Consider the following 54,722-nt stretch of genomic DNA (forward strand, 5'->3'; position numbering starts at 1 on the left):
CGCGGCGCCTTCGTCCTCGAAGCGGAGCCGCCGCTGTGGCGGCTGGGACAGCGGGCCGCCGCGAGCGGGCACTCGCCGGCGTCCGCGGCCGCCCGGCTGCGCGCCTACGGCCTGCGCCCGCGGTTCGTGACGCTCCCCGACCAACTGCTGCCGGACGACGGGAAGATCCTGTACGAGGTCTACGGGAATCTGCCGAGCGGCGCGGACGACCTGACCGTCTGCACGGTGCCCGCACCGGTGGTCCTCCGGTCGGCCCAGGATCTCCGCCTGTCCCCACGGGCGGTCCTCGACTGCCTGGGGCGCTACGGCGTACGGGTCGCGACGACCACGGCACCGGCCCGTCCGAACATGTACGACGACGACATGGTCCGGCTGAAGCGGCACGGCCGCTACCTCGACTGGGACCGGCCGGTGCCCCTGTTCCACCTCGTCAGCGTCTCCTCCGAGCTGATGCTGGAGCGGGAGGAGGTGGTCCGCCGGCTGACCGAGTCGGGCCTGGAGGTGCCCGCGCGTGAGCTGGAACAGCTGAGCCCGGAGGATCTGCGGCTGTGCGGGGAGGGTTTCGGGCCCAATGACGCGGATCTGCCCCTCGAACTGGACAATCCGATCCCGGACTTCCTGGAGATCGTCCGCGACGCCGGGCTCCCGCTCGCCGAGCTGCTCCCCCGCCTCACCCGCCTGGGCGTCGACCTGCCCCGGGTGGCCGCCGCCGTACGCGCCGCCCTGATCCACGTCCCCGGCCTCGACATGGCCCCCGAGGACGGGCCGCCGGGCGCCGGCGGCCCGGACGTCACGACCGCTCGCCCATCCCCGGCAACGTGAGGAACCCCTCCGCCCGCGCGCTCGCCAGCCCGATCCGCGGGATGTCGCTGGACTTGGCGAAGAGCAGGAACCGCGGCTCCCACACCGGCCGGTACTTCGCGTTCGCGCGGTACAGGGACTCGATCTGCCACCAGCGCGAGAAGAAGGTGAGGGTCGAGCGCCACAGCCGCAGCACCGGGCCCGCGCCGAGGCGGGCGCCGCGTTCGAAGACGGAGCGGAACATGGCGAAGTTCAGGGACACCCGCTGGATGCCCAGTTCCTGGGCGCGCAGCAGGAGTTCGACCACCATGTACTCCATCAGGCCGTTCTCGCAGTCGCGGTCGCGGCGCATCAGGTCCAGGGAGAGGCCGTGCTCGCCCCAGGGCACGAAGCTGAGCAGGGCGCGGGGCCGGCCGTCGCCGTCGCGGCACTCCAGCATCACGCAGCGCCCGTCCCCCGGGTCGCCGAGGCGGCCCAGCGCCATGGAGAAGCCGCGCTCGGTGGCGCCGTCGCGCCAGTGGTCGGCGCGGTCGACGAGGACGGCCATCTCCTCGGCCGGGATGTCCTCGTGGCGGCGGATGCGCACGGTGTAGCCGGCCCGCCCGACCCGCTTGTGGGCCTGGCGGACCACGCGCATCGGGCGCCCTTCGAGGGTGAAGTCGGCGATGTCCACGATGGCCTCGTCACCGAGTTCGAGGGCGTCCAGGCCGTGCCGCGCGTAGACGGTGCCGGCCTCCTCGCTCGCGCCCATGACCGCCGGGATCCAGGCGTGCCGCCGGGCCTCGGCGAGCCAGGCGTCGATGGCGCCGGGCCATGCCTCGGGGTCGCCGATCGGGTCGCCGGAGGCGAGGGAGACGGCGCCGACGACGCGGTAGGTGATCGCGGCCTTGCCACTGGGGGAGAAGACGGCGGCCTTGTCGCGGCGCAGCGCGAAGTAGCCGAGGGAGTCGCGGGCACCGTGCTTGTCGAGCAGGGCGCGCAGCCGCTCCTCGTCGGCGGCGGTGAGCAGCTGCTTGCCGCGCGGGGAGCGGAAGCAGGCGTAGAGGACGAGGCAGAAGGCCGCGGCGAGCAGGGCGTTGACCGTGATGTCGGTCCACCGTGGCGCGTGCACGTGGTCGATGCGGTCGGCGAACACGCCGACGCTGATGCCGCGCAGGTAGGTGTAGGCGATCTCGTCGGTGAGGCCCGCGCCGGGCAGCTTGTTGGTGGCGTGCACCAGCAGGGTGCCGAGCCCGCCGGTGGCCAGCAGACCGCCCGCGCCGACGGCCAGCGCCAGCTTCGGGTTGGCGGGGTCGCCGACCGCGTTGAACTCGCGCCTGCCGATCAGCAGGGCGGCCACGAAGAGGCCGGTCAGGGCGGCGGAGACCCAGTTGAAGACGTGGTCGGCGTACCGGTCCTGGGTGAGCCCGACGGCGTAGACCGCGAAGAGCGGCCCGGCCAGCAGGATGTTGGTCAGCCAGGCGGCGCGCTTGCGGCGCCGCATCACCAGCATCAGGAAGATCGCGAGCGCGGCGGAGACCAGGCCGCCGGTGGCCAGGTACGGCGTGAAGAAGGCGCCGACGTGGTGATGCGGGTGCTCCTGGTTGAAGAGCTTGCTGGTGTTGTGCTCGTGGACCTCCTCGCGGAACGGCAGGGACAGCACCGCGAGGACGTTGAGCACGGCGATCAGCCGCAGGTACCAGACCGTGGCCGCGGCCGCTCCCGCGCGCAGCCGGGGACTGGGCGTGATCGGCGGGAACTCGCGGCGCGGGGTACGCCGGGCGGGGGCCTGCGGGGAGGGGTGGGTCGACTGCGCAGCGGGCATGGTGACTGGTCACCTTGGGGAGGGGGACGGGGCCTACGGGCGCGACCCTACAACTTGTAGGGAAACGTGTGCCGGTCGGCGTACGGGAGAGGAGCGTACCGGGCCCGCCTCTTACCCGGCCCTTTCCGTTTACCCGGCCCTTTCCGCACCGCGCCGGGCGGAGGCCAGCATCCAGGCCAGGTTCCCGGCCGCGGCCCCGGCGGCCACCACGGCGACGATCACCCCGCCGGTGGCCAGGCCGTCGCTGAACAGGTGCGGGCGCCGGTCGAGGCTGTGCAGCCCGAAGCCGCACAGCTCGTACACCCCGACGGCGGCGACGAAGAGGCTGACGACGAGTACGGCGAGGGTCGGCGCGAGGCTGCGCACACAGACCTCACCGCTGGGCGCCGTCTCCGTGTCCTGCATGGATCCCCCGTTGAACGTGGTGGAACAGGTGTGTGAACGGCCTTACGGTGGTGGCCGATGGGGAACCTACAATACGTAGGGTCCCTTGGGGTCGACGCCATGCGTGTGTACATGAGTGCGGACATGGAAGGCGTCACGGGCCTCGTCGACGCCGACGATGTCCAACCGGGCGGCCGGGACCACGAGCGGGGCCGCTCCATGATGGCGGAGGACGTGAACGCGGCGGCGCGCGGCGCGCTGGGGGCCGGTGTGCGGCGCGCTGGGGCCGGTGCGCGGCCCGGGTGCTGCGCGGCAAGCCTCATCGGATGATCAGGCTGGAAGGGTCGCCGGAAGGGTTGCCGGGGAGTACCGGGCTGTAGGCACTGGACGGACGCCCGGTCGGCGAGATCGGCCTCGCCCATGCCACGGCGGCCGCCCCGCCGCCCGACGCCTGCGGCGGCGGAGCGACCCTCACCGTCCGCTGGCAGTCGGCCTCCGTCGCCACGACGCTGCTCGGCCTCCTCGGAGTCACGGCGGCGGACAGCCGCACGGTCCGTGCGACCGGCCGGCTTCCCGTCACGGGGCTCAGTCGTCCAGCCCCCGCAGCAGCACGGTGAGACCGCCGGAGAACTCCCTCTCGGGGTCGACCCGCCGGGCGCTGCGGGCCGTCGCGGCCATGAGGGGGAACTCGTCGGGGGACAGGGCCGAGATCGCGGTCGTGCCCGCGCCGGAGAGGGCGCCGAGGTGCTCCAGTTGCAGGGCCCCGTTGACGTAGGCGATCAGGCTCCGCAGGGCGACGACCCTGCGTTCGCCGTCGAAGCCCGCGCCGGTGAGGACGGCGAGGACCGTCTCCGACCAGCGCAGCAGCGCGCGCGAGTGGTGCCGGTGGGTCATGGTCAGCGGGACGACCGAGGGGTGCGCGCTCAGCGTGTCCCGCATGCGCCGCATCAGGATCTCGATCCGCTCGCGCCAGGGCAGGTCCTCTGGCGGCGCCCCGGTGTCGACCGCCCCGAGCGCGAACTCCACGACGAGCAGTTCGAGTTCGTCGCGGTCGCGGACGTACCGGTAGAGCGCCATCGTGCTCATGCCGAGTTCCTTGGCGACCGCGCGCATGGACAGCCCGGCGAGACCGTCGCGGTCGAGGACGGCGAGCGCGGCGGCGGCCAGTTGGTCGTGGCTCAGGGAGCGGGGTCGTGGCATGGCGCTTGACAGCGTACGGCATACGCCTACCCTCGTAGGTGTACGACGTACGCCTACCAAGGAGGCCGATGTCGATGCCAACTGCCCTGCCCGGCGGGCGACTTGCCCCCGGCGCTTCGATCACCCCGCGCACCCTCACTCCCGTGACGGGCCCGCCGCTCCGGCTCCCCGCCCCCGACCGGCTGACCCACCTCCAGTTCCGGCGCTTCGCGGGCTGCCCCGTGTGCAATCTGCATCTGCGCTCGGTCGTGCGGCGGCACGCGGAACTGGCGGCGGCCGGCATCCAGGAGGTGGTCCTCTTCCACTCGCCCGCCGATGAACTGCGGGAGCATGTCGTCGAGTTGCCGTTCCCCGTCGTGGCCGATCCGGACAAGCGGCTGTACGTCGAGTTCGGTGTGGAGTCGTCGCCGCGTGCCCTGCTGCATCCGCGCGCATGGGGCCCGATCCTGCGGGCGGTGCTGCGCAGCGCGTGGACGATCTCCCGACGCCGGGAACACGCACCGGCAGCCCAGCCGCACGGGGGTCGGCTGGGACTGCCCGCGGACTTCCTGATCGACGCCGAGGGCGGGATCGTCGCCGCGCGTTACGGCGAGCACGCCTATGACCAGTGGTCGGTGGACGAGATCCTGGCGCGGGCGGGCGAGGCACGGCGCCGCTCGGCCACGGGGTAGACGGGGTCTGGCGCGTGCTCTCCCGCTCCCGGGCTCCCTCGCGCCCGGCGCGTCAGCGTCAGTCCTTTTCCTTGCCGCGCTTGTCGGTCTCCTTGGGGCCACCCTGCCCGTCCTCGGAGGCCTGTTCCGCATCCTGCCCGGCGGGCTGTGCCGGGAGCGAGGACGACGTCGACGGCGTGCCCGAGGAGGGGGCGGACGCGGCGGGGCTCGCACTGGTGGACGGCGTGGTCCGCGGCTCCTGGGCCGAGCCGGTGCCGGGCGAGAACCACAGCATGCCCGCCAGCAGCGCCAGGGCGAACAGGCAGGCGCCGCCCAGCACGGCCACCCACCGGGACCGCAGCGGGGACGGCCGCCGCGGGCGGCGGGGCGCGGCCCGGTGCACGCTCGTCTGCCACTCGGTGTCCGCCGCCGGGGCGAAGGCGCCGTCGGAGCGGACCGTGGGAGCGGAGCGGTGGACGGCGGCGGGGTTGGAGCGGGGGTTCGCGGGGGCGGAGCGGTGGCTCGCGGGGGCGGAGCGGTGGCTCGCGGGGGCGGCGGCCCGCGGGCCGGTCGCGTGTCGGCCGGGCGCGTGCTGGCCGGGCGCGTGCGGTCTGGTCGGGCGGCCGTGCTCCCGGTGTTCGCTCGGCAGCGGCAGCGGCTCCGGCGCGCCGCGCCAGGCCCCGCGTCCGAACCAGTCCGCCGCCTCCTCGGCCGTGGGGCGGCCCTCGGGCTCCTTGGCCAGCAGGCCGAGCAGGTAGCTCTCGAAGGCTGGCGGGAGGTCGGGGCGCAGTGGCCGCAGCGGGGCCGGGGTGGCGTCGAGGTGCTGATGGAGCACCGCGAGCGCGCTGTCCGCCTGGAACGGCGGGCGGCCGCTGAGGAGTTGGTAGAGCACGCAGCCCAGGGAGTACACGTCCGACGCCGGCCCCGCGGCGCGGCCCAGGGCCCGCTCGGGTGCCAGGTAGAGGCTGGTGCCGACGATCTGCCCGGTGGCGGTGAGCGCGGCCCCGGGGTCGTCGAGGAAGCGGGCGATGCCGAAGTCGCCGATCTTCAGGGTGCCGTCGGCGCCCAGCAGGAGGTTGGCCGGCTTGATGTCCCGGTGCACGATGCCCTGCCGGTGCGCGGTGGCCAGTCCGACGGCGGCCTGCGCGGCGATGTGGGCCACCCGCTCGACGGGCAGCGGCCCGGATGCGGTGAGCAGCCCGGCGAGGCTGCCACCGTCGACGAGCTCCATCACCAGGAACAGCCGGTCGTCGTGCTCGCCGAAGTCGAGGACGCCGACGACGTTCGGATGGCTGAGACGGCCGGCGGTCTGCGCCTCCAGCCGGAAACGGGAGGAGGCGGTGGGATCGGAGTCGTGGGGGAGCAGGAGCTTCACGGCGACCGGTCTGCCGAGCGTCTCGTCGAAGGCCTGCCAGACCTCCCCCATCGCGCCCCGCCCGATGGTGTCCCGCAGCCTGTATCGGCCCGCTATAAGCACTTGTTCTTCATCCCCATGCCCGAACACGTCTTGATCGCCGCAGCGGCCCAAGCCTACCGGCCCGGCGGGTTGAACCAATGGGCCCGAAAAGGACAGAGTGCGGTTATTTTCTCATGCCGGGCTTTTCGACCACTTTGCGATCCGGGCCCACAAACCGTCTCGCGGCTGACCGGGCGAACCCGCCGAATTCCCGTTTTTCCGCGCATGTCGTGCCGAATTGCCCTGCGGGCAGCCGCACCGCTGGTTCATCGGCACGCCCGTCAGAACTTGTTCCACGTGTCGTCCGCAGCCCTCGTAGGTCAGCTTCCCGCACGACCGGCAGACAGCCCGTTGACACATAATCGCCCTCCATCGTTCTTCGTTCGAGATCCATGATATTCACGTCATCATCACAAGAATTCCAGGGTTCTCACTCTCTTCGCGAGTAGGCGACTTGTATCGACGCGAACCGCTGCTGTGCGGTCGAATTGTGACTCAGGTTGACCCTTCACCGGTCATTGATATCCCGACATAAGGGGCAGGGGCGTCAAATCCGTCGCGCAGACTATCTCACCAAGTGGCGTCAAGGTCTCGATTGGAAAAATACCCGGAAGTTGCCCGCGGCGCCGAAACGGTGATTGCATCGCGCCCGGTCGAGGAATGGAGGCGCAGCGCCTCATCGCCACTGTCCGTCACCGCGTTGCCTTCAGTTCGTCGACCGGGCGCAGTGAGGGTAAGAATCGAGAACGGCAACCGCTCTGCCCTCATGGGGTGGTACGCCGGTCGGAAGGGAGCGACGTGAGTTGCTCGCACGCCGCAGGATGTCCCCTTTTCCCTTTGCTCAGGGCGAGTTTGCAGGGCTGGCGCGAATATTACTGTGACAGCGACGACCGGTGGCACGGCTGTGCGCGCTACCAGATGTCCCTCACCGGCGAGCGCGTGCCGATCAGCCTGCTGCCCAACGGAGCCCGCGCGCGGCACCTCGAAGTCGTGACCGGGGCGGGCCACCCCGACGCCGCAGGTCCGGCGCCGGGCGGGCCATCCGGGCAGCCGCGACCCGGAACCCGGGCCCCGGACGCCGGGGCCCGGTACGGGGCGCCGCCGTCACCGCCACCGGCACCGTCGCCGCCTCGGGCGGCCGACCCTGCCTGGTATCACCAGCCGGCCCCGCCGTCACAGGTTCCCGGGCCCCCGGACGGCCCCGCGCGGCACACGCGGCAAGCACCCGTAAAGAAGCGCGGCCTGTGGAGCCGGTTCGCCGATTGGATGAGAGGACCCGCATGAGTACCTACTGGCCTTGGTGGGCGGGCGCTATCGGGCTCGCTCTGGTCACCATCAACTACACCCTCGTCACCGATCGGTCCTTCGGGGTGTCGTCCGCGTGGGATCGCGTGCTGCACTGGCGCCGCGAACGTCGCCTCGAACAGATGGACGAGGAGTTCGCCGACGACCAGGCCCTCGTCGAGGCGCTCGCGGCAGCCACCGCGGAGCACTTCGGCACCGGCGCGGGTGCGGGTGCGGGCGTGGGCGTGGGCGTGGGTATGGGCGCGGGCGTGAGCGGGGGCGTGGGCACCGCCCCGTTCACCGTGCCGCAGGCTCCGTACCAGGAGCCGCGGCCGCTCGAAACGGACGCCGCACCGGCGCCGAGCGGCGGCTCCGAGGCCACGAGCCTGCGCCCCGTCCCGCTGGTCACCCAGGCCGCCCTGCTGGTGTCGATCTTCATCGGCGGGCTGATCGCCGCGGTCACCTCCGGCCGGTTCCACCTCCGCACCGACATGGGCCCGGGCTTCCGGCACCTGGTCACCGCCGATCCGCTCACCATGGTCGCCTGCCTCTTCGTGGGTGGCGTGCTGGTCGGCTTCGGCACCCGGCTGGCCGGCGGGTGCAGCTCCGGCCACGGACTCAGCGGCTGCGGCCGGCTCCGCCCGGTCAGCATCGTCGCGACCACCGTGTTCTTCGGCACCGCCGTAGTGGTGTCGTTCCTCCTGTGGAAGGTGATCTGATGCGTACCCGGGGCGCGATTCTGCTGGCCAACATCATCACCGGACTGGCACTCGGCTTCACCGTCACCAACATCGGCTTCGGCGACTACGCCGAGCTGAACCGCATGTTCACCTTCCAGGACCTGCGGATGTTCTTCGCCTTCGGCGGCGCCGTGGTGATCATCGTGTGCGCCTTCGCCCTGCTGCGGGTCCGCCGGACCCCGGAGCGCATCCACGCAGGCGTGATCCCCGGCGCCGTGCTCTTCGGCACGGGCTGGGCGATCTCGGGCGGGTGCCCCGCGATCCCGATCATCCAGGTCGCCAGCGGATACCTGCCGGCCCTGATCACCCTCGTCGGCGTCGTCGTCGGCATGCGGCTGTGCCGCTGGATCAACTCCCGCCTCTTCCACCTCGACCGCGGCTCCTGCGGGCTGTAGTAACGGAGGGTCGGCGCGGGCCGGAGCGGTGACGCGGGCCCAGGCGGCAGCCCCGGCCGTCGGTCAGGATGCTTTCAGGTGTCCGGTGGCACGGTGTCAAAGTGCTGTGCGCGACGGTCGGGGATCAGCGTCGTCGGCACGCTGATCAGCGACAACCTCACCGACAACATGGCTGTGCCGCTGGAGACGAGCACGGCGGTCCTCGCCGTCGCGCCAGCGGCAGCCCAGGGGCTTCGGCGAAGAGCGGTGCACGCCCAGGGCAGTGGTCACTCGGCCGCTGGGACTGTGCGCCCGAGTCGGCCGGTGGAGCGCCTTACCTGGCCACCGTGGGTTCCCGGTCGGCTCCGAGATCGAGGCGCATAGCGTCACGAAGTCGAGTGAGCGCAGCCTCGTACTCGGCGCGGCCGCCCGAGTACGCCTCGTCCCCGGCGAGGGTGCCGACCGCGGCGAGGTCCCGCACCTCACGTAGCCGGCGAAAAGCGTCTTCGGAGGCGACGAATACGTTCGACGCGGCCGTGATCGACATCTGGTAGCGCACGCCGTAGCACGGAGCGAAGCTGTCGCGGGCGGAGCGCTCTCGTTCGACCAAGCCCACGGTTTGGTTGCGCGCCAGGCCACGGAAGTCGTTGCGGGCCTGAGAGAGGCACGCGAGCTACTCGCTGTACAGGACACGTCGTGCGCTGATGAGGCGGTCGTCCTGTTCCCGTCGCCAGCGACTGCGGTCGAGTAACACCGCGGAAGCGGTCGCGATCAAGGCGCCGACTACGGCACTGGCCAGTGTTGTCCAAGGCATGGCCAGAGGGTAGGAAGCTGCGCCTCGATGGTGCAGGGCATCGCTTGGAGCTAGCCGAAGACGAGCCGGCGGAAAGCGTTGCGGACATCGGTCAGCGGCCCGCGGTCGCGGGTGTAGTAGAGCTTGTTGGTCAGGAGCACCGCCCAGCGGTCGTTGGTGCGGGAGACCCACATGCCGGTACCGGTGAAGCCGTAGTGGACCCAGACGTTGTTCCCGGCGGTGGTGCCGGGGGCGGGGTGCCAGAACAGGCCACGAGCGGGCTGGAGCTGCCCCGTCTGGATCGTCAGGGAATGGGTGATCCACTCGCCCCCGAAACCAGCCCGGAACTGGGAAGCGGCAGGGGCGAACATGTACCGGAGGAAGGCGGCGACGTCGTCGAGGACGGTGAAGACGCCGGCGATGCCGCAGACGCCGCCCAGGAGGCGGGCCGAGAAATCGTGGGCGACTCCCTTGAGGTGGGTGTCGGTGTCCTGGTCGAGTTCGGTCGGTGCGCAGCGGGCGGCGAGGTCGGCCGGTAGGGGGCCGAAGCAGGTGGAGGTCATGCCCAGGGGGTGCCAGGTGCGGGCGGTGGCCAGTTGGTCCAAGGGCTGGCCGGAGAGGTGTTCGGCAAGGTAGCCCAGGATGAGGGCGGCCCGGTCGGTGTACTCGACGGTTTCTCCGGGTGCCCGGTGGAGTTGTTCGCGGAGGACGCCGCGGCGGATTTCCTCGGGGTTGGTGCCGTAGAGATTCTTCAGCTGCGCCCGCAGCGGGACGCCGGCGGTGTGCGTCAGCAGCTGCCGGGCGGTGACGGAGCCGAGTGGGTCTCCGCTGACCTCCTGCCAGAACGTGCCGAGCGGCTGATCGAGGTCAAGGGTGCCCTCCTCCCACAGGGCCCCGACGGAGGACCATACGGCCAGGATTTTGGTGAGGCTGGCGGCATCGAAGACGGTGTCGGCGCGCATCGGCACCTCCGGTTCGTCGGGGTCGAGGACGCCGGTGGTGCCCTGTGCGAGGGTGCCGGTGGCGTCGCCGATGGCCCACACGGCGCCCGGGTACACCTTGTCGCGGACTCCCTCGTCGAGCAGGGCTTCGATGCGGTCGCGGTCGTACGTCATGGTCTCCCTCTTCACCGACGTGTCTTGTCGGGCGTTCACCGAGGAAACCTGGGAACGCTGAACGCGGTCACTCATCCCACCGTGGGGCGAGACGCTTTCCCAGAAAAGGCGCTCAGTTAGTTCCAGCCGTCCAGCGACACCTGGGGCCCGCCGCTGAGGTAGCGGTGGAGGGCGCTTGCGGTGGTCTCGACGAATTCGTCGGGGATGGCGTTGGCATCGACCCAGCGGACTTGAGCGTGCTTGCGCGGTTCGCGGTTTTCGGGCTCGCCGGACCATTCGTCGGCGACGAAGACGACGGTGAGGAAGCCGTTGGGGGCTTCCACACCCCAGGCGCCGTGGATGATGTGGGCGACCTTGAGCGCTTCTGGCTTGACGGTCAGGCCGGTCTCTTCGTACAGCTCGCGGACGGCCGTCGCGGTGATCGGCTCGCCGGGCTCGCTCTTGCCGACGGGGAGGTCCCACCTGCCCTTGGCGAATTTGGCCTGGTCGCTGCGCTGGAGGAGGACCACGCGGTCGGTGGCCTTGTCGTGGACGATGACGGCGGCGACCAGCAAGGTCATGGATTCCAGGGCGGGCTTGAGCGCCTTGGGCTGGTCATCGGTTGTCGGCTGAGCCACGGGGGTCCCTTCGTCGGCCGGGTTGGTGGGCATGCTAGGCGAGCGCCTCTCGGGCGCGACGGGCGAGTTCGGCGGCGCCGGGTACTTTGCGCCGCTGGTAGACCGCCAGGGTCGAGCGAATGGAGGTGATCGCCTTGCGGGTGCGGTCGGAGGTCATGCTGTCCATCAGCGTGAGAGCCTCTCTCCAAGCGGCGACCGCCTCATCGGCGCGGGCCTGGACAGCGAGGCTGTCGCCGAGGTCGGCGTATGTGAGGGCGTGGACGCGCTTGTACTTCTCAGGATCCCAGCGGACGAGCGCGTCGCGGTGCTGTTGCTCCGTACCGACGTGATCGGCGAGGTCGGTGAGAGTACGGGCCGTGTGGCTGGCGACGGTGCCGGCGGCGGGTCCGCTGACGAGGGAGAAGCTGGGTTGTGGGCCGTCGCCGCGGAGCAGAGCGTCTTCGGCGGCGAGCAGGGCGCGGGCGGCTGCGGGCTTCTCGCCCACAGCGGCGTACGCGCGGGCATGGGTGATGTGGAGCAGCGCCTCGGTCTGGCCGTCGACGCGGCCCAGGCCGCGAGTCAGTGCGCCCTCGACGAGGTCGACGCAGTGGTGGGGCTGCTTGAGGCTGAGGGCCTGGTGGGCGAGGGCGCGCATCATCCAGGCGGCGTGGCCGTGCGGGTCGGCTTCGCAGGCGAGTTGGTAGCCGACCTGGTAATAGCGCTGGGCGGCGCCTTCCTGGCCGAGGTCGTGGTGCTTCCAGCCTGCGAGGTAGGCGAGTTCTGCGACCGCTCCGAAGGCTGCCTGGCGTAAGGCTTCGTTCGGGAACCGTCCTCGCAGCATGGGCGCCGCGGTGTCGGCGAGATACGCGGTGACGGTGGTGAGCCCATGGCCGCCACCGAGACGCTCGTCGGCGGCACTGAAAGCTGCAGTGATCTGGCGTACGACGTCCACGTCCTCCGCACCGACCAGGGAGCTGCCGGTGCGGGCTCGAAGCATGCGCCCTGTGGCTTCGTGGTCATACGCAAGGGGCATGGCGACGCCGGCCGCGGTAAAGGCGGCTACGGCCAAAAAGCGCCGGCGTTCGACGTCGGCACGGCCCAGGTCGGTTGCGGCGAGGACGGGATCAGCCTGTTCGGTCGGCGCCTCGCCTCCGCGGAGACCAATCTCCGTCTCAGTGACCGTGCGGCCTGCTCTCCGGGACAGCGCCTCGGCGAGGTACCGGGTGGTACGGCCGGTCGGCTGTCGGGTGCCGTTCACCCAATGGGAGACAGCCGACTTGTTGGTCTGGAGGGTCTCGCCGTTCTCGGCAGCGATGCGTCGAATGTCCTTCGCCAGAGCCTCGTAGGTGCAGCCCGTCGCCTCGATGGTCTCGCGCAGGCGGGAGTTGGGTTCTCTCTGCGCTGCCACGATCGCCTCCGCTCCAGGGCTGTAAACCGCGTATACCGCCTCGACAGCCTCTCACCGTACCCACTGTGCGTGACGGCGTGTTCACTCAATATCAGCCGCCCGGCCCCGGTCCGACACCGTTACCAGGCTCCCCCTTCCGGTCGGGCGGCTCCCCGAAGTTCCTTACACCTTCTCCGAGTTCAGGCATGCCCGTGCCCGAACCCGGCCGATCAGAGACGGAGACACGGTGACCACCATCGACACCACGGCCATCACGGTCGAACTGCCGCAGGCGTTCGACGATCGCTGGAGCCGCCTGCCGGGCATCCAGGTCGACGGCCGGCGCATCACGATCGACCCGGCCGAGTACTTCTTCCGCTTCGAGTCGAACACCTGGCTCGTCGCTGACTGGAAGCTGGTCAAGTCCCAGCTCCTGGACGTGGAGGAGACCACCGAAAGCGCTGTCGAGCAGCTCGCGCTGGACTTCATCAAGGTCCACGGCGAGTCCACCTCGGACGCGGCCCGCGTGCCGTCCACCGCGTACGAGGTGTACGCGTACCTGTTCCGGGACGAACACCTCGACAGGCTCGGCCTGCCGCAGATCACCGCCGACCACCTGCGGATGCTGCGTGAGGCGGCCACGCTCGTGGCACTCAACAAGGTCGAGCTGGACGGGCACATCTCCAACGTCGGCCCGTGCTGGTTCTTCCCCGCCGCCACCTCGGTCGTCTTCGACCTGGACGACGAGATGGGCGGGATGCTGGACGAGGTCTACCACGGCGGCTGGTTCAACGAGCACCGCCGCGTCGAGTCCATCAAGGCCCACGCCGCCCTCGGCGGACGCCTGGTGCACGGCTGCCAGTCCGTGCCGGACCAGTCCGGCGGCGTCGTCGCGCCCTACGGGGCCTCGATGGCCAACTTCCGTGACGACCTGGCCGCCTTCAAGGCCGGCTGGATCGAGCAGGTCTACGCCCACCGCGTGACCCCCGCCGCGTAACACCCAGCAGCAAGGCTCCGGGGCAGGCAGGCAGGCACGCTCGCCCGCCCCGGATGCCGCCACCACCGTGATGGAGTCCTCGTGAACGAGAACCTGACCACCGATCTCCTCGCCAACCTGTGCATCGTCGCGAACCAGACCACCGCTAAGCGCGAGGAGGTGAGGGTGTGGTCGATGTCCGGCGTCGAACGCGTGACCTTCCCCGACGGCAGCACGCGGATCTTCAAGTACGCCAAGAGGCCCTTCGACGGCGAGGACCAGGCCCTACGACTCGCCCACACCCTTGGCATCCCCGCCCCGAAGGTCTACCACTCGGTCCGGATCGAGGGCTGGCTCGGCATGCTCCTGGAAGACCTCGGCACTCCTACCCGGGAAGCGGACGACCTCGACGGCGCCGCTGCGGCCGTGGTCCTCCACCGCACCCGCACTGCCGGCGCGCTGCCCGTACTGCACGAGGAAGGGCTGCGGGCCCTGCCCAGCCGCGCCCTGGACCACCTCGACCAGCTCCGCAAGGCCGACCGCTGGCCGGACACCGGCGACATCGAGCACGCCCTCGACCAGATCGCCCAGGCCGCCGACACCCGCGCACGAGGAACCACCGTCGCCCCGTTCGGCTGGGTGCACTCCGAGTTCCACCCCACCAGCCTCCACATCGGTCGGCGCGGCTGGCGCCTGCTGGACTTCGCCCGCGCCTTCACCGGACCGGGCCTGCTCGACCTCGCCAGCTGGCACGGCACCCTCGACGACCCCGACCCCGTACGCCTGCGCGTCTTCCTGGAGTCCTACGTCACCGAGGGCGGTGCTCCCGACGCCCTCGCCGAGCGCGGTGGCCTGCCCGCCGAGAAGTGGGCGCTGGGCTGGCACCGCATGTGGGCCGTCGAGTGGTTCATGGAGCAGTCCATCCGCTGGATCAACGACCCCGCCACCGACCCCACCTACATCAAGGTCGTACGCCGACACCTCACCGATGCCCTCCAGCTCCTGGAGGTGTAAGTGCTCGCCCAAGCCTCCCCCTGGTACGCCCACGCCCTCCAGCGCTCGGCCGCGGGTCCGGCCGAGCCGCTGGCCCCACCGCCGCGGATGGAGTGGACCACACGGCCGGGCGTTGGGCCCGGAGCCGAAATCCTCGGCTCCGACCTGCGCCGCAAGCGCGTGGTGGAACTCGGTTGCGGTCCCGGCCACAACGCCGCCTACCTCGCCACCCGGCACGCGGCCCACGTCACGGGCGTCGACCTGGTCGGCCTGCAAGTCCGTCGCGCCCGCTCACACTACGGACGGCTGAACAACCTCACCTTCGTCGCCGGCCACGCCCTGCACTACCTGCACGCCTCCGACGAGCAGTTCGACGCGATCTACTTCGTATTCGGAGCTATCGGCCTCGTCGCCCCCGAACTCCTGCTCCCCGCCATCACCCACCGCCTCAAGCCCGGCTGCACCCTGGCCTTCTCTGCCCCCCACCCCCAGCGTGGCGGCCGACCGCCCTCCGCAGACGACCGCCCCCGCCGCGACCACGTCACGCTGCCCGACCGCACCCGCCTGCCCGTCCCGCGTTGGGACTTCGACGCTGCCCGCTGGGAGAAGCACCTCGGCCGCGCGGGCCTGTGGCTCGCCTCGGCCCAGGAGTTCCACGACCCCCGACAGGGCCGCTGGCCCACCACCCTGCTGATCACCGCGCGCAAGCTCTGACCCTCGGCTCCCCGTGGAGGAATCGATGCGCCCGCCCTACCTGCTCCTCGACATCGACGGCGTCCTCATACCCTTCCCCGACGCGGACGGCGCCACCCCGGCCTCCCACGTTCGCCACGACGTCGTCCCCACCGGCCGCAGCGCAGACGACTCGGTCACCATCTGGCTCAACCCCGACCACGGCCCCATGCTCATGGACGTGATCCGTACGGGCCTGATCACACCGGTCTGGTGCACGAGCTGGAGGCAGGACGCCACCACGCTGATCGGCCCGCTCCTCGACCTCCCGCCCCTGCCGCACGTCGACCTGCCACGCCCCGATATCACCACCAGCCATCCCAATGGCTATCTGTGGAAACGCGACCACGTCGACGCCTGGCTGGGCGACGAGCCCGCTGTGTGGATCGACGACGACTTCACCGGCCTCGACCACGAATGGTCAGCGGAGCGTGTCGCCCGCGGCCTGCCAACTCTCCTCATCCAGCCCAATCCCCGAGTAGGTATCGAGCCACAGCACCTGGCCGAGATCTCGGCATGGGCCACGGACGTTTCGGCGCTCCGCGCAAGCGTGTCCTCGCCTCCGCGTGGGGCTGAAGCCGCATAGGTAGAGGTAGAGGCGGCTGCCGCGAATCCCCCGCCGACTGGTGTCGCCACGCTTGGCTCGTACGGGTGGCCGCCGTCCCTCATAGCGGTCGTCGTCGCAGCGCGCGACGTGCCGGTCGCGCTGTCGCGCTCGTGCGGGCTTGGGCGGTTCGTGCTCGGATGCTGGGTACCTGCCGGGCAGCGAGGTGTTGGATGCGCCAGGTGAGGGTCCTGGCGGTGGAGCGGGCGTCGTCCAGGGTGCGCTGCCATGCGGCGTGCTGGAGGAGCTGGTCGGGGTCGTGGCCGGCGGCCAGTGCCGGCCAGGCAGGGTCGTCGAGGAACTGCTGGGCGTGGTCGAGCATGATCACGAGGATGCGCTGGGCGTGTCGTTCCATGGTGCGGGCCGGTGGCTTGCGCTGAGCCAGGGCGGCCAGAGGCTCGACAGCGGCCTGTTGGCAGGCGGCCTGCAGGTGGGCCAGGACTTGGTGGGCGGCGGCGACCTGTTGATCGTGCTGGCGGACTTGGTGCCAGCGAGCTGCAGCGATGACGACGAGGACGGCGATGCCGAGGAACATGGCCAGCCCGGAGCCGTCGCCCGTGACCGGTGCGCAGCGCGCGGACGGCGCCCCGCAGGGCGCGTGCATGGTCCTGATGGGCGCGGACCCCAGGCTCTTGACGCGCTCGCGAAACTCGGCAAATGCGCCCCGCTTGAATGGCAGCGGGACACGGGGCTGACCTGGGCCGCAATGCTGCCGGATCAGATCACACGTTGGCGGCGTCTCGTGGACGGGTTGGCAAGCCGCAGGGGACCACCGGGCAGCCGGTCTGCAGGGCGCTCTCCGAGTACCGCGCGACTCGGACCGGGGTTTCACGCGTCGGACGTACACGCGCCAGCAAGAGCCGCACCCGCGAGGCGATCGACGATGCCTTCGCCAACGCCGAATCGGGGGAGCCGAGGCGGAAGCCAACGGCGACCCGCCCGCCACGCGGGGCACATCAGCACCATCAGCAAAACCAATGTGCCCTTGACGTGCCCTGGCCGCTTGACCGCCCCTCCCCGGCACGGAAAAGCGCGGGGCCGAAGACCCCGTCCAAACCCCACGAACCCCAGCTCACGGCCAAACCAGGCAATACGCCTGATGCCCCGCCTCATGCAGCCGGTGTGAGAAGTCCTGCCACTCGTGCAGCAGCTGGTACACGTTGAACGCGTCCCGTGGGCCGCCCCGGTCCGGGACTGTCGACCAGATGAAGGCCGCGGCGCCGACGGCTTCCTCGCCGATGCCGCGGAGGGGGTCGACGACGGTCATGGGGAGGCGGACGACCGCGTAGTCGGGGTGCAGCACGACCAGTTCGAGGGGCGGGACCTTGTGCAGGGGGACGCCCTCGATGCCGGTCAGGACCATGGCGGCCATCGTCTCCGGCTTGATCTTGGTGAACATGCCGTTCATGCCCAGCTCGTCGCCGCCGAGTTCCTCGGGGCGCATCGAGATGGGGACGCGGGCCGCGGTCGCGCCGTCCGGTGCGCCGAAGTACTTGTAGGTCACCCCCACCCGGCCATCACTCCTGCTCCCCACTCCGAGGCGGTCGGCCCGGGGGACGCGCCGCCGGCCACCCGACCGGCCGGCCCGCCGCTCCGGGGAAGGGCCGGATGAAGGACTGGACGAAGGGCTGGATGAAGGACTGGATGAAGGACTGGACGAAGGGCCCGATGAAGGGGCGGACGAGGGGCTGGAAAAAGCATCGGGCGTAGCGCCGGACGAAACACCGGGCGTAGCGCCGGACGAAACACCGGGCGTAGTGCCGGGCGTAGCGCCGGATGAAACACCGGACGAAGCGCCGGGCGACGCCCCGGACGGAGGGCCCGAGGGGACGTCCCGGGAGACGTCCCGGGGCAGGTCCCGAGGGAAATCCCGGGGGAAGTCCGGCTGGCTGCCCAGGCCCGAGGGTCGGGGGAAGTCCGGCTGGTTGCCCGGGGTCGGGGTGCGGGGGAAGTCCGGGGGGCTGCCCAGGCCCGGGGGCCGGGGGAAGCCGCGGGGGAAGTCCGGGGGGATGTCCGTGTTTCGTACCGGGTCCGGTTGCCGGTCGCCGCGGGCCTCTCTCGGGAAGTCCGCCGTTCTGTCCGCGCCGCGCTCCGCCTGCTGGTCGTGCAGACGCTCGCTCTGCCGGTCGTACCGCTCGGGCTCACCCGTTGCACCCTGTGTTCGACGTGCTTCGCTCGTTTCCTCCGCTTCGCGCCGGTGCCTTCCCCGCCGGGCACGTCGAGGCCCGAGGTCATCGGTCCCCTCGCCCAGTCCGCCACCGCGATGCATATCTCCACCCGACTGCTTTTCTAGGACGCGTGGCCCCCGCCGCGCAACCCGATCATCGTGTCAGTGACCTCCCCCACGGCCGCCCGCCGAAACGTGCGGTGGAACAACAGTCCACGGGGATCCGCCCGGTCCCTGATCCTTCCGTGCCCAGGAGCTGTGTGTGTCAGGTCTCAGTCTCGCAGATGGCGGACCGGAGCGGCGCGGAACCGCGGGCGGGCCGCCACCGCGCCCGGTCGGCGGCCTACCCTGAGGAGGTCATCCCGCAACCGGAGTCCGAGAAGCCGGAGAAGCCGCACGTCATGAGTGCCCCGAGCGAAACGCCCTATCCCTACGAAGCGCCCGTCTCCGAGGCGCTCTTCGACCGTGCCTCCGCCGTCACGCCCGGGGGTGTCAACTCCCCGGTGCGCGCCTTCGGTGCCGTCGGCGGCACGCCCCGCTTCATGGTGTCCGGCCGTGGTCCCTACCTCACCGACGCCGACGGCCGGGAGTACGTCGACCTCGTCTGCTCCTGGGGTCCGATGATCCTCGGGCACTCGCACCCCGAGGTCATCGCCGCCGTCCAGGAGGCCGTCGCCCGCGGTACCAGCTTCGGCACGCCCGGTGCGGGCGAGGTCGAGCTGGCCGAGGAGATCGTCGCCCGGATCGAGCCCGTGGAGCAGGTCCGGCTGGTCAGCAGCGGGACCGAGGCGACCATGAGCGCCATCCGGCTCGCCCGCGGGTTCACCGGGCGGTCCAAGGTGATCAAGTTCGCCGGCTGCTACCACGGGCACGTGGACGCGCTGCTGGCCGCCGCGGGCTCCGGTGTGGCCACGTTCGCGCTGCCCGACACGCCCGGCGTCACCGGTGCCCAGGCCGGTGACACGATCGTGCTGCCGTACAACGACCTCGAAGCCGTGCAGGAGGCCTTCCACCGGCACCCCGGCGAGATCGCCTGTGTGATCACCGAGGCCTCGCCCGGCAACATGGGCGTCGTGCCGCCGGCCGCCGGGTTCAACCAGGGCCTCAGGGACTCCTGCCACAAGAACGGCGCCCTCTACATCTCCGACGAGGTCATGACCGGCTTCCGTACCAGCCGCGCCGGCTGGTACGGCGTCGACGGGGTCAAGCCGGACCTGATGACCTTCGGGAAGGTGATGGGCGGCGGCTTCCCCGCCGCCGCCTTCGGCGGACGGGCCGATGTGATGGCGTACCTCGCGCCCGCCGGGCCCGTCTACCAGGCCGGCACCCTCTCCGGCAATCCGGTCGCCACCGCCGCCGGCGTCGCCCAGCTGCGGCTGCTGGACGAGGCGGCGTACGACACCGTGAACGCCGTCTCCGCGCAGATCCAGTCCCTGGTCACCGAGGCGCTGAGCAAGGAGGGCGTGGCGCACCGGCTGCAGACCGCGTCCAACATGTTCTCGGTGTTCTTCACCGACCGGCAGGTGCGCAACTACGAGGACGCCAAGCGGCAGGAGTCGTACCGCTTCACCGCGTTCTTCCACTCGATGCTGTCGAGCGGCGTCTACCTGCCGCCGTCGTCCTTCGAGTCCTGGTTCGTGTCCACGGCCCACGACGAGCGGGCCGTCCAGAAGATCGCCGACGCCCTTCCGGCGGCGGCCCGTGCGGCTGCGGAGGCCACCGCGTGACCATCGGAAACAGCATCGGGAACAGCGTGAGCAAGAGCGACAAGGACGTCACCGTCGTCCACCTCATGCGGCACGGCGAGGTGGAGAACCCGAGCGGCGTGCTCTACGGGCGGCTGCCCGGTTACCACCTCTCCGAGCTGGGCCGGCGGATGGCCGACCGGGTCGCCGAGCACCTCGCGCCGCGCGACATCACCTATGTCTGCGCCTCCCCGCTGGAGCGGGCGCAGGAGACCGCCACCCCGATCGCCAAGGCGCACGGTCTCGACCTGGACACCGACGAGCGGCTCATCGAGGCCGAGAACGTCTTCCAGGGCAAGACCTTCGGCGTCGGCGACGGCGCGTTGCAGCGGCCGGGGAACTGGAAGCACCTCGTCAACCCGTTCCGGCCGTCCTGGGGCGAGCCGTACGTGGACCAGGTCGTGCGGATGATGGGGGCGCTGAACGCGGCCAAGGACCAGGCGCGCGGGCACGAGGCGGTGCTGGTCAGCCATCAGCTGCCGGTGTGGATCGTGCGGTCGTACGTCGAGCGGCGGAAGCTGTGGCACGACCCGCGCAAGCGGCAGTGCACCCTCGCGTCGCTGACCACGTTCACCTACCTCGGCGACAAGATCGTGTCGGTGGGCTACAGCGAGCCCGCCATCGACCTCGTCCCCGCGCACCTGCGGGCCGGCGCCCAGCCGCAGAAGGGCGGCGGGAAGGCCTTCGGTGCCTGAGTGGACGCAAGCGCCGAGGCGCTTTTGCCGCAAGTAATGTGAAAAACATATAAGTTCACGGAACCTCCCCGATCGTCGCGCCCTCTGTCCGGGTGACCACCACGCGCGACGAATCGGGGATCTTTCATGCGCACCGTCTCCCGGAACCTCTCCCGCAGGGGAGTGCTCGGCCTCGGCGCGGGGGCGGCGGCCGCCGCCACCCTGTCCGGCTGCGGAACCCTCAAGTCGTCGGACGGCGGCGGCCACCCGGGCGGTTCCCGTCAGGTGCGGGGCGGCGAGAAGCGGCAGGCCAGGCCGATCGGCGACGGCTCCACCTCCTTCACCGGCAAGCAGCCGGGCCGGTCCGCGAAGCCGGAGCCGCTGGAGCCGGGGCAGACCCCGCCGCAGTTCGTCGTCTTCTCCTGGGACGGCGCCGGCGAGGTCGGCAACGGCCTCTTCCCGCGCTTCCTGGACCTCGCCAAGGAGCACGGCGCGCACATGACCTTCTTCCTCTCGGGGCTGTACCTGCTGCCCGAGTCGAAGAAGCGGATGTACGAGCCCCCGAACAACCCCCGCGGCGCCTCCGACATCGGCTACCTCACCGACGAGCACGTCCGGGCCACCCTCACCAACGTCCGCCGCGCGTGGCTGGAGGGCCACGAGATAGGCACCCACTTCAACGGCCACTTCTGCGGCGAGACGCGCGGCTCGGTCAAGTGGTGGACGCCACAGCAGTGGCGGAACGAGATCGAGCAGGCCAAGTCCTTCGTCAAGGAGTGGAAGACCAACACCGGCTGGCACGACCTGCCCGCGCTCCCCTTCGACTACGACAAGGAACTGGCCGGCGGCCGCACCCCCTGTCTGCTGGGCCAGGACAACCTGCTGCCCACCGCCCGCGAGCTGGGCTGGCGTTACGACGCCTCGTCCCCGGGCGGCCGACAGGTGTGGCCGGTGAAGCGGACGGGCATCTGGGACCTGCCGCTGCAACAGGTGCCGTTCCCGGGGCACACCTTCGAGGTGCTCTCCATGGACTACAACATGCTCGCCAACCAGTCCGTGAACTCCACCAGGGCGCCCGCCTACAACTACCCGGGCTGGCGCAGGCAGGCCGCGGCGGCGTACATCGCAGGCTTCCAGCGGGCGTACGAGACGAACCGGGCGCCGTTCTTCGTCGGCAACCACTTCGAGCAGTGGAACGGCGGCATCTACATGGACGCCGTCGAGGAGTCCTTCAAGCACATCGCGGCCGAGCGGGACAAGGGCGCCGACGTGCGGCTCGTCTCCTTCAAGGAGTTCACGGACTGGCTCGACGTCCAGCGGCCCGAGGTGCTCGACAAGCTGCGCGCGCTGGACGTCGGGCAGCGGCCCGAGGGCGGCTGGAAGACGTTCCTCGCCTGAGCCCTCCGGGGAGCCGCCGACCCGCCCCCACCCCGCCTCCACACCCGAAATGTCCCGTGTAAATAGCTCCTGAAATGGGGTTTTCCGCCCCGCAGGGGGGTGCGCGAGAACCCCGGGACCGACATGCGAAACTTTTCACATGAGTACCCGTAGCCGCGCCGTCCTGCTCAGCGCTGTGGCCGTCACCGCGGCCCTGTCCCTGTCCGCGTGCGGTAAGGGCGGCACCTCGGGCGGCGGCGGCAACACCAACTTCGTCACCGGCAACAACGGCATCGACACCGTGCCGGTGAGCGAGCGCGCCGCGGCCCCGGACCTGTCCGGCAAGACCATCGACGGCAGGACGGCGGACGTGGCCGACTACAAGGGCCAGGTCGTCGTCATCAACGTCTGGGGCTCGTGGTGCAGCCCCTGCCGGGAAGAGGCCCAGTACTTCGCCAAGGTGTCGAAGGCGTACGAGGGCAAGGGCGTGCAGTTCGTCGGGATCAACACCCGCGACACCAGCACCACCCCGGCGGTCGCGTTCGAGAAGGCGCACGGGATCACCTACCCGAGCCTGTACGACCCCACGGGCAAGCTCATGCTGCGCTTCAAGAAGGGCACCCTGAACCCCCAGCTGATCCCCTCCACGCTCGTCATCGACCGGCACGGGAAGGTCGCCGCGCGAGCCCTGGAGGCGCTGGACGACACCACGCTGCTGAAGATGCTCAAGCCGGTCGTCGCGGAGAAGTGACGTGGGCGCGACCGTGACGCTGGGCCAGACGGTGACGCTGGCCGCGCAGAACCAGACAGTGCTCCACGGGGCGCTGCTGGTCGCGCTGCCCGTCGCCCTGCTCGGCGGCCTCGTCTCCTTCTTCTCGCCCTGCGTCCTGCCGCTGGTGCCGGGCTACCTCTCCTACGTCACCGGGGTGGTCGGCACCGACCTGGCCGAGGCCCGGCGCGGCCGCATGGTGGCAGGCGCCTCCCTGTTCGTGCTCGGCTTCAGCGCGGTGTTCGTCTCCGGCGGGGCGCTGTTCGGGTCCTTCGGCTGGACCCTCCAGGAGCACAAGGACACGCTGTCCAAGGTGCTCGGCGTCGTCATGGTCCTCATGGGCGTCTTCTTCATGGGCCTGATGCCCTGGTTCACCCAGCGCGAGTTCCGCCTCCACCGGCGGCCGTCGACCGGACTGCTCGGCGCGCCGGTGGTGGGCGCCCTGTTCGGGATCGGCTGGACGCCCTGCATCGGCCCGACCCTCGCCTCGGTGAACATCCTCGCGATGCAGGAGTCGAGCGCCGGCCGCGGGGCGACCCTGATGATCGCCTACTGCCTGGGCCTCGGCGTGCCCTTCGTGCTGGCGGCCGTGGCCTTCCGCAAGGCCCTCGGCGCCTTCGGATGGGTCAAACGCCACTATGTGTGGGTGATGCGCATCGGCGGCACGATGATGATCGTGACCGGTGTGCTGCTGCTGACCGGCGCCTGGGACAGCCTGGTGCAGCAGATGCAGACCTGGTCCAACGGCTTCACTGTGGGGATCTGATCGATGAGCAAGACCGAAACCGACACCGGCCAGGAGCAGGAGGACCTCGGCGCCGCCGGGTCCCAGCTGTCCACCGCCCCGCGCGAGGAGACGCTGTCCGGCGTGCCCGCCCTCGGGGTGATCGGCTGGTTCCGCTGGTTCTGGCGGCAGCTGACCTCCATGCGGGTCGCGCTGCTGCTGCTCCTGCTGCTGTCGCTGGGCGCGATCCCCGGCTCGCTGATCCCGCAGACCGGCGCCGACCTCAACAAGGTCGACGCCTTCAGGCAGGCGCACAAGACGCTCGCGCCGGTCTACGACAAGCTCGGCCTGTTCCACGTCTACAGCTCGGTGTGGTTCTCCGCGATCTACATCCTGCTGTTCGTCTCCCTCATCGGCTGCATCGTGCCGCGCACCGGCCAGTTCATCGGGCAGCTGCGCGGCCGGCCGCCGGGCGCGCCCAAGCGGCTGACCCGGCTGCCCGCGTACACCACCTGGCGGACGACGGCGGAGCCGGAGGAGGTCCGCGAGGCCGCGCTCAAGCTGCTGAGGCGGCGCCGCTTCCGCGCCCACACCGAGGTTGACGCGGTCGCCGCCGAGAAGGGCTATCTGCGCGAACTGGGCAACCTGGTCTTCCACATCGCCCTGATCGTGCTCCTGGTCTCCTTCGCCTGGGGCCAGATGTACAAGTCGGACGGCACCAAGCTGATGGTGGAGGGCGACGGCTTCTCCAACGCGCTGCCGATGTACGACGACTTCAAGTCCGGCAGCCTGTTCCAGTCGGACGAGCTGGTGCCGTTCAGCTTCGACCTGAAGAAGTTCACGGGCACCTACGAGGTCAGCGGGCCCAACCGGGGCACGCCCCGCACCTACCAGGCGAAGATCGACTACAGCGTGGGCGCGGACGGCACGCCGAAGACGACGACCATCAAGGTGAACGAGCCGCTGCGCATCGGCGAGTCCAAGGTCTACCTGGTCAGCCACGGCTACGCCCCCGTCGTCACCGTCCGCGACGGCAAGGGCAAGATCGTCTACCAGGACGCCGTGCCGCTGCTGCCGCTCGACGGCAACGTCACCTCCAACGGCGTCGTCAAGGTGATGGACGGCTACACGAACCCCCAGGGCAAGAGCGAGCAGCTCGGCTTCCAGGCGTTCTTCGTGCCGACCTTCGACCCGAAGGCCGGCACGATGATGTCGCAGTTCCCGGCGCTGCTGAACCCGCTGCTCGCGGTGAACGCCTACCACGGCGACCTGGGCGTCGACTCGGGCATCCCGCAGAGCGTGTACCAGCTCGACAAGACCCACATGAAGGAGTTCAAGGACGCCAAGGGCCAGCTGCTGAAGAAGCTGCTCAAGCCCGGCGACACCATGTCGCTGCCGAACGGCGCCGGCTCGATCACCTTCGAGAAGCAGGTCAAGCAGTGGGCGGGCTTCGAGATCGTCCAGGAGCCGGGCAGCGCCTGGGCCCTGGGCGGCGCGCTCGCCGCGATCTTCGGCCTGGCCGGGTCCCTGTTCATCCAGCGCCGCCGCGTGTGGGTGCGGGCGGTGCGCGGTGCCGACGGCGTGACGGTCGTCGAGATGGCCGGGCTCGGCCGCAGCGAGTCCGCGAAACTTCCGGAGGAACTGGGCGACCTCGCCGGGATCCTCTACGACCAGGCGCCGGGGGCACCCGACACCTCCGCCCCCGACCCCGCCGACCCTGCCACCTCCCCCGACCCTCACGTCGTACCTGCCGAAGGGGCTGAGAAGTGACTCTCGCCGCCGCAACAGAGCTGGCCGCCACGACCAACGAGCATCTCGCGAGCACCAGCAACACGCTCATCTACTCCGCGATGGCCGTGTACACCCTGGCCTTCTTCGCCTACATCGCCGAATGGATCTTCGGCAGCCGCAGCAAGGTGGCCCGCACGGCCAACGCGCTCACCACGGATGCCGGGCGGCAGGAGGCGCGTCCCGCCGTCACCGTCAAGAAGGCCGGGGGCACCGCCGTACTGGAGCGGCCGAAGGTCGTCGTCCGGTCGGCGGCCGGTGCCCGGGACGTGCCGGACGGCCCCGGCGCGCACGGCGGGGACGTCCAGGGCGACCTGTACGGCCGGATCGCGGTCTCGCTGACCGTGCTGGCCTTCGTGGTGCACCTGGCGGGCGTGATCGCCCGCGCGGCCTCCGTGCAGCGGGCGCCGTGGGGCAACATGTACGAGTTCAGCATCACGTTCACCACGGTGGCCGTCGCCGTGTACCTGGTGCTGCTGGCGCTGAAGAAGAACGTCCGCTGGCTGGGCCTGTTCCTGACCACCACGGTGCTGCTGCTCCTCGGCCTCGCCGTGACCGTGCTCTACACGGCCAGCGACCAGCTCGTCCCGGCGCTGCACTCGTACTGGCTGTACATCCACGTCTCCACCGCGATCTTCTGCGGCGCGGTGTTCTACGTCGGCGCGGTCGCCACCATCCTGTACCTGTTCAAGGACTCGTACGAGAACAAGCTGGAGGCCGGGCTCAAGCCGGGTTCCTTCGCCACCTCGGTCCTGGAGCGGCTGCCCGCCTCCGCGACCCTGGACAAGTTCGCGTACCGGATCAACGCGGCCGTCTTCCCGCTGTGGACGTTCACGATCATCGCGGGCGCGATCTGGGCGGGCGACGCCTGGGGCCGCTACTGGAACTGGGACCCGAAGGAGACCTGGTCGTTCATCACCTGGGTCGCCTACGCCTGCTACCTGCACGCGCGCGCCACGGCCGGCTGGAAGGGCCGCAAGGCCGCCTACCTGGCGATGATCGCGTTCGCCTGCTGGCTGTTCAACTTCTACGGCGTGAACATCTTCGTCACGGGCAAGCACTCCTACGCGGGCGTGTGAGCCGGAGGTCGCCCACACTGGAGTCATGAGCGGTTCCATCGCACAGGGCACCAGTCAGACCCACGGGAACACGCACATACTCCACTTCCTGGTGCGTCTCCCGAGGCCCATGGAAGACGTCTGGACGGCGGTGGCCACCCCCGAGGGGATCGGGGCGTGGTGCACCGCCGTCGACGCTCTCGAACCCCGCCTCGACGGCGCGGTCTCCCTGCGCGGCCTCGGCTCCGGCCGGGTCACCGCCTGGGACGTGGACCGGATCGCCGAGTACCGGCTGGAGAGCGGCGGACGGCTGCGGTTCCACCTGGAGCGGGACGGGGCGGCGGAGTGCGTGCTGCGCTTCACCCACGAGTTCCGGGGCGAGGGCCCCTCGGACATGGACTGGCGCCATAAATTCGAACAACTGATCGCCATGCTGGGCGCGGCCTCCCGCGCCTGACGGCGTCCCGGCCCCGCCTCAGGGCGACGGACAGGCCGCGGCCGGCGGCTTGCCCTGCGGCCAGGCGAGCTGGACGAACTCCGTGCCGTTCTTCGCGTCGAGCCGCACGATCGGTACGGCCTTGTCGTACGGGTTGCCGTGCCCGTCCAGGCAGATCCAGCCGCTCGCCCCGTGCACCTTCAGCGGTCCCCTGACGTGCGACCAGGCGCGTCCGACGGCCGTGAGGGTCGGTTTCGCCCCGCCCGCGTGGTGGATGCCGTGCACCGTGAGCTGCATCGCGTCGTAGCCGATGATCAGCTGGCCGTCGTCGAGCGCGATCGGGCCGATCGGCCTGCGCTTGTCGCTGTGCAGCAGCCCCTTCAGGACGTCGTAGTCGGCCGTGGACCCGCCGGTCTTCGGCGGGTTCTTCACCCAGGCGTCGGGGTGGGCGAGGGAGGTGTAGAGCAAGGTGACGTTGTTCGCCAGGGCGTTCCGGTCCAGGTTCTTGTCGTAGGTGAGGTAGGAGGCCTCGTCGCCGGTGAGCACCTGGAAGGAATTGCCGGGGCAGCCGTTGTGGCCGCCCAGCGCGTTGATGAACTGCTCCAGTTCGGCGTGCCGGCCCGCGAACAGGACGGTGCGGGTGCCCTGGGACGTGCTGCACAGCGTGGGCACGATGTTCGCGAACTCCGTCGAGGCGTCGGACCGGGCGAAGGACTGCTGCCTGTCATACGAGATGTCCAGCAAGGAGGTGAGCGACTTCTTGAGCGAGTTCGTGTACGGGTCGCCCGGCTCGTCGTACACCAGGACCGGCTTGCTCGTGTTCTCCTTGGCGAAGGAGGCGAGCGCGCGAGCCTCGTCGGTGTTGGTCGGCGCCACCCGGGCGAGGCCGGGGTAAGGGTCCGGGTGCTTGCCGGGCTGCCCGTTGGCGAGTTCGTCGGCGGTGATGGAGGACCCGACCACGGGGATGCCGCGATGGGTCAGCTCCTTGACGGCGGCCGCGTTGGGCACGGTGCTCTGCCCTATGCCGACCACCGCCCGCAGCCGTTCCGTGCCCTTGCTCATCCGCTCTAGCTGGTCGACCGCCGTCTTCCAGCTGTCCTTGCCCGTACCCGAGTTGGCGAGCACCAGGCGTATCTTCGGGGGCTGCCCGGTGGGGTCGTTGTTGGCCGCGTACTGCGCGAGATAGGCGCCCTGGAGCTGGTGCTCGATGTCGTTCAGATCGGTCGGCGCGGTGGAGGTGAACGGCAGCATCAGCGCCACCGTCACATAACTGCCCGCCTTCAGCGTGGAGTTCTCCTTGCGGATCGAGTCGACCACCTGATGGAACTGGTGCTGCCCGAAGTCGTACGGCCCGGTCGCCACGCCCAGGCACTCGCTGCCGCCCGCCGGACGCGACACCCCCGGCGCGCACTGCCGGGCCTCGCGCATCAGGGTCCGCACCCCGAAGACCCCGCCCGCCACCAGCACGACCGCCAGCGCCAGGGACAGATACCGGCGCAGCGGGATCTCCCACACATGCTCGCGTACCCAGGTTCCGATGCCCCCGCCCGCCATCACGCCTCCCCGCGCCCGTCGTCAGGATCCTCCGGGACCTCCAGCGGGTGCCCGGCCAGCACGGCAGCCGGCCAGTCCCGGGAGGCCCGCCACAGCAGCGCGCCCGCCGCGGGGCGCAGATTGGACAGCTGTTCCAGCTCGAAGCGGAGCCGGTCGCACACCTTCGGGTCGGGCAGCACCAGCGGATCCGTCAGCTCCCACACCGCGTGCAGCAACCGCCGTACCCGCAGATGCAGTACGGCGTCCACGCCCTCCGGCACCGGGTACCCGGCGTCCGTCCCCCCGAGCGCCACCGCGGCCCGCCGGTCGCCGCGCCCGCCGAAGTCGCGGCCCTCGGCGTCGTGCGCGTGGAAGTAGGGCGCGGACGCGATGAAACGCAGGGTGCGCAGCCAGAGGCGGGTGTCGGCGGTGGCGAAGTCGTCCCGCAGCCGCGCGACCGCCGACTCGGCGTCCCCGAGGGCGAGTTCGTGGTAGAGCCGGTACGGCGCCCGCTCCGGCTCCGCGTAGTGCTCGATCAGCGTCTCGTGCGCGCGGCGCCACGACGCGTGGTCCTCGTCGCGCAGGTGCAGCCGGAGCAGCAGCAGCGTCCGCACGAACGGATCGCCGACGAACTGGCCCGGCACGACGGGCAGTCCCTCCTCGGCGAGCAGGGTCTGCAGGGCCCGTACGTCCGCGGGCCCGAACGTGTCCGGCAGCAGTTCCGTGGCCAGGGCGCACGCCGAGTCGTGGTCGTGGGCGGCGGCCAGCACCGTCAGCTCCTCCAGGTACTCGGCTGGCACCAGCCGGTCCAGCAGCGCCTGGTGGACGGGCGCCCCCGGCTGGTCCTCGGCCGGGCGGAACTCCGCGGTGAGCAGCTCGCCCAGCGAGGTCACCCGGGGCAGGTGCTGCGCGGCCGACTCGGCGAGCAGCACCACGCCCAGCGGACTGCCGCCGGTCAAACGATGTGCGGCGGCGGGCAGTTGGGAGGGCACGGCGGTGTCCGCGCAGAGCGCGCCGACGATGTGCAGGGTGTCGTCCGCGCTCAGCGGCGGCAGCGCGACGAGCAGCGCCCGCGAGGAGGGGGCCGTGTCGGCCGACCAGTCGCTGCGCCGGGCGACCTCCGCGAGCTGGCGCCTGACGGCGTTGGGCAGTTCCGTGCGGCCGTCGCCGCGCCGGGCGGCCACGAAGGCGACCCGGTCGCCGATGCCCTCGGCGCGATCGCGCAGCACGGCCGCCGTCAGCTCCGGGCCCGGAGTCGCCTGCGCGTTGTCGAGCAGCACCAGGGGCCGGCCCAGACGCTGCATCTTCGCCATGAACCCCGCGTACGCCTCGGTGAGGTCGGCGAGCAGGGCCCGCACCAGATACCGCTCCGCGTGCTCGCGCGAGCCGCCACCGTCGCGGAAATGCTGGGACAGCAGCATCAGCCCGCGCTGGGCGTTGCCGCCCGCGTTCGGGTAGGAGCGGTACCACTCGGACGCCTTCAGCTGCCGGTGGCCCGTGAACCCCTCGGCGACGGCCTCCAGGGTGGCCTCGATGGCGCCCGAGACCAGCGGTCCGGCGCCGGTGGCGGCCGCGACCACCTTCGCCGCCACCTTGCCCGCCCACTTCCCGGCGAACCCGCCGAACTTCCCGCCCCGCTCGTTCAGCAGCAGGATCCGCTCGACCTCCCGGCGGATCCGCTCCGCCTCGGCGTCGCCCCAGCCGCCCGCGGCCACCGCGACCAGGCCCGACATCAGCCGCGGGAAGGTGATCCGGCCGGCGCCGGTCACCGGTTCGGCCAGTTGCTCGGCGATCACCAGGAGCGCCTGGGCCGACGGCGACCAGGAGTCGGCCGGCCGGCCCGCGGGCGGCCGGGCGAACTGAGCGGCCGAGCAGTCGATCAGCGCGACCGGGGTGTGCCCCCGGTAGGCCTCGCGCAACGCGCCGAGCACCGCGCTCTTGCCCAGCCCCCGGGCGCCGGTGAGCACCACGAAGGGCGGCTCGTCCGGGTGCTCCAGGGGATGGGCGCGATGGCGTCCGGGGACCAGCCCCACCAGGCGCGGCGCGAGGCCGGCCGGATCCGCGTCGAAGAGCGCCCCCCGCCCGTGTAACCGTGTGCGCACCGCATCGCCCCCCTCAACAGCAGTGTAGAAAGGGGTAGTTGGCTGGTGCCAGGGCCAATGGTGTCCGTTTGGGTAACGATGTGCGCGCACCCTCACGAAACCGCCGACAGACGTTCACGACCCGTCGAGGTGATGTGGTCCCGCAACCGCTCCACGTACAGCCGCATGTTCTTCGCGGCGGCGTCGGTGTCCGGGTAGCGGCTGGCCAGCCACAGCCCCTCGCGCCGCCGGTTCACCCACACGCACACCTGGTCGCCGTACGACACCCGCAGCAGCCCGTGCGCCCGCATCTCCTCCCACCGGGCGGCGCCGGGCACGGCGCGGGTGTCGACGTAGGAGATGATCGAGTACAGGTCCGGCGAGGTGGGCCGGAAGTCCGCGCCGAGCAGCGCGAGCACCCGGGCCAGCGGCATCCGGGCCAGCTTCCGGGCCGCGCCCAGCTCCGCCCGTACGGTCCGCAGGACGTCCGGGAGGCCGCGGTCGCCCTCCAGCGGCACCTCGATGGGGGCGCCGCCCACGTACCAGCCCACCGAGTCGGTCCAGCGCGAGCGCACCCGGGTGTGGAACGGCACGACCGTCCGGTACACCGGCTGCCCGCCCAGCTCCCGCACGATGAGCGCGGTCGCCGCGAGCATGCCGACCAGGCTCCCGCCGTACGGCCGGCAGTACGCCTCGAACGCGGCCGCCGCCTCCGCGTCCACGAGCGGCTCGCACAGCAGCGCCTGCCTCGGCAGCGGCGCGCCGGGCGTGAGGCCCAGGTCCACCGGGAAGACCGGCAGGGTGCCGCCGCCGCGCCGGATGAACTCCCGCCAGCGCGCCACGATGTCGTGCCCGCCGTCCAGCCGGTCCGCGTCGGCCCGCTCGATCTCGCAGAAGTCGACGTAACTCGCGGCGGGGGCGGCGGGCTCGACGGGGCGTCCCTCGGTGTGCGCGGTGTACAGCTCGTGCACCTCGGCGGCGATCCGGGTCAGGGAGTAGGCGTCCATGTTGCTGTGGTCGAAGGCCAGGTAGACGCTGGTGCGGTCGTCGCGCACGACGGCGGTGTAGACGAGGTTCGGCCAGCGCAGGGCGTCGGCGACGGCGTCGAACCGGTCCTGGAGGTGCCCGACGAGCCGGCCGGAGTCCGTGAAGTCCCCGATCACCTCCCGGTGCAGGGACACGTCGGCGGGATCGAGGGTGAAGCGGCGCAGCTCCTCACCGGCCCAGCGGAACCCGCTGCGCAGCGTCTCGTGCCGCAACGTCCAGGAGAGCAGCGCCTGCTGGAGCGCGTCCAGGTCGGCCCGGCCCGGCAGGTCGAAGGCGGTGCCGAGCCAGGTCGGCACGAACAGCCCGGCGTCCCGCAGGCACTTGGCGGTGCGGATGTGCGACTCCTGGACGTAGGACGGCGGCCGGGAGTCGTCCGGCAGCCGCGTCGCCGCCGCCACGGTGGCCGGGCTCAGCGTCCACTCGACGAGCCGTCCCGGCCGTACCCCGCAACGCTGGATGTCAGTGATTCGCACGCGTCTCCCATCGAAGAAGGGGCCCTGCTGAATAGGGCCCCCCTCCAAGGCAATGCCGCGGGGCGGGACGGGGACATGCCCAACCGGGTCATTTCAACGAAACGGGTGCACAGCCGAACGGGAAACTGATTTGACCGGCGTTGACCGACTGCCCGCCGTTCAGCCGCCGATCATCCCGACGACCGCCCGCACCGCCTCCGCCACCGGCTGCCCGACCGTGCCGACGGTGGCGGCGATCCCGGCGATGGCCATCAGCGCCCGGTGCCGCTCCGGCGCGGGCACGGCCGCGTCGGCGGTGGCGGCGGGCACGGACTCGTCGAGCAGCGCGGCGCTGGCCTCCGGCACCTGCGCCCGCAACTCGGCGACCAGACGCCGGAGTTCGGCGAGGGCCGCGGTCAGCGCGGGGTCCTGGGCCGCGGCCGGTTCCGCGCTCCGGCCCTTGACGATGCCGATGTTGCCCTGGCCGCCGTTCATGGTCACGTTGTCGCCGTAGTGGTAGCTGTCGCCGCTCATGCGCTGATCCCCACGTTTCCGCTGCCGCCGTACATGTTGACGTTGTCGCCGAAGTAGTAGTTCCTGGGCGAGACGGTGAGGCTGTGCACCGTCACCCGGAACTCGGTGTCAGGGTGCTCGATGGCGTACGAGAGCTGCCCGACGAGCTGGTCCAGGTACCCCCGGTCCGGGCTGGTGACCAGGGCGGTGGACGCGCCCGAGGTCTCCACCGCGAGGACGTGCTGCGAGGGCGCGCTCAGGACGCCGATCATGTCGATGAGGAAGTAGATCTCGGCGAAGGCGGCCAGGATCCAGACGAAGAGGAGGTAGCCGGCCGCGCCGGACTGCTGGTCCGACCCGCCGCCCAGCGCCAGCGCGGGCAGGCTGGGCAGCATCACGACGATCGCGACGGCGACGGTCCCGGCGGAGTACCGCAGGAACCGCAGCGCCGCCTCCTTGCGCTTGGGGCGCAGCACGAAGCTGTAGACCCGGGCTATGTTCGCCAGCGGGTAGACGGCCCTGCCGATCCACAGGATCCGCTTGCTGACCCGCAGGTCGAGCGCCTGCGGCACCGCGTGCGGCGGGAGCGCGGGGACGTCCGGCATGGCAGGGGCCGGGGTGGGCGGTGCGGCCGGCGGGCCGGGCGGCGGCGCGGGCGGTACGGGTGGTATGTCCTGCGCGGGGCGCTCTGGCCCCGGGTCGTACTGCATCTGTCGTCCCCCAGAGGTCGGGCAGCACACTGCTTGAGCGGACGACCATTAACCCGACCCGCGCGCGGCACTGGCAAGTGGTTAAGCACACCGGCTTCGGCCGCGACCCGGGCCCGGTGACCGGGCCCCGGGGGCCCGTGGCAGATACTGGGACGCATGGCTTACGACGATCTTCGCTCCCTGCTCCGGGCCCTGGAGCGCGAGGGAGACCTCAAGCGCATCAAGGCCGAGGTCGACCCCTACCTGGAAGTCGGGGAGATCGTCGACCGGGTGCAGAAGTCCGGCGGCCCGGCGCTGCTCTTCGAGAACGTCAAGGGCTCGGCGATGCCGCTGGCCATGAACGTCTTCGGCACCGACCGCCGGCTGCTGAAGGCGCTGGGCCTGAAGTCGTACGGCGAGATCTCCGAGAAGATCGGCGGACTGCTGCGCCCCGAGCTGCCGCACGGCTTCGTCGGTGTGCGCGAGGCCTTCGGCAAGCTGGGCGCGATGACGCACGTGCCGCCGCGGAAGATCAAGGAAGCCCCCGTGCAGGAGGTCGTGCTGCGCGGCGACGACGTCGACCTCGACCTGCTCCCCGCGCTCTTCACCTGGCCCCAGGACGGCGGCTCCTTCTTCAACCTGGGCCTGACCCACACCAAGGACCCCGAGACCGGCATCCGCAACCTCGGCCTGTACCGCCTCCAGCGCCACGACCGGCGCACCATCGGCATGCACTGGCAGATCCACAAGGACAGCCGCAACCACTACCAGGTGGCGGCGCGCCGGGGCGAGCGGCTGCCGGTCGCCATCGCCTTCGGCTGTCCCCCCGCCGTCACGTACGCCTCCACCGCGCCCCTGCCCGGCGACATCGACGAGTACCTGTTCGCCGGGTTCATCGCGGGCAAGCGGATCGAGATGGTCGACTGCAAGACCGTCCCGCTCCAGGTCCCGGCGAACGCCGAGGTGGTCCTGGAGGGCTGGCTGGAGCCGGGCGAGATGCTCCCCGAGGGCCCCTTCGGCGACCACACCGGCTTCTACACGCCGCAGGAGCCGTTCCCCGCGCTGAAGATCGACTGCGTGACGATGCGGAAGCGGCCGCTGCTCCAGTCGATCGTGGTGGGCAGGCCCCCGACGGAGGACGGCCCGCTCGGCCGCGCCACGGAACGCTTCTTCCTGCCGCTGCTGAAGATCATCATCCCGGACATCGTGGACTACCACCTGCCCGAGGCCGGCGGCTTCCACAACTGCGCGATCGTCTCGATCGACAAGAAGTACCCGAAGCACGCGCAGAAGGTCATGCACGCCGTCTGGGGGGCGCACATGATGTCCCTCACCAAGCTGATCGTGGTCGTGGACGCCGACTGCGACGTCCACGATCTGCACGAGGTCGCCTGGCGCGCCCTCGGCAACACCGACTACGCCCGTGACCTCACGGTCGTGGAAGGCCCCGTCGACCACCTCGACCACGCCTCCTACCAGCAGTTCTGGGGCGGCAAGGCCGGGATCGACGCCACCCGGAAATGGCCGGAGGAGGGCTACACGCGCGACGGCGGGTGGCCGGAGATGGTCCTGTCGGACCCGGAGACGGCCGAACGGGTGACCCGGCGCTGGAAGGAATACGGACTGTGAGAGGAACCGACATGATGGTGCAGGGCAGCGCGGAGACGGGGTTTCCCCGCCTCCGCGGGGGTGTTTCGGAGTACGGCCTGTGAGTACGGCCGCCACGATGCCGCAGCCGGGCCGCACGAGGGCCTTCCTGCGCCTGGTGATGATCGAGCACTCGGTCTTCGCGCTCCCCTTCGCCTACATCGCCTCCCTCACGGCGATGTACGCGTGGGACGAGAACATCCACTGGGGCCGGCTGCTGCTGGTCACGATCTGCATGGTCGGCCTGCGCACCTTCGCGATGGCCGTGAACCGGATCATCGACCGGGAGATCGACGCCCGTAACCCGCGCACGGCGCACCGCGAGCTGGTGACCGGCGCCATGTCGGTGCGGCACGCCTGGACCGGCGCGCTCGTCGCGCTGGTGGTCTTCCTGGGCGCGGCGGCGCTGCTGAACCCGCTCTGCCTGGCGCTGGCCCCCATCGCGGTGATCCCGATGGTGGTCTACCCCTACGGGAAGCGGTTCACGAACTTCCCGCAGGCCATCCTGGGGCTCGCCCAGGCCATGGGCCCCATCGGCGGCTGGCTCGCGATCTCCGGCAGCTGGTCCTGGGACGCGGTGATCCTCGGCCTGGCCGTCGGCATCTGGATCGGCGGCTTCGACCTGATCTACGCCTGCCAGGACGTGGAGACCGACCGCGCCATCGGCGTGAAGTCGGTCCCGGCCCGCTTCGGCATCCCGGCCGCCATCTGGGGCGCCCGCGCCTGCCACACGGTCACCACCGCGCTGTTCGTCTGGTACGCCCTCGCCACCCACGCGGGCGCCTTCTTCTGGCTCGGCTTGGTGATCGTCGCCGGGGCCTTCCTCTACGAGCACCGCATCGTGCGCCCGCACGACCTGTCCCGCCTGAACCGGGCGTTCTTCAGCGTCAACGGGTTCATCGGCATCGCCCTCTTCGTGTGCGCCCTGCTGGACCTGCTGGTCCGGGGCCTGTCGGTCTGAACGAAGTCGTCTTGCCCCCCACCCGTCCTGAGCCCGGGTGGGCACGCCGGTACGCTCAAGGTGTGAACGCAGGAGAAACGCGGCGCGTGCCTTGGATCGTGGGGGTGTCCGGTGCGTCCGGGACGCCGTATGCGGCTGCCGTGCTGCGGGCGCTGCTGGGGGCGGGGGAGGCGGTGGACCTGGTGGTCAGCCGGGCCTCCCGGCTGACGCTGCTGGACGAGACGGGGATCTCGTTCCGGGACGCCCACTGGCAGGACGACCTGCGGGAATGGCTGGCCCGGGGCGCCGATGGCAAGCCCGGGACCTTCGACGTGGACGTCAGCGGGGTGCGGTACTGGAGCGCGGGCGACCTGGCGGCGGGCCCCTCCTCGGGGTCGTACCCGGCCAAGGGCATGCTCATCGTGCCGGCCTCCACGGCCTGCGTGGCCGGGGTCGCGCTGGGGCTGTCCAAGGACCTGCTCCAGCGCACGGCGAGCGTCACGCTGAAGGAACGCCGGACCCTCGTCGTCGCCGTACGGGAGACGCCCCTGAACGGCCAGACCCTGCGGCACCTCGTCGCCCTGGACGACGCCGGCGCCTCGGTCGTCCCCGCCTCGCCGGCCTTCTACGCGGGTGCCACGCACATCCAGGACCTGGTGGACTTCGTCGCCGGGCGGGTGCTGGACGCGGCGGGCGTCGGACACGGGCTGTACCGGCGCTGGCGGGGCGAACTGGGCGGCGGCACCACCGGGCAGTAACACCAGCGGGCAGCAGCACCGGCGGGCCGCAGCACCGCCGGGCAGTGGCACCATCCAGCAGTAGCGCTCTACCCATCATCACTCGAGAACTCTTCAGCGGAAGGCTTCGATCGCATGGACGCGGTGGACAGGCAGCTCATCCAGGCCCTGAGGGAGAACGGCCGGGCCTCCTACGCGGAGCTGGGGCGCCTCGTCGGCCTGTCGGGACCCAGCGTCACCGACCGCATCAACCGGCTGGAGGCGGCCGGCGTCATCACCGGCTACCGCGCCACGGTGGACGCGGCCTCCCTCGGCCTCGGCGTGACCGCCCTGATCGGCATCTCGCTCTCCGACGCGGCCGACCACGAGGACGTGGCGCAGCGGCTGCGGGACCTCAAGGAGATCGAGGACTGCTGGTTCATCGCCGGGGACGACTCCTTCATGCTCAAGGCGCGCGCGGCCGACGTGGACGGCCTGGAGCGGATCATCCGCAGGCTCAGCGGGACCAAGGGCGTGTCGCGGACCCGTACCACCATCGTGCTGTCCACGAAGTGGGAGAACCGGGTCGGGGAACTGCCCGAAGAGGTCTAGGGATACCGTAGGCCGGACTGTCGCGGATGTCGGAGAAAGGTGTTGGCATGGACGTCGGGCTCAAGCGCGAGCTGGAGGAGAAGGTCCGCTCCGGCGAGCGGCTGACCCGCGAGGACGGCATCGCGCTGTACGAGTCGGACGACCTGGCGTGGCTCGGCGGCCTGGCGCACGAGGTGCGGACGCGCAAGAACGGCGACGTCGTGCACTTCAACGTCAACCGGCACCTGAACATGACGAACGTGTGCACGGCCTCCTGCGCGTACTGCTCCTTCCAGCGCAAGCCGGGGGAGAAGGACGCGTACACGATGCGCATCGAGGAGGCCGTCAAGCTCGCGAAGGCGATGGAGACGGAGAACCTCACCGAGCTGCACATCGTCAACGGGCTGCACCCGAACCTGCCGTGGCGCTACTACCCGCGTTCGCTGCGCGAGCTGAAGGCGGCCCTGCCGAACGTCTCGCTCAAGGCCTTCACGGCGACGGAGATCCACCACTTCGAGACGATCTCCGGGCTGTCGGCCTCCGAGATCCTGGACGAACTGATCGACGCCGGCCTGGAGTCGCTCACCGGCGGTGGCGCGGAGATCTTCGACTGGGAGGTCCGGCAGCACATCGTGGACCACAAGACCCACTGGGAGGACTGGTCCCGGATCCACCGGCTGGCGCACGAGAAGGGTCTGAAGACCCCGGCCACCATGCTCTACGGCCACATCGAGGAACCGCGCCACCGGGTGGACCACGTCCTGCGGCTGCGCGAGCTCCAGGACGAGACCGGCGGCTTCCAGGTCTTCATCCCGCTGCGCTACCAGCACGACTTCGTGGACATGAAGGACGGCAAGATCCGCAACCGCCTCCAGGCGCGGACGACGATGGCCACGGGCGCGGAGGCGCTGAAGACCTTCGCGGTCTCCCGGCTGCTGTTCGACAACGTCCCGCACGTGAAGGTCTTCTGGGTCATGCACGGCGTCCAGACCGCGCAGCTCGCCCTCCAGCACGGCGCCGACGACATGGACGGCTCGGTGGTCGAGTACAAGATCACCCACGACGCCGACAACTACGGCACCCCGAACAAGCTGACCCGCGAGGACCTGCTGGACCTCATCCGCGACGCCGGCTTCCGCCCGGTGGAGCGCAACACGCGCTACGAGATCATCCGCGAGTACGACCCGGCGGACCCGGCCCGCCGTGACGCGCCCCAGCCGATGCGCGTCTGACGGCCTCTTCGCCCGCTCGTCCCGGCCGGCGGGCGGGCGCTCAACTCCAGCTCGGTGACGGCCCGTACGCCGGTTTGTACGGGACGGGCCGGCCGGTCTGCGCGTCGAGCAGGACCCGGTCGCCCACCGGCCGGGCCAGCTTCACCGTCACCTGGCGCAGCCTCGCCTGTTTGGTGCAGGCGCCGCCCTTCCGGCCTTCGGCGGAGCCTGAAAGCACCACGCTGCCGTGGGTCTCCAGCACGGAGACCACGGGGCCGTCGTCGCAGACACCGCTGAGGGCGACGACGGTCAGCGAACGCCCGTCCGCGGCGATCCGGACCAGCCGGTCGAGCGGCAGGCCCGGGACGCCCTCGGCCCGCCCGACCGGCGGCCGGGGGAGTGGTGACGGGACGACGGCGGCCTGCCTGAGCGGGGTGGCGTAACCCTCCAGGGTGAACAGCCAGGCCGGGACCACCGCCGGCCCCCGGCTGGTGGCCACGGTCATCTCGCCCGGTTCGGCCCCGGTCACGGTGAGGTGCGGCTTCCCGGCGTCGCGCCCGCCGGACAGGGTTTCGTACGACTCCGCCGCGCCCACCACAGGCCGGGCGACCGACCCGCCCCGGGCCCAGGTCACCTGCCCGTCCGTGCGCCCGGCGGCGGGCAAGGTACCCCGTAGGACGAGGTCATGGTCCCGGAAGGCACGCTGGTCGGCCGGGCCGCGCAGGCCGCCACGCGGCGGTTGGATCACGTCGCCCATGGGGTGGTACCCGGCCCGCCACGCGGCGGCGGCGGTTGACCCGTCCCACGCCTCGGCGACCTGCCGGGCCCGGCGCGCCGCCGCCTTCGCGTCGGCACCGGGACCTTTCCGGTGACCGTCACCGTCGCCGCAGCCGGTGACGGCGAGGGCGGCGAGGCCCATCGCGGCGAACAGACTCAGCGGGCGTAACCCTCGGATCCCCAGGTCGCGCATGCGGCCCCCCTTTTGAAGACGTGCGCTCGGTCGAAGACGTGCGGCCTCGTTCGACGCAACCCTCCCGTTCGCCGTCCCCCCGCACGGGTACCCGGCAAACATGCCCGCCGCAAGCACCCCCGACCCGGCCCCCGAGGACGCCTACACCGCCGACCCCTTCCTGCCCGCCCGCGGTGGGCTCGACGCGCTCCGCGAGGCGGCGGCCGACTGCCGGGGCTGTCCCCTGCACGGCCCCGCGACCCAGACGGTCTTCGGCGAGGGGAAGAAGGACGCCCGGGTGATGCTGGTGGGCGAGCAGCCCGGCGACCAGGAGGACCGGCAGGGCAGGCCCTTCGTGGGACCGGCGGGACGCCTGCTGCACAAGGCGCTGGAGGAGGCCGGGCTGGATCCGGGGGACGCGTACGTCACGAACGCGGTCAAGCACTTCAAGTTCGCGCAGGCCGCGCCCGGCAAGCGGCGGATCCACCGGGCGCCGAGCCTGCGGGAGATGACGGCCTGTGCCCCCTGGCTGGCCAGGGAGCTGGCCCTGGTGGAGCCGGAGCTGATCGTCGTCCTCGGCGCCACCGCGGGCAAGGCCCTCCTCGGCTCCTCCTTCCGGGTCGGCGAGGTCCGCGGCACCGTCATCGAGCGGGACATCCATGGACACCCCGAACGTCTGCTCCCCACCGTGCACCCGTCGTCGGTCCTGCGCGCCGACGACCGCGACGCGGCCTACCAGGGCCTCCTCGCCGACCTGAAGACCGCCGCCCGCGCCCTCGGGTAATTGGGGCAGGATCCCCTCGGGTAAACGGGCACGATCGTCGCGGGTAATGGATACGATCCACCCGTGGTCCTTACCTTCACCCTGGAACCCCCGCTCACCCCCGCCCTCCGCGACGGCCTCCTCGACCTGTGGACGGACGTGTCGAACGCGGGCGGTGCCGTCGGGTTCGTGCCGCCGGTCCGCCGTGAGGAGATACGGCCCGAGCTGGTGCGTCACCTCGTGCAGATGGCCGAGGGCCGTACCCGGCTCCTCGTCGGCCAGGACAGGCACGGCGCCCTCGCCGCCGCCGCGTTCCTCACCGCGAACCCGCAGCACCTGAACGCCCACTGGCTGTCGCTGTACTCCGTGATGGTCCACCCCCGCCACCAGGGCAGGGGCTACGGCCGCGACCTGCTGGCCGCCGCCGAGGACGCGGCCCGCGCGACGGACGGCATCGAGGCGATCCGCCTGTCCTGCCGGGGCGGCCACGGTCTGGAGCGGTTCTACGCCTCCTGTGGCTACAAGGAGGTCGGCCGCGTCCCCGGCGCCGTGCGCGTCGCCCCGGACGACGACCGCGACGAGATCTTCATGCTGCTGTCCCTCGGCCGCTGAGCGCGCGGCCGCTGCCGCCGCGGACCCCGCCGCATGATCGCCCCCGCGACGTGCTTCACTGGACGCTGACCCCTTTTGGAAACGGACGAGTGGATTGAGATGCTCCGCTACACGCTGATGCGCCTCGGTATCTTCGTGGGCTGCCTCCTGGTCGTCTGGGGAGCCGTCTACTCCGGCATCTTCCCGCGCGGCCTCGGCAACTCCAACGGCCTGTGGATCCTGCTGCTCGCCCTGGTCGTCTCGGCGCCGATCAGCTGGGTGGCGCTGCGCAAGGAGCGGGAGCGGGCCTCGATGAACGTCGTGGGCCGGGTCGACCGCATGAAGGCCAACCTGGAGGCCAACCGCAGCCAGGAGGACGGCGCCGACGACACCGCGCGCGCCCAGAGCCAGCCGTCCTGACGCAGGCCGCCGCCGGCCGCCAAGATCGTCGAAGGTCGCCAAAGGCCGGATAGCGTCCCCGGCATCCCTCTAGTCTTGCCTCATGGGTGGCGGCAGGACGAAGCGGATGCCGAGGGCGGAGCGCGAGCGGCAGATGCTCGACGCCGCCGTCGAGGTCATCGCCCGGCACGGGTACACGGCCGCCTCGATGGACGAGATAGCGGAACTGGCGGGCGTCTCCAAGCCGTTGGTCTACCTCTACCTCAACTCCAAGGACGACCTCTTCACCGCGTGCATCCGCCGCGAGGCCGCCGCCCTGACGGAGGCGGTGCGCGCGGCGGTCCGCCCCTCACTCCCCGCCGACCGCCAACTCTGGGACGGCGTCCAGGCGTTCTTCACCTACACCACCGAACACCCCGACGGCTGGACCGTCCTCCACCTCCAGGCCCGCACCCACGGCCCGAGGTTCGCCGCCGAGGCCGACGCCATGCGCGCGGAGACGGTCGCCTTCGTCACCCGCCTCATCGCCTCCGCGGCCGCGGAGGCCCACGGGAGCCGCGACCTCCCGGACCACGAGATCGCCGGCCTCGCCGCCGCCCTGGTCGGCGCCGCCGAATCCCTCGCCGACCGCACCAACACCACCCCCACCGCCACCCAGGCCGCCACCACCCTGATGAACTTCGCCTGGTCCGGCCTGGGCAACCTGATGTCCGGAAACCGCTGGACTCCGCCGGGCGGCGGGTGAACCACCTCGTGCCGACTCGCCGGAATCGAACGAAGGCCAAGGCTGTGCGCCTTGCCATGGGAGACAGCACCGTCAGGCGGCACCTGCGGCAGGAGTTCTTCGATGCCATGGACGCCGGCGAACTCGACTTCAGCGAGATCATCGAGACGACCGGCCCCCGCAACGCGGACGGCTCCCTCAAGCGCGACGGTGACCACAACGAGGCCGGGCCGCCTGATACGACATGATGGCCTCCCTCACCGGCCAGCCGACCAAATGGGTCGTCTCACCTGACGTAGAGGCGAGCGGCAGGCGGCCGTCGTCGCCCCGCAGTTCGACCCTTCCCCCTTCGCTGGCGCCGTAGGTATCCCCGGCGCCCGGGGAGGAGCCGGTTAGTTCGCCCTGAGGCGTTCCAGGAATTCCGGGACGCCCTCGACCTGGCGGTACGACTGGAAGGCGGGCGCGAGGTCGCGTACCAGGGCGACGCAGTGGGGAGCGCCGATGCGCGTGGCCAGATCGAGCGCCTCGCCACCTGCAACGGGGTCGGCAACGTACGCGACCTCCGTGTCACCGGGACCTACTGAGCCGTGCTCATGACGAAGTCTTCCCCCTTCCTTGAGAAGGGGGAAGTACACCGATACGTGCTCAGGCCGCGGCTTCGAGCGAGTCTGGGCTGCCGGTGAGGGCCTGAAGCCGGGCGGCAATACCGTCGGGGCCGAGGTGGGCCAGGGCCCACAGGGAGGTGACGCGCCGGGCGGAGGCCCAGACCCCGGCGGCCGGGGGCAGGAACGGGGCGACGGCGATGCCGCGGGTGGTGAACGGGGCCGGGTCGAGATACGTCATCCCGCCGGTCCCGCACAGGTACGTGTCGGCGCCGACTGCGGCGGTGAGGTCGGCGAGCCGCTCAGATCGCTCGGGCCGGGCGGGCAGCCCGCTCGCGGTCAGGATGCGTCCGTTCCAGCCGAGAAGGTTCAGCAAGACGCGGGTGGAGGTTTCAGCGACGGCGGCGGTCCTACCGGTGTCGAAAGCGACCCAGACCGGCTCCAGAGCCGTCTGGAGGGCGGGCCAGTGGGTGCTGGTCCGGTATTCCTGCCGGATCATCGACTCGGTCCGTCGCCGGGTCGAGGCGGGGTCGGCGATCAGGGCGTCCCGGATGGCGGTCTGGCGGCCCTGGGGCAGGTGGGTGGGGATGGACAGCCAGCGGGTCCGGTCCCGGTCCGTCAGGGCGGCGAGGCTGGTGCGGTGCTGGTAGTCGCGGCGGGTGAACTGGACGTCGTCGAGGACGATCCAGGTGTCCGCCGCGAACAGCTTGGCCAGGGTGGTCAGCCTCGGGAACAGGTTGGGCTGATGCACGGCACACAGCCTGCGCGGGCCGGGCTGGTCAGGAGATGAGGCGGCTGGTGAAGCCGTCACGGATGAGGGACTCGTATGCGGCATGCACGTCCTCCGGGACGTCCTGGGCGATGGCGAAGCCCTGCTTCGGGTATTCGATGACCCGCTGGAGATCGCCGACGAGCATGTCCACCACGAGCTTCTCGTCGCCGATGGACTTGAAGTAGTCGTCCAGCTCTAGGGGCTCCGACGCGCACACGATGTCGACGTCGGGCCACACCTTGCGGGCGGTGGCGAAGGATCGCCTCTCCATATAGGGCTTGGAGACCAACAGCACCGTGGTCGGGACGATGCCGGCCGCGGCCAGCAGGTCGCGGGTGAGGGTGATGTTCTGGCCGGTGTTCGCGGCGTTCGGCTCGACGAGGATCGCGGAGTCGGGGACGCCGAGTTCGAGAGCGTGCTCGCGGAAGTGGACGGCCTCGCCGCGGGGGAAGCGGGCCTTCGTGGTGGGGCTGTTGCCGCCGGTGAACACCAGCGTCGGGAAGAGGCCACGGTGATAGAGGTCGGCGGCGGCCGCGGCGACGCCGAGGTCGTGACTGCCCAGGCCGATCGCCACGTCGACGGGCCGGACCTGGTGCTGCATCTGGTGGTAGTCCCAGATCAGCTTGGTCTGGCGCCACCGGTCTTCGGTGATGGTCTGCTGGTTGTCGCCCACGCTTGTTGTCTCCCTGGTCACCGGCTGGCGGGGCCGGACGGCCCCGTGTTCATGGCCTTGATGTTCTCGATGCTGGCCAGTTGGTGGGACAGCCCGAAACGGGCGGCCATGGTCGCGGCCTTGTCGAGGACGTGAAGGCCATCATCGCGGGTCGCGGGGTCGCTCAGCAGGATGTGTCCGTGGGCGGTGTCCAGACGGACCTGCTGCATGGGGGCATCCGTTTTGGCGGTGCTGCGGGCGACGGTGATGAAGTGCAGGGCGGAGGAGAGGTCGCCGGCGCCGCGGTGGGCCAAAGCAATCTTCTGGTGGGCCACCGACCAGTCCTCGGGTTCGGCGAGGTCCTCGAAGTCGCGGGTCGCGGTCAGCATCACACGGGTCGCATAGTCGTGCTGGCCGTCCTTGCTCAGCGCGGTCCCCACCCACAGCCGGGATCTGGCCCGGTCGCGGCGAGAGAGCCGGTCGTCGACCGCCAGGTGTTCGTACTGGCGGGCGGCGGTCTCCAGCTTCCCGGACATCTCGGCGACTACGGCCAGGGATAGGTCGAGCTGGGCGATCCGGCGGGGGATGTCGAGCTGGGTGAACAGCGACTTGGCGGTCACGTATGAGCGCTGGGCGGACAGCGGGCCGACCACGCTGCCCTGGTCACGCTGGAGGTCACCGAGGAGGGCGGTCGAGCGGGCGAAGAGATACAGTCCCCGGTCATCGAGCCTGAGCGGAGTGAAGCGGCTGGTCCACCGGCTGATCAGGCTCTCGGCGAAGGTGAAGTCCTGCCGGGACAGGGCGACCACGGCCCGGTCGAGATCGTCGGTCCACGACTCGTACTCCCAGGCCAGCGGCCCGGCAGCGGTCACCCGCCGGCCGGGGGTCTCCGTGCCTGGCCGTCCGGCCTCGGACAGGAACGTCTCGAACCGTAGATGGGCGGCGGCGTCCGCGCGGGCCAGGGCCGTGTCGAGGATCGCCTGGGTGTCCGGGCGGGGCTCGGTTAGCGCTTGGAGCTTCTCCCACTTGGAGACGGTGCGCACGCCGACACCGAGGTGTTCGGCGAACGCGCGGACGCTCAGCCGCAGCGCGAGCCGGAGTGCTTTGGCCTCCAGCCCGGTCCAGTGGTGCACGGTCGCCACACGTCGCTCCCTTCCCGCCGTCATCGAAGCACGTCGGGCCGGGGTGGGGGACGCAAGTGCCACGGAAGTACAACAGACGGTCATTCCAGGGTGGTTGGGGCCGGGGCCAGTCTGACCAGTGACACCAGTTACCGGACCTTTGGATGGTTGCGAACGATGGAGCCCCTCACCGAGCATCGCGGCATCAGCGGCCCGGTCGTCTATGGCTTCCTGAGGCTGGTGCGGGTCTCCCGGGCCCGTCAGGACGCTCTGCACGACGCTCTGGCCGAGTACTGCCGCCGGCACGAGCTCGCCCTGCACGGGGTCTTCACCGAACGGGCCGCGGGCAGCGAGCGGTCGGCCGCGTTCACCGGTCTGCTGGACGTCCTGGAACTGCACGACACCTACGGTGTCGTCCTGCCCGCCCTCTCTCACCTCGGGCCGAAGGCGATAGCCGCCCCGCGGCAGGCCCGGATCACCGCCTCCGGCGCCCGGCTGCTGCTGGTCCACGGCCCCAGCTCGGACGCCTCCGGCCCCGCCGGGGCCAGGCCCGAACGAACCGGCCGCCGCAGTCCCGCCCCCGCCTTGGACCACGACACGTGAGGCCCCCATGCCTGAAGCGACACAGAGGTTCTTCGACCACCAGCCCGAATCGGTCAAAGCAGCGCGTGACTTCACCACCCGGACCCTGAGGGCCTGGGGCCTGGACGACACCGGCGACATCCGCCTGGTCGTCTCGGAACTCGCCACCAACGCGCTCGCCCACGGCAGCGACGCCGAGCACGGGTTCCTCGTCCGCCTGGAACCCAGTCCCGACGGCGTCCGCCTGGAGGTCCACGACAGCCGCGACTCGCACCAGCCCCTTCCCGGGCCCGCCTGCCCGGACCCGGCGGCGGACGAGACCGGCCGAGGACTGATGATCGTCACCGCCCTCGCCGACCGCTGGGGCATCGATCCCCGCCGGCCGTTCGGGAAGATCGTCTGGTCCCACTTCCCCACCGCCCCGCCGGCCACGGCCACCCGAGCCGTTCAGGGAGCCCGGACGTGCTGACCCGCACCGCCCCCGCGACCGGCCTGGACACGACTGCTGACCTCGCTGGGCGCCTGGACCTGGTCCGGCACCGCTCCGGACGGGCAGCAGGTCGCTCACCTCTTGCTGGCCCACCGCCTCGGCCGCACCAGCCACGACACCCCCGAAGCGATCGAGACCCGCATGCGGCACCTCGCCGAGACCCTCGGCGGCCTCGCCCGGGCCGAGGACCCGGCCCCCGAGACCCTCGGAACCCTGGGGACCGTCGGCTCGCACGTCTTGCTGGGGTTCCCCGGCGCCCGCTGGGGCCTGAAGCTGCCCGCCCACCCGCAGTGGTCCCGACTGGTCCACGACCACGGTCGGGCCGCCCTGGTCCTCGGGCTGGACCCGCTCGCCCAGTCCGCCGACGCACTCCGCGTCGACGCCTACCTCGACGCCGCCCTCGCCTGCGGCCGGCTGCTGTTCGGCTTCGCCCTCCGCACCTCCCGCACCGCCTGAAGCACCCAGCCCCCAAGCACCGCCCGACTCACCACCGGAGAGGGACATCGCCATGGAAACCTTCGAGCGCGCCAGGCTGGACGCCTACTTCACCAAGATCGCCACGACCTTCGCCCCCGACGAGAAGACCGCGGCCTTCCTGATCACGCACCTGCTGCCCGAGCGGCCCTCGTTCGTCCGTGCCGTCGCGGCGATGACCGCCCTGAAGGCGGTGCTGCCCAAGCCGAAGTCCATCGACGCCGCCGCCCGACGCGAGGTCGAGCACACGGCCGCCGTCGACACGCTCACCCGCGAGCTGTTCACCGACCACGACACCGCCCTGGACTACCTCGAGTCCCGGGTCGCCGGGGAGACGACCTGTCTGCTGGACGTCGGCGGCTACTTCGCCCCCACCCTCGAGACGGTCCACAGCCGCTTCACCGGCCGCCTCGCCGGGGTGATCGAGGACACCGAGAACGGCCACCGCCGCTACGAGGACCTCGACAAGCTGCCCTGCCCCGTCATCTCGGTAGCCCGGTCCCCGCTGAAGGACCCGGAGGACTTCCTCGTCGGCCAGTCAGTGGTGTTCTCCACCGAGGCCGTCATGCGCGGACGCGGCGACATCCTCCACGGCCGACCCGCCCTCGTGATCGGCTTCGGCAAGCTCGGCTCCTCCATCGCCCGCCTCCTGCACGCCAAGGGCGTCCAGGTCACCGTCTTCGACATCGACCCCGTCCGCCGCACCCAGGCCCTGTCCCAGGGCTTCAACGTCGCCCGCGATCGCGAGGCTGCCCTGACCGGCGCCGGTCTGGTCCTCTGCGCGACCGGGGCGGTCTCCCTGCGGGGCGAGGACTTCGCCCACCTCCGCAACGGCACCTACATCGCCACGGTCACCAGCAGCGAGGACGAGCTCGACCTCGCCGGACTGCCCGACGTCTACACCCGCACGCAGGTCGGGAACCACGTCACCCGCTACCAGACCACCGGCCACTACTTCTATCTGGCGAACGGCGGCAACGCCGTCAACTTCATCCACGGCGCCAGCGTTGGGCCGTTCATCTTCCTGGTCCAGGCCGAGATCCTCGCCGGGATCAGGATGCTCACCCGCGGAGACCTCGCCCCCGGCATCCACGAGGTCCCCGCGGTCGACCGCGCCGCGATCGCGGCGACCTGGCTCAACTACTTCAACAGGTGATCACCATGGCCATCACGGCAGACCACATCCGCACCACCCTGGCCGACTACCTCGCCCAGCACCCCGAGGCAAAGACCGAGCTCGGTGTCGTCCTCGGCCTCCTGGACGACGGCGACGACCTCACCAGCCGCACGACCTTCCCCGGCCACGTCACCGCCGGCGCGATCCTCGTCGACGCCGACGACCGCGTCCTGCACATTCTTCACAATATGACCCAGAAGTGGCTGCTGCCCGGAGGCCACCTCGAAGCGTCCGACGACACCCTCCTTCAGGCCGCCAGCCGTGAACTGACCGAGGAGACCGGCATCTCGCCGTACGCCGTCACCTCGGACAGCCAGACCCCCCTCCACATCGACGTCCACCCCATCGACGCCAACCCCGCCAAGGGCGAGCCCGCCCATCAGCACTTCGACTTCCGCTTCCTCTTCCGCACCACCGCCGACATCGGCAACCTCCAGACCGAAGAGGTCTCCGACGCCGCCTGGCGCGAGCTCGACAGCATCAGCGACCCGATCCTGCGACGACACATCGCCGAGGCCCTCGTCAACGCCGACAGCGACGCCGCGATGAACGGCCAGCTCCCCCTCGCCGACCCCTGGTCTCTCACGGGCGAGTGAGGGACTGGACTGGAGCGAGTCTCCTACTTCCAGCACCGTGGGCCCTCTGAGACTTATCAGAGGGCCCACGGTGCTGCGCAGCCGACTGCAGCCCGGCGCGGACGGTCTATGAGCGCATGACCAGATGAAGGAAGCCTGCCAACCCAATCGCGACCGTCACGCCGGCCCCCAGCCCCTCCACACGGCCGACTGCCACCCCGCCGATCAAGCTCGCCAGCAGGATGACCACCCACCGCAGCGGCAGCCCTTCGCTGCCGGAGCCGCCTTCCCCTGCACTCACGCTGCTCGTGCGGCGCAGGGCGGGTGACTTCATGGGTGGGATGTGGGAGATCCCCTCCGGGAAGGTGGAGGACGGGGAGACCGTTCTGGAGGCACTTGGCCGGGAGACCGTCGAGGAGACCGGGCTGAGGGTCGGGACGGTCGACCGGTACCTCGGGCACTTCGACTACGTCGGCAGCCGTGGCGGCACCACCCGGCAGTTCACCTTCGCGGTCACGGCCGAGAGCACCGGGCCCGTCGTCCTGACCGAGCACGACGCCCACGCGTGGGCGCTGCCCGGCGAGCTGCCGCCGGTCAGTGACGCGGTGCGTCGGCTGATTGCTCGGGCGACGGGGGACACGGGGGAGGGGTAGTCCTCGCCTACGCCGCCTCGCCCGTCGGCGTTCCCGACAAGTGCAGGCGGCCGTCGTCGCCCCGCAGTTCGAACCTTTCCCCTCCGTCGGTGCCGTAGGTCACCGTGCCCGGGAGCAGGACCGGGGCCCGGAACCGGATGTGGGTCGTGGTGGGGTCGCCGGGGGCCGCCGCCAAGCAGCGGGCGGCGGTCCACATGCCGTGGGCGATCGCGCGGGGGAAGCCGAAGAGGCGGGCGGTGGGGCGGGTGAGGTGGATGGGGTTGCGGTCGCCCGAGACGGCGGCGTATGCGCGGCCCAGGGAGGGCGGGAGGGTCCAGGTGTCCTGGACGGGGAGGGGAGAGGAGGGGGGAGCGGGAGGGGGAGGCGGGGACGCCGTTCTGTGCCGTGCCAGGTATGTGCTGCGGGATTCCCAGGCCGGCTCCCCGGCCAGCCGGGCCTCCGTCACCACCGTCGCCTCCGTGCCACGGTGGTGCGGGGCCAACCCGGAGACGTACACGGTGAGTTCGTACGCCTCCGAGACCGGGAGCGGTGTGTGGCGGACCGCTTCGAACGACGTGTGCACCAGGCCCAGCAGGGGGAGCGGGAACTCCCGGGCGCTCAGCAGCCGCATCGTCAGGGGGAAGGCGAGGACGTGGGGGTAGGGGAGGGGGAGGGAGCTGCCCTCGGAGGCGCCCCCGGAGGGGAACGCGCAGAGGCTTGAGTAGGCCGCCAGGCGGGGGGCCACCGCCCGTACCCCCGGCAGCACCAGGCGCGTGTGCGGGTACGGCGCGTTCGGCGAGGGGCGCTTCCGCGGGGAGCGCAACGCGCCCAGGGGCAGCGACCTCGCCAGGGAAGGCGCCGAGTCGAGGACGACCACCGTCGACATCAAAACCCCCGCAGCCGGGAACGATTTCCTTACCGAGCAGTAAAGTTACCGCAGGTAAGCCGAGGTGGGCCAGTGCGAGAGGCTGCACAGCCCCATCCCCGGACCGTTCCCGGACCCGCACAAAGCCCCCACAACGGGCCCGTACGATCACACGCCTGACCGGCGGTAACACCTCAGCTCGTTCGCCGCGTGCTCCGGCCGTCGGTGAACGCCTCGCCGCACGCCCGAGGAGCCGCTCGTGTCCCCCCAGCACCACCACAACTCCCCCGTCGCCGCCGTCGATTACGACGGCCGGCCGCTGCTCGTCGCGCCCGAGACACGGCGGCTCGACGGGGCCGTGCGGGAAGTGGTCGTGCCGCCGGTCGCCGCGCCCGTGACCCACGGGTCGCTGGCCGACCTGCCGTTCGACAACGCCGCCGAGGATCCCGGCGCGGTGGTGCTCAGCCGCAAGCTCCCGGGCGGCCGGTGGAAGGACGTCACCGCCGCGCGGTTCGCCGAGGAGGTGCTCGCGGTCGCCAAGGGGCTGATCGCCGAGGGCCTCATGCCCGGCGACCGCATCGCGATCATGGCCCGGACCACCTACGAGTGGACGCTCCTCGACTTCGCCGCCTGGGCCGCCGGGCTCGTCACCGTCCCCGTCTACCCCACCTCCTCCGTCTTCCAGACCCGCTGGATCCTGCACGACTCCGGCGCCGTCGCCCTCGTGACCGAGACCGGGGCCCAGGCCGCCGCGCTCGGCCCCGAGCTGCAACACCTGCCCGATCTGCGGCACTTGTGGGTCATGGAGAAGGGCCACGTGGAGCGGCTCGCCGACGCGGGCGCCCCGGTGCCGGAGGGGGAGGTCGGGGTGCGGCGCGGCATGCTCGGCCCCGCCACCCTCGCCACCCTCGTCTACACCTCCGGCACCACAGGCCGCCCCAAGGGCTGCGCCCTCTCCCACGGCAACTTCTTCGCCGAGGTCGACAACGCGATCGAACTCCTCCACCCCGTTTTCAGACAGCACGACGACGATCCCTCCGTCCTGCTCTTCCTCCCCCTCTCCCACGTCTTCGGGCGCATGGTCGCCATCGCCTGCGTCCGCGCCCGCGTCCGCCTCGGGCACGCGCCCAGCATCAAGGCCGACGACCTGCTGCCCGACCTCGCCGCCTTCCGGCCCACCTGCCTGCTGACCATCCCCTACATGCTGGAGAAGGTCTTCAACTCGGCCCGCGCGAAGGCCGAGTCGGGCGGCCGGGGTGCCGTCTTCGACCGCGCCGCCGCCGTCGCCCGGCGCTACGGCGAGGCGCTCCAGGCCCGCCAGTCCGGCACCGGCGGCGGGCCCGGCCGCGCCCTGAAGACCCAGCGCGGCTTCTACGACCCCCTGGTCTACCGCCGCATCCGTACCGCGATGGGCGGCCGCGTCCGCCAGGTCATCTGCGGCGGCTCGCCCCTCGGGCGCCGCCTCGCCGCGTTCTACGCCGGTGCGGGCATCGAGATCTACGAGGGGTACGGCCTCACCGAGACCACCGGCGCGACGACCGTCACGCCACCGCTCAAACCCCGCCTCGGCACCGTCGGTTGGCCCCTGCCCGGCACCCGCGTGCGGATCGCGGCGGACGGCGAGATCCTGATCGCCGGCGACCACGTGCTGCGCGGCTACTGGGACCCCCAGGCCGGCGGCGTCGTCCCGGTCACCCGCGACGGCTGGCTCCACACCGGGGACCTCGGCGAACTGGACGACGAGGGCTACCTCACCATCACCGGCCGCAAGAAGGAACTGATCATCACCTCCGGCGGCAAGTCCGTCGCCCCCGCCCCGCTGGAGAACTGGCTGCGCCAGCACCCGCTGATCTCCCAGGTGATGCTCGTCGGCGACGACCGCCCCTACGTCGCCGCGCTCCTCACCCTCGACCCCGAGGGCATCGTCCACTGGCGCCAGATGAACGGCCGCCACCCGGTACCGCCCGAACTCCTGACCGACGACCCCGAGTTGCTGGACGTCCTGCAACGCGCAGTGGACGACGCCAACCGCCTCGTCTCCCGCCCCGAGTCCATCCGCCGCTTCACCGTCCTCCCCCTCGACTTCACGGAGGAGGCCGGCCACCTCACCCCCTCCATGAAACTCCGGCGCGCGCGGATCCTGGCGGACTTCGACCGCGAGGTGGAGGGGCTGTACGACGGGGTGTGAGCGGGACCCCGGTCCACCCCGGCCGGGCGGTATGGACGCCAACGCGCCTTTTATAGCGGCGACTTGGCAGGACTTTTGCTGTGGATTGCAGGTTCCGGGGTCCCGTTGGGCTGCGATTTGACTGCACACTGCCAATCACGGGCGCACGTTCCCCCTCACTGGTGGCCACCAGTTACGTCTGCACCGCGAGTCCCGCGAGAAGGAGCAGCATGTCTGCAACGATCCGCCTCACCGCCGCCACAGCCGTAGCCGCCGCCGTCCTGTCCGCGCTGGCGACCTCCCCCGCGGCCGCCGTCGCCGCGCCGGCGCTGCGCATGACCCCGGTGAGTGGTCAGATCAGCAGCCACCACCTGGTCGGTGGCATCAGGAACAGCACCAGCTCCAACTGGGCCGGCTACGCCGCGACCGGCACGACCTTCACCAGCGTCTCCGCGAGCTGGGTGCAGCCGGCGGTCAGCTGCACCAGCGCGACCACGTACTCGTCGTTCTGGATCGGCATCGACGGTGACGGCAGCAACTCCGTGGAGCAGACCGGCACCGAGGCGGACTGCTCCAGCGGCAAGGCGGTCTACTCGTCCTGGTACGAGATGTACCCGGCCTACCCGGTCAACTACAGCAACACGGTGAGCGCGGGCGACCACTTCACCTCCACGATCACCCGCAGCGGCAGCACGTACACGCTGACCCTGTCGGACACCACCAAGGGCTGGACGAAGACCACGACCAAGACGCAGAGCGGTCTGTCCAACGCCTCCGCCGAGGTCATAGCCGAGGCGCCGTCCAGCTCCACCGGTGTGCTCCCGCTGTCGAACTTCGGCACCGCGAGCTTCACCAACGCCACCGCCAACGGCCAGGCGATCGGCAACTACTCGCCCGACAAGATCAACATGGCGTCGGGCAGCACCACCAAGGCGACCACCTCCGCGCTGAGCGGCGGGACGAACTTCTCGGTCACCTACAACCACAGCTGATCCGGCCGCGGGCCGATCCGGCGGGGCGGTTCCGGGCGCTACGGCGTCCCGGAACCGCCCCGCCTTTCGGGCGTGAGCGGGATCTCGGCCCACACCGTCTTGCCCACGACGCGCTCGCGCACGCCCCAGGTCCGGGCCAGCGCCTCCACGACGATCAGCCCCCGGCCGTGCACGTCCCCCGGCGCGGCGCGGAGGATGCGGAGCGGGCGGTCGCCCCGGGGGTCGCTCACCTCGATGCGCAGCGTGTTCTCCTCGGGCAGGTGCGCCAGCCTCAGCTCGAAGTCCCGCCCGGCCACGCGACCGTGGGTGACGGCGTTGGCCGCCAGCTCGGCCACGAGGAGTTGGGCGGTCTCGGTCGGCTCCCCGTCGTACGGGTAACCCCAGCTCGCGAGCGAGGACGCGGTGAGCCGCCGGGCCAGTCGGGCGCCGCGGGGGGTGGCGCTGAGACGCTGGACCAGTTGAGTTTGGGGGGTGGAGATTTGCAGATTCACATCACTGAGGGTGGCCGCTTCTCTCTACTCTGACCAGGAGGAACTCGGCGACTCTGCGTAGTCGTACGGCTGCGTGTCGCCTCGTGTACGGGAAGAGCGGAGGACGGAGTGGTAGACGAACGAGAGCGGAGGCCGGACACTCCTGCGCAGGAGAACGGCGCGATGGGTGTCTTCGCCATGGTGGGCAGGCAGTTGAAGCTCCTGCGGGAGCGGGCAGGGCTCAGTCAGCCGGAGTTCGGGGCGCTGGTCCGCTACGGCCCGGACCAGATCTCGGCCATGGAGCGGGGGGTACGGACCCCGAGGCCGGACTTCCTCGTCAAGGCGGACCCGATCCTCAACGCCAACGGGTTACTGATCGCGGTCATCCCCGAGGTGGAGGACGCGATGCGGAGGGCGCGGACCCGGCACCCCGACTGGTACCGGGGCCAGGCCGAGATGGAGAGGGAGGCGGTGGAGTTGCACTTCTACGCCACTCACGCCGTGCCGGGCCTCTTGCAGACCGAGGCTCACGCGCGGGCCCTGTTCGCCAAACACCGGCCGTTCCTCAGCGAGGAGACCATCGAGAAGCGGGTGGCTGACCGCCTCTCGCGCCAGCAGGTCTTCGAGCGGTGGCCCGCGCCCATCGTCAGCTACGTCCTCGAAGAGGCGGTACTCGACCGGCCGGTCGGCGGGCCGAGGATCCACGCCGATCAGCTGCGCCACCTGCTGACCATCGGGGACAGGCAGAACGTCGAGATCCAGGTGATGCCGACCGAGGTCGAGGAGCACCCCAACCTGGACGGTGCGTTCAACCTTCTGGTGCCGAAGGGGCATGAGCAGGTGGCGTACCTGGAAGTGCAGGGCCACCCCCAGCTGATCATCCATCGGGAAGACGTCCGGAAGATCGCCGACCGCTATGGGATCATGCGCGCGATGGCACTGACTCCCAAGGAATCCCGCGCCCTGATCGCGGAGAAAGTGGGGAAGCTATGAACACCGAGAGCCGGGCCTGGTTCAAGTCCAGCTACAGCAGCGCTCAGGGCGGCGAGTGCGTCGAACTCTCCTACACCTGGCGCAAATCGAGCCACAGCGGCGGCGAGGGCGGCGAGTGCGTCGAGGTCGCCGAGCACCCCTCCGCCATCCACATCCGCGACTCCAAGCGCCCCACCGCCCCTCACCTCACCATCCGTCCCGCCACCTGGGCCGCGTTCCTCGACGCCGAGAAGACGGAGAGTGCATGAGCACTAAGAACCCGGCGTGGTTCAAGTCCAGCTACAGCAGTGGCGGAGGCGGCGAGTGCGTCGAACTCTCCTACACCTGGCGCAAGTCGACGTACAGCAGCGCCCAGGGCGGCGACTGCGTCGAGGTCGCCGAGCACCCCTCCGCCATCCACATCCGCGACTCCAAGCGTCCCACCGCCCCCCACCTCACCGTCACCCCCGTGACCTGGGCCGCCTTCCTCGCAGTTGCCCAAGTACGGCTGAGGTGAGCCATTGACGGGTCGGCGAGGCGGCGATACCGGTACCGTACGGGGCGTTCCGCTCGCAACCAACCGCCGGGGAACCGTCCGGGACTGGATCGGTAACGCCCGCTCGTAGCCTGCCTTTCCACCCTCGCCGACTTCGTCATCCGAGCAGAGGTATGAAAGAAGACAACGACGTCAGCCGGATCTTTCTGC

59 protein-coding genes and 3 pseudogenes (2 of these 62 running past the window's edge) are annotated in these 54,722 nt (G+C 71.1%); 40 read left to right on the forward strand and 22 right to left on the reverse strand.

The window, feature by feature from the left end:
• Nucleotides 1-822, forward strand: the 3' portion of a protein-coding gene (locus AB0927_RS18345) for a hypothetical protein (RefSeq protein ID WP_366668644.1). It extends 3,630 nt beyond the left edge of the window; only the last 822 of its 4,452 coding nucleotides appear in the window; the start codon falls outside the window, past its left edge; it ends in the stop codon at nucleotides 820-822.
• On the opposite strand, the gene AB0927_RS18350 is transcribed toward AB0927_RS18345, so the two are convergent.
• Together AB0927_RS18350 and AB0927_RS18355 are read right to left on the reverse strand one after the other, a co-directional pair.
• Entirely contained in the window at nucleotides 791-2,605 is a 1,815-nt protein-coding gene (locus AB0927_RS18350) for a phosphatidylglycerol lysyltransferase domain-containing protein (protein ID WP_366668645.1), read from the reverse strand. The two genes, AB0927_RS18345 and AB0927_RS18350, sit on opposite strands and share 32 nt — an antisense overlap.
• 129 nt (nucleotides 2,606-2,734) lie before the next feature.
• A complete protein-coding gene (locus AB0927_RS18355; protein ID WP_366668646.1) occupies nucleotides 2,735-3,010 on the reverse strand; it encodes a hypothetical protein in 276 nt (91 codons plus the stop codon).
• Nucleotides 3,011-3,109: 99 nt separating this feature from the next.
• Between AB0927_RS18355 and AB0927_RS18360 the strand changes: the two are divergent.
• A pseudogene (locus tag AB0927_RS18360) lies at nucleotides 3,110-3,259 on the forward strand (M55 family metallopeptidase); the annotation flags it as partial.
• A 113-nt stretch (nucleotides 3,260-3,372) separates the two neighbouring features.
• A pseudogene (locus tag AB0927_RS18365) lies at nucleotides 3,373-3,564 on the forward strand (peptidase M55); the annotation flags it as partial.
• Between the two features lie 10 nt (nucleotides 3,565-3,574).
• Here the strand turns inward: AB0927_RS18365 and AB0927_RS18370 are convergent.
• Nucleotides 3,575-4,189, reverse strand: a complete 615-nt coding sequence (locus AB0927_RS18370) for a TetR/AcrR family transcriptional regulator C-terminal domain-containing protein (protein ID WP_366668647.1) — start codon at nucleotides 4,187-4,189, stop codon at nucleotides 3,575-3,577.
• A 68-nt stretch (nucleotides 4,190-4,257) separates the two neighbouring features.
• Between AB0927_RS18370 and AB0927_RS18375 the strand changes: the two genes are divergently transcribed.
• Nucleotides 4,258-4,860 carry a peroxiredoxin-like family protein gene (locus AB0927_RS18375; protein WP_366668648.1) on the forward strand — a complete coding sequence of 201 codons (603 nt, stop codon included), beginning with the start codon at nucleotides 4,258-4,260 and terminating at the stop codon, nucleotides 4,858-4,860.
• 58 nt (nucleotides 4,861-4,918) lie between these two features.
• On the opposite strand, the gene AB0927_RS18380 is transcribed toward AB0927_RS18375, so the two are convergent.
• A complete protein-coding gene (locus tag AB0927_RS18380) occupies nucleotides 4,919-6,316 on the reverse strand; it encodes a protein kinase (RefSeq protein ID WP_366668649.1) in 1,398 nt (465 codons plus the stop codon).
• Between the two features lie 1,259 nt (nucleotides 6,317-7,575).
• Here AB0927_RS18380 and AB0927_RS18385 point away from each other — a divergent pair.
• Nucleotides 7,576-8,298 (forward strand): YeeE/YedE thiosulfate transporter family protein, encoded by a 723-nt coding sequence (locus AB0927_RS18385; protein ID WP_366668650.1) that lies wholly within the window; start codon nucleotides 7,576-7,578, stop codon nucleotides 8,296-8,298.
• A complete protein-coding gene (locus AB0927_RS18390) occupies nucleotides 8,298-8,714 on the forward strand; it encodes a YeeE/YedE thiosulfate transporter family protein (protein WP_366668651.1) in 417 nt (138 codons plus the stop codon). Before AB0927_RS18385 ends, AB0927_RS18390 begins: the two co-directional genes overlap by 1 nt.
• 313 nt (nucleotides 8,715-9,027) lie before the next feature.
• Here the strand turns inward: AB0927_RS18390 and AB0927_RS18395 are convergent, their stop codons facing one another.
• From AB0927_RS18395 to AB0927_RS18410, 4 genes are all read right to left on the reverse strand, one after another.
• Nucleotides 9,028-9,303 (reverse strand): hypothetical protein, encoded by a 276-nt coding sequence (locus AB0927_RS18395; RefSeq protein ID WP_366668749.1) that lies wholly within the window; start codon nucleotides 9,301-9,303, stop codon nucleotides 9,028-9,030.
• 254 nt (nucleotides 9,304-9,557) lie between these two features.
• Nucleotides 9,558-10,601 carry a serine hydrolase domain-containing protein gene (locus AB0927_RS18400; RefSeq protein ID WP_366668652.1) on the reverse strand — a complete coding sequence of 348 codons (1,044 nt, stop codon included), beginning with the start codon at nucleotides 10,599-10,601 and terminating at the stop codon, nucleotides 9,558-9,560.
• 116 nt (nucleotides 10,602-10,717) lie between these two features.
• Complete coding sequence (locus AB0927_RS18405; protein WP_366668653.1) at nucleotides 10,718-11,251, reverse strand: NUDIX domain-containing protein; 534 nt, start codon at nucleotides 11,249-11,251, stop codon at nucleotides 10,718-10,720.
• A 1-nt stretch (nucleotide 11,252) separates the two neighbouring features.
• Entirely contained in the window at nucleotides 11,253-12,605 is a 1,353-nt protein-coding gene (locus AB0927_RS18410) for a tetratricopeptide repeat protein (RefSeq protein ID WP_366668654.1), read from the reverse strand.
• Nucleotides 12,606-12,831: 226 nt separating this feature from the next.
• On the opposite strand from AB0927_RS18410, the gene AB0927_RS18415 reads away from it, so the two are divergent.
• The 4 genes from AB0927_RS18415 (at nucleotide 12,832) to AB0927_RS18430 (ending at nucleotide 15,871) form a co-directional block, all read left to right on the forward strand.
• On the forward strand, nucleotides 12,832-13,581 hold the full coding sequence (locus AB0927_RS18415; RefSeq protein ID WP_366668655.1) for a hypothetical protein: 750 nt from the start codon (nucleotides 12,832-12,834) through the stop codon (nucleotides 13,579-13,581).
• An 81-nt stretch (nucleotides 13,582-13,662) separates the two neighbouring features.
• On the forward strand, nucleotides 13,663-14,574 hold the full coding sequence (locus AB0927_RS18420) for an aminoglycoside phosphotransferase family protein (protein WP_366668656.1): 912 nt from the start codon (nucleotides 13,663-13,665) through the stop codon (nucleotides 14,572-14,574).
• Nucleotides 14,575-15,267, forward strand: coding sequence for a class I SAM-dependent methyltransferase (locus AB0927_RS18425; RefSeq protein ID WP_366668657.1), 693 nt, complete (start codon nucleotides 14,575-14,577; stop codon nucleotides 15,265-15,267).
• 25 nt (nucleotides 15,268-15,292) lie between these two features.
• Nucleotides 15,293-15,871 carry an HAD domain-containing protein gene (locus AB0927_RS18430; protein ID WP_366668658.1) on the forward strand — a complete coding sequence of 193 codons (579 nt, stop codon included), beginning with the start codon at nucleotides 15,293-15,295 and terminating at the stop codon, nucleotides 15,869-15,871.
• A gap of 79 nt (nucleotides 15,872-15,950) precedes the next feature.
• Here the strand turns inward: AB0927_RS18430 and AB0927_RS18435 are convergent.
• Nucleotides 15,951-16,542 (reverse strand): annotated as a pseudogene (locus tag AB0927_RS18435) (mobilization protein); the annotation flags it as partial.
• Nucleotides 16,543-16,961: 419 nt separating this feature from the next.
• Nucleotides 16,962-17,399, reverse strand: a complete 438-nt coding sequence (locus tag AB0927_RS18440) for a hypothetical protein (RefSeq protein WP_366668659.1) — start codon at nucleotides 17,397-17,399, stop codon at nucleotides 16,962-16,964.
• Nucleotides 17,400-18,457: 1,058 nt separating this feature from the next.
• Here AB0927_RS18440 and hemL point away from each other — a divergent pair.
• From hemL to AB0927_RS18480, 8 genes are all read left to right on the forward strand, one after another.
• Nucleotides 18,458-19,783, forward strand: a complete 1,326-nt coding sequence (gene hemL, locus AB0927_RS18445; RefSeq protein ID WP_366668660.1) for a glutamate-1-semialdehyde 2,1-aminomutase — start codon at nucleotides 18,458-18,460, stop codon at nucleotides 19,781-19,783.
• A gap of 65 nt (nucleotides 19,784-19,848) precedes the next feature.
• Entirely contained in the window at nucleotides 19,849-20,496 is a 648-nt protein-coding gene (locus AB0927_RS18450) for a histidine phosphatase family protein (RefSeq protein WP_366668742.1), read from the forward strand.
• A gap of 126 nt (nucleotides 20,497-20,622) precedes the next feature.
• A complete protein-coding gene (locus AB0927_RS18455) occupies nucleotides 20,623-21,873 on the forward strand; it encodes a hypothetical protein (protein WP_366668661.1) in 1,251 nt (416 codons plus the stop codon).
• Between the two features lie 139 nt (nucleotides 21,874-22,012).
• Nucleotides 22,013-22,603 (forward strand): TlpA disulfide reductase family protein, encoded by a 591-nt coding sequence (locus AB0927_RS18460; RefSeq protein WP_366668662.1) that lies wholly within the window; start codon nucleotides 22,013-22,015, stop codon nucleotides 22,601-22,603.
• A 19-nt stretch (nucleotides 22,604-22,622) separates the two neighbouring features.
• Nucleotides 22,623-23,387 (forward strand): cytochrome c biogenesis protein CcdA, encoded by a 765-nt coding sequence (locus AB0927_RS18465; protein WP_366668743.1) that lies wholly within the window; start codon nucleotides 22,623-22,625, stop codon nucleotides 23,385-23,387.
• Nucleotides 23,388-23,390: 3 nt separating this feature from the next.
• On the forward strand, nucleotides 23,391-25,115 hold the full coding sequence (locus tag AB0927_RS18470; RefSeq protein ID WP_366668663.1) for a cytochrome c biogenesis protein ResB: 1,725 nt from the start codon (nucleotides 23,391-23,393) through the stop codon (nucleotides 25,113-25,115).
• A complete protein-coding gene (ccsB, locus tag AB0927_RS18475; RefSeq protein ID WP_366668664.1) occupies nucleotides 25,112-26,212 on the forward strand; it encodes a c-type cytochrome biogenesis protein CcsB in 1,101 nt (366 codons plus the stop codon). Before AB0927_RS18470 ends, ccsB begins: the two co-directional genes overlap by 4 nt.
• A gap of 25 nt (nucleotides 26,213-26,237) precedes the next feature.
• Nucleotides 26,238-26,648 carry a hypothetical protein gene (locus AB0927_RS18480; protein ID WP_366668665.1) on the forward strand — a complete coding sequence of 137 codons (411 nt, stop codon included), beginning with the start codon at nucleotides 26,238-26,240 and terminating at the stop codon, nucleotides 26,646-26,648.
• An 18-nt stretch (nucleotides 26,649-26,666) separates the two neighbouring features.
• Here the strand turns inward: AB0927_RS18480 and AB0927_RS18485 are convergent, their stop codons facing one another.
• From AB0927_RS18485 to AB0927_RS18505, 5 genes are all read right to left on the reverse strand, one after another.
• Nucleotides 26,667-28,181, reverse strand: a complete 1,515-nt coding sequence (locus AB0927_RS18485) for an ABC transporter substrate-binding protein (RefSeq protein WP_366668666.1) — start codon at nucleotides 28,179-28,181, stop codon at nucleotides 26,667-26,669.
• Entirely contained in the window at nucleotides 28,181-30,262 is a 2,082-nt protein-coding gene (locus tag AB0927_RS18490) for a hypothetical protein (RefSeq protein WP_366668667.1), read from the reverse strand. Before AB0927_RS18490 ends, AB0927_RS18485 begins: the two co-directional genes overlap by 1 nt.
• Nucleotides 30,263-30,354: 92 nt before the next feature.
• The gene (locus AB0927_RS18495) at nucleotides 30,355-31,761 is read right to left on the reverse strand and encodes a condensation domain-containing protein (RefSeq protein WP_366668668.1); all 1,407 of its coding nucleotides are present in this window, start codon (nucleotides 31,759-31,761) and stop codon (nucleotides 30,355-30,357) included.
• Between the two features lie 159 nt (nucleotides 31,762-31,920).
• On the reverse strand, nucleotides 31,921-32,274 hold the full coding sequence (locus AB0927_RS18500; protein WP_366668669.1) for a hypothetical protein: 354 nt from the start codon (nucleotides 32,272-32,274) through the stop codon (nucleotides 31,921-31,923).
• Complete coding sequence (locus AB0927_RS18505) at nucleotides 32,271-32,963, reverse strand: DUF6232 family protein (protein WP_366668670.1); 693 nt, start codon at nucleotides 32,961-32,963, stop codon at nucleotides 32,271-32,273. Before AB0927_RS18505 ends, AB0927_RS18500 begins: the two co-directional genes overlap by 4 nt.
• 156 nt (nucleotides 32,964-33,119) lie before the next feature.
• Between AB0927_RS18505 and AB0927_RS18510 the strand changes: the two genes are divergently transcribed.
• The 5 genes from AB0927_RS18510 (at nucleotide 33,120) to mqnE (ending at nucleotide 38,068) form a co-directional block, all read left to right on the forward strand.
• A complete protein-coding gene (locus AB0927_RS18510; RefSeq protein ID WP_366668671.1) occupies nucleotides 33,120-34,571 on the forward strand; it encodes a menaquinone biosynthesis decarboxylase in 1,452 nt (483 codons plus the stop codon).
• Between the two features lie 97 nt (nucleotides 34,572-34,668).
• A complete protein-coding gene (mqnP, locus tag AB0927_RS18515; RefSeq protein WP_366668744.1) occupies nucleotides 34,669-35,550 on the forward strand; it encodes a menaquinone biosynthesis prenyltransferase MqnP in 882 nt (293 codons plus the stop codon).
• Between the two features lie 86 nt (nucleotides 35,551-35,636).
• Nucleotides 35,637-36,287 (forward strand): UbiX family flavin prenyltransferase, encoded by a 651-nt coding sequence (locus tag AB0927_RS18520; protein WP_366668672.1) that lies wholly within the window; start codon nucleotides 35,637-35,639, stop codon nucleotides 36,285-36,287.
• A gap of 114 nt (nucleotides 36,288-36,401) precedes the next feature.
• Nucleotides 36,402-36,857, forward strand: coding sequence for an Lrp/AsnC family transcriptional regulator (locus AB0927_RS18525; protein WP_285562205.1), 456 nt, complete (start codon nucleotides 36,402-36,404; stop codon nucleotides 36,855-36,857).
• Nucleotides 36,858-36,904: 47 nt separating this feature from the next.
• On the forward strand, nucleotides 36,905-38,068 hold the full coding sequence (gene mqnE, locus AB0927_RS18530) for an aminofutalosine synthase MqnE (protein ID WP_366668673.1): 1,164 nt from the start codon (nucleotides 36,905-36,907) through the stop codon (nucleotides 38,066-38,068).
• A gap of 40 nt (nucleotides 38,069-38,108) precedes the next feature.
• Here mqnE and AB0927_RS18535 read toward each other — a convergent pair whose 3' ends face one another.
• Complete coding sequence (locus AB0927_RS18535; RefSeq protein ID WP_366668674.1) at nucleotides 38,109-39,017, reverse strand: hypothetical protein; 909 nt, start codon at nucleotides 39,015-39,017, stop codon at nucleotides 38,109-38,111.
• Between the two features lie 100 nt (nucleotides 39,018-39,117).
• On the opposite strand from AB0927_RS18535, the gene AB0927_RS18540 reads away from it, so the two are divergent.
• The 5 genes from AB0927_RS18540 (at nucleotide 39,118) to AB0927_RS18560 (ending at nucleotide 41,721) form a co-directional block, all read left to right on the forward strand.
• Nucleotides 39,118-39,780: a UdgX family uracil-DNA binding protein gene (locus AB0927_RS18540; protein ID WP_366668675.1), complete on the forward strand. Its 663-nt coding sequence runs from the start codon at nucleotides 39,118-39,120 to the stop codon at nucleotides 39,778-39,780.
• Between the two features lie 63 nt (nucleotides 39,781-39,843).
• The gene (locus AB0927_RS18545) at nucleotides 39,844-40,371 is read left to right on the forward strand and encodes a GNAT family N-acetyltransferase (RefSeq protein WP_366668677.1); all 528 of its coding nucleotides are present in this window, start codon (nucleotides 39,844-39,846) and stop codon (nucleotides 40,369-40,371) included.
• 99 nt (nucleotides 40,372-40,470) lie between these two features.
• Nucleotides 40,471-40,770 carry a DUF4229 domain-containing protein gene (locus AB0927_RS18550; RefSeq protein ID WP_366668678.1) on the forward strand — a complete coding sequence of 100 codons (300 nt, stop codon included), beginning with the start codon at nucleotides 40,471-40,473 and terminating at the stop codon, nucleotides 40,768-40,770.
• Between the two features lie 82 nt (nucleotides 40,771-40,852).
• Nucleotides 40,853-41,494, forward strand: a complete 642-nt coding sequence (locus AB0927_RS18555; protein WP_366668679.1) for a TetR/AcrR family transcriptional regulator — start codon at nucleotides 40,853-40,855, stop codon at nucleotides 41,492-41,494.
• The gene (locus tag AB0927_RS18560) at nucleotides 41,470-41,721 is read left to right on the forward strand and encodes a type II toxin-antitoxin system VapB family antitoxin (RefSeq protein ID WP_366668745.1); all 252 of its coding nucleotides are present in this window, start codon (nucleotides 41,470-41,472) and stop codon (nucleotides 41,719-41,721) included. The genes AB0927_RS18555 and AB0927_RS18560 overlap by 25 nt, the downstream gene beginning before the upstream one ends.
• A 397-nt stretch (nucleotides 41,722-42,118) precedes the next feature.
• Here the strand turns inward: AB0927_RS18560 and AB0927_RS18565 are convergent, their stop codons facing one another.
• From AB0927_RS18565 to AB0927_RS18575, 3 genes are read right to left on the reverse strand one after another with little or no spacing between them, the layout of a single operon-like run.
• Complete coding sequence (locus AB0927_RS18565; RefSeq protein ID WP_366668746.1) at nucleotides 42,119-42,835, reverse strand: WbqC family protein; 717 nt, start codon at nucleotides 42,833-42,835, stop codon at nucleotides 42,119-42,121.
• Nucleotides 42,836-42,854: 19 nt separating this feature from the next.
• Complete coding sequence (locus AB0927_RS18570; protein ID WP_366668680.1) at nucleotides 42,855-43,520, reverse strand: YdcF family protein; 666 nt, start codon at nucleotides 43,518-43,520, stop codon at nucleotides 42,855-42,857.
• Nucleotides 43,521-43,537: 17 nt separating this feature from the next.
• Nucleotides 43,538-44,641 carry a hypothetical protein gene (locus tag AB0927_RS18575; protein ID WP_366668682.1) on the reverse strand — a complete coding sequence of 368 codons (1,104 nt, stop codon included), beginning with the start codon at nucleotides 44,639-44,641 and terminating at the stop codon, nucleotides 43,538-43,540.
• A gap of 156 nt (nucleotides 44,642-44,797) precedes the next feature.
• Between AB0927_RS18575 and AB0927_RS18580 the strand changes: the two genes are divergently transcribed.
• From AB0927_RS18580 to AB0927_RS18600, 5 genes are read left to right on the forward strand one after another with little or no spacing between them, the layout of a single operon-like run.
• On the forward strand, nucleotides 44,798-45,223 hold the full coding sequence (locus AB0927_RS18580; protein WP_366668683.1) for a hypothetical protein: 426 nt from the start codon (nucleotides 44,798-44,800) through the stop codon (nucleotides 45,221-45,223).
• Between the two features lie 7 nt (nucleotides 45,224-45,230).
• Nucleotides 45,231-45,671: an ATP-binding protein gene (locus AB0927_RS18585; RefSeq protein WP_366668684.1), complete on the forward strand. Its 441-nt coding sequence runs from the start codon at nucleotides 45,231-45,233 to the stop codon at nucleotides 45,669-45,671.
• Nucleotides 45,672-45,716: 45 nt separating this feature from the next.
• The gene (locus AB0927_RS18590) at nucleotides 45,717-46,148 is read left to right on the forward strand and encodes a hypothetical protein (protein WP_366668747.1); all 432 of its coding nucleotides are present in this window, start codon (nucleotides 45,717-45,719) and stop codon (nucleotides 46,146-46,148) included.
• 52 nt (nucleotides 46,149-46,200) lie between these two features.
• Nucleotides 46,201-47,322, forward strand: a complete 1,122-nt coding sequence (locus AB0927_RS18595) for an adenosylhomocysteinase (RefSeq protein WP_366668685.1) — start codon at nucleotides 46,201-46,203, stop codon at nucleotides 47,320-47,322.
• A 5-nt stretch (nucleotides 47,323-47,327) separates the two neighbouring features.
• Entirely contained in the window at nucleotides 47,328-47,939 is a 612-nt protein-coding gene (locus tag AB0927_RS18600; RefSeq protein WP_366668686.1) for an NUDIX domain-containing protein, read from the forward strand.
• Nucleotides 47,940-48,045: 106 nt separating this feature from the next.
• On the opposite strand, the gene AB0927_RS18605 is transcribed toward AB0927_RS18600, so the two are convergent.
• Nucleotides 48,046-48,252, reverse strand: coding sequence for a hypothetical protein (locus AB0927_RS18605; protein WP_366668687.1), 207 nt, complete (start codon nucleotides 48,250-48,252; stop codon nucleotides 48,046-48,048).
• Here AB0927_RS18605 and AB0927_RS18610 point away from each other — a divergent pair.
• The gene (locus AB0927_RS18610; RefSeq protein ID WP_366668688.1) at nucleotides 48,251-48,571 is read left to right on the forward strand and encodes an NUDIX domain-containing protein; all 321 of its coding nucleotides are present in this window, start codon (nucleotides 48,251-48,253) and stop codon (nucleotides 48,569-48,571) included. The genes AB0927_RS18605 and AB0927_RS18610 overlap by 2 nt on opposite strands.
• Before the next feature lie 7 nt (nucleotides 48,572-48,578).
• Here the strand turns inward: AB0927_RS18610 and AB0927_RS18615 are convergent, their stop codons facing one another.
• Complete coding sequence (locus AB0927_RS18615) at nucleotides 48,579-49,436, reverse strand: MaoC/PaaZ C-terminal domain-containing protein (RefSeq protein WP_366668689.1); 858 nt, start codon at nucleotides 49,434-49,436, stop codon at nucleotides 48,579-48,581.
• A 238-nt stretch (nucleotides 49,437-49,674) separates the two neighbouring features.
• Between AB0927_RS18615 and AB0927_RS18620 the strand changes: the two genes are divergently transcribed.
• Nucleotides 49,675-51,603: an AMP-dependent synthetase/ligase gene (locus AB0927_RS18620; RefSeq protein WP_366668690.1), complete on the forward strand. Its 1,929-nt coding sequence runs from the start codon at nucleotides 49,675-49,677 to the stop codon at nucleotides 51,601-51,603.
• Between the two features lie 209 nt (nucleotides 51,604-51,812).
• Nucleotides 51,813-52,574, forward strand: a complete 762-nt coding sequence (locus tag AB0927_RS18625; RefSeq protein WP_366668691.1) for a G1 family glutamic endopeptidase — start codon at nucleotides 51,813-51,815, stop codon at nucleotides 52,572-52,574.
• Between the two features lie 38 nt (nucleotides 52,575-52,612).
• Here the strand turns inward: AB0927_RS18625 and AB0927_RS18630 are convergent, their stop codons facing one another.
• Nucleotides 52,613-53,065 carry an ATP-binding protein gene (locus tag AB0927_RS18630; protein ID WP_366668692.1) on the reverse strand — a complete coding sequence of 151 codons (453 nt, stop codon included), beginning with the start codon at nucleotides 53,063-53,065 and terminating at the stop codon, nucleotides 52,613-52,615.
• Between the two features lie 162 nt (nucleotides 53,066-53,227).
• Between AB0927_RS18630 and AB0927_RS18635 the strand changes: the two genes are divergently transcribed.
• The 4 genes from AB0927_RS18635 to AB0927_RS18650 form a co-directional block, all read left to right on the forward strand.
• Nucleotides 53,228-54,037: a helix-turn-helix transcriptional regulator gene (locus AB0927_RS18635; protein WP_366668693.1), complete on the forward strand. Its 810-nt coding sequence runs from the start codon at nucleotides 53,228-53,230 to the stop codon at nucleotides 54,035-54,037.
• A complete protein-coding gene (locus tag AB0927_RS18640) occupies nucleotides 54,034-54,285 on the forward strand; it encodes a DUF397 domain-containing protein (protein WP_366668694.1) in 252 nt (83 codons plus the stop codon). Before AB0927_RS18635 ends, AB0927_RS18640 begins: the two co-directional genes overlap by 4 nt.
• A complete protein-coding gene (locus tag AB0927_RS18645; RefSeq protein WP_366668695.1) occupies nucleotides 54,282-54,533 on the forward strand; it encodes a DUF397 domain-containing protein in 252 nt (83 codons plus the stop codon). The genes AB0927_RS18640 and AB0927_RS18645 overlap by 4 nt, the downstream gene beginning before the upstream one ends.
• 152 nt (nucleotides 54,534-54,685) lie before the next feature.
• Nucleotides 54,686-54,722: the 5' end (the start) of a hypothetical protein gene (locus AB0927_RS18650; RefSeq protein WP_366668696.1), read on the forward strand. 767 nt of this gene lie beyond the right edge of the window; 37 of the gene's 804 nt are visible here — the first part of the coding sequence; the start codon lies at nucleotides 54,686-54,688; its stop codon lies off the right edge, out of view.

The sequence above is a fragment of the Streptomyces sp. NPDC048106 genome, from assembly GCF_040706415.1.
Classification (GTDB): Bacteria; Actinomycetota; Actinomycetes; order Streptomycetales; family Streptomycetaceae; genus Streptomyces.

Bases quoted from the DNA above. Each gene is read 5' to 3' on its own strand.
- AB0927_RS18350 (WP_366668645.1), bottom strand. From the start codon at position 2,605: ATGCCCGCTGCGCAGTCGACCCACCCCTCCCCGCAGGCCCCCGCCCGG.
- AB0927_RS18355 (WP_366668646.1), bottom strand. From the start codon at position 3,010: ATGCAGGACACGGAGACGGCGCCCAGCGGTGAGGTCTGTGTGCGCAGC.
- AB0927_RS18370 (WP_366668647.1), bottom strand. From the start codon at position 4,189: ATGCCACGACCCCGCTCCCTGAGCCACGACCAACTGGCCGCCGCCGCG.
- AB0927_RS18375 (WP_366668648.1), top strand. From the start codon at position 4,258: ATGTCGATGCCAACTGCCCTGCCCGGCGGGCGACTTGCCCCCGGCGCT.
- AB0927_RS18385 (WP_366668650.1), top strand. From the start codon at position 7,576: ATGAGTACCTACTGGCCTTGGTGGGCGGGCGCTATCGGGCTCGCTCTG.
- AB0927_RS18390 (WP_366668651.1), top strand. From the start codon at position 8,298: ATGCGTACCCGGGGCGCGATTCTGCTGGCCAACATCATCACCGGACTG.
- AB0927_RS18400 (WP_366668652.1), bottom strand. From the start codon at position 10,601: ATGACGTACGACCGCGACCGCATCGAAGCCCTGCTCGACGAGGGAGTC.
- AB0927_RS18405 (WP_366668653.1), bottom strand. From the start codon at position 11,251: ATGCCCACCAACCCGGCCGACGAAGGGACCCCCGTGGCTCAGCCGACA.
- AB0927_RS18430 (WP_366668658.1), top strand. From the start codon at position 15,293: ATGCGCCCGCCCTACCTGCTCCTCGACATCGACGGCGTCCTCATACCC.
- hemL (WP_366668660.1), top strand. From the start codon at position 18,458: ATGAGTGCCCCGAGCGAAACGCCCTATCCCTACGAAGCGCCCGTCTCC.
- AB0927_RS18450 (WP_366668742.1), top strand. From the start codon at position 19,849: ATGCGGCACGGCGAGGTGGAGAACCCGAGCGGCGTGCTCTACGGGCGG.
- AB0927_RS18455 (WP_366668661.1), top strand. From the start codon at position 20,623: ATGCGCACCGTCTCCCGGAACCTCTCCCGCAGGGGAGTGCTCGGCCTC.
- AB0927_RS18460 (WP_366668662.1), top strand. From the start codon at position 22,013: ATGAGTACCCGTAGCCGCGCCGTCCTGCTCAGCGCTGTGGCCGTCACC.
- AB0927_RS18470 (WP_366668663.1), top strand. From the start codon at position 23,391: ATGAGCAAGACCGAAACCGACACCGGCCAGGAGCAGGAGGACCTCGGC.
- AB0927_RS18480 (WP_366668665.1), top strand. From the start codon at position 26,238: ATGAGCGGTTCCATCGCACAGGGCACCAGTCAGACCCACGGGAACACG.
- AB0927_RS18485 (WP_366668666.1), bottom strand. From the start codon at position 28,181: ATGGCGGGCGGGGGCATCGGAACCTGGGTACGCGAGCATGTGTGGGAG.
- AB0927_RS18500 (WP_366668669.1), bottom strand. From the start codon at position 32,274: ATGAGCGGCGACAGCTACCACTACGGCGACAACGTGACCATGAACGGC.
- AB0927_RS18505 (WP_366668670.1), bottom strand. From the start codon at position 32,963: ATGCAGTACGACCCGGGGCCAGAGCGCCCCGCGCAGGACATACCACCC.
- AB0927_RS18510 (WP_366668671.1), top strand. From the start codon at position 33,120: ATGGCTTACGACGATCTTCGCTCCCTGCTCCGGGCCCTGGAGCGCGAG.
- mqnP (WP_366668744.1), top strand. From the start codon at position 34,669: ATGCCGCAGCCGGGCCGCACGAGGGCCTTCCTGCGCCTGGTGATGATC.
- AB0927_RS18525 (WP_285562205.1), top strand. From the start codon at position 36,402: ATGGACGCGGTGGACAGGCAGCTCATCCAGGCCCTGAGGGAGAACGGC.
- mqnE (WP_366668673.1), top strand. From the start codon at position 36,905: ATGGACGTCGGGCTCAAGCGCGAGCTGGAGGAGAAGGTCCGCTCCGGC.
- AB0927_RS18535 (WP_366668674.1), bottom strand. From the start codon at position 39,017: ATGCGCGACCTGGGGATCCGAGGGTTACGCCCGCTGAGTCTGTTCGCC.
- AB0927_RS18540 (WP_366668675.1), top strand. From the start codon at position 39,118: ATGCCCGCCGCAAGCACCCCCGACCCGGCCCCCGAGGACGCCTACACC.
- AB0927_RS18550 (WP_366668678.1), top strand. From the start codon at position 40,471: ATGCTCCGCTACACGCTGATGCGCCTCGGTATCTTCGTGGGCTGCCTC.
- AB0927_RS18555 (WP_366668679.1), top strand. From the start codon at position 40,853: ATGGGTGGCGGCAGGACGAAGCGGATGCCGAGGGCGGAGCGCGAGCGG.
- AB0927_RS18580 (WP_366668683.1), top strand. From the start codon at position 44,798: ATGGAGCCCCTCACCGAGCATCGCGGCATCAGCGGCCCGGTCGTCTAT.
- AB0927_RS18585 (WP_366668684.1), top strand. From the start codon at position 45,231: ATGCCTGAAGCGACACAGAGGTTCTTCGACCACCAGCCCGAATCGGTC.
- AB0927_RS18595 (WP_366668685.1), top strand. From the start codon at position 46,201: ATGGAAACCTTCGAGCGCGCCAGGCTGGACGCCTACTTCACCAAGATC.
- AB0927_RS18600 (WP_366668686.1), top strand. From the start codon at position 47,328: ATGGCCATCACGGCAGACCACATCCGCACCACCCTGGCCGACTACCTC.
- AB0927_RS18610 (WP_366668688.1), top strand. From the start codon at position 48,251: ATGGGTGGGATGTGGGAGATCCCCTCCGGGAAGGTGGAGGACGGGGAG.
- AB0927_RS18605 (WP_366668687.1), bottom strand. From the start codon at position 48,252: ATGAAGTCACCCGCCCTGCGCCGCACGAGCAGCGTGAGTGCAGGGGAA.
- AB0927_RS18615 (WP_366668689.1), bottom strand. From the start codon at position 49,436: ATGTCGACGGTGGTCGTCCTCGACTCGGCGCCTTCCCTGGCGAGGTCG.
- AB0927_RS18625 (WP_366668691.1), top strand. From the start codon at position 51,813: ATGTCTGCAACGATCCGCCTCACCGCCGCCACAGCCGTAGCCGCCGCC.
- AB0927_RS18635 (WP_366668693.1), top strand. From the start codon at position 53,228: ATGGGTGTCTTCGCCATGGTGGGCAGGCAGTTGAAGCTCCTGCGGGAG.
- AB0927_RS18640 (WP_366668694.1), top strand. From the start codon at position 54,034: ATGAACACCGAGAGCCGGGCCTGGTTCAAGTCCAGCTACAGCAGCGCT.
- AB0927_RS18645 (WP_366668695.1), top strand. From the start codon at position 54,282: ATGAGCACTAAGAACCCGGCGTGGTTCAAGTCCAGCTACAGCAGTGGC.